The 57,671-nt window shown below is 44.8% G+C and carries 54 protein-coding genes and 1 riboswitch (2 of these 55 running past the window's edge); of the genes, 50 read left to right on the forward strand and 4 right to left on the reverse strand.

The window, feature by feature from the left end; translation table 11 throughout:
- Together B9A14_RS09095 and ilvD are read left to right on the forward strand one after the other, a co-directional pair.
- On the forward strand, window positions 1–569 hold the 3' portion of the coding sequence (locus B9A14_RS09095) for a dihydrodipicolinate synthase family protein (RefSeq protein ID WP_172839123.1). The gene continues 328 nt to the left of window position 1, outside the view; 569 of the gene's 897 nt are visible here — the last part of the coding sequence; its start codon lies off the left edge, out of view; its stop codon occupies window positions 567–569.
- A 24-nt stretch (window positions 570–593) separates the two neighbouring features.
- Window positions 594–2,267 carry a dihydroxy-acid dehydratase gene (ilvD, locus tag B9A14_RS09100; protein WP_084665395.1) on the forward strand — a complete coding sequence of 558 codons (1,674 nt, stop codon included), beginning with the start codon at window positions 594–596 and terminating at the stop codon, window positions 2,265–2,267.
- A gap of 45 nt (window positions 2,268–2,312) precedes the next feature.
- On the opposite strand, the gene B9A14_RS09105 is transcribed toward ilvD, so the two are convergent.
- The 3 genes from B9A14_RS09105 to B9A14_RS09115 all read right to left on the reverse strand — a co-directional run bounded on the left by B9A14_RS09105 (window position 2,313) and on the right by B9A14_RS09115 (window position 5,547).
- A complete protein-coding gene (locus B9A14_RS09105; protein ID WP_084665396.1) occupies window positions 2,313–3,734 on the reverse strand; it encodes a lactate racemase domain-containing protein in 1,422 nt (473 codons plus the stop codon).
- Window positions 3,731–4,639, reverse strand: a complete 909-nt coding sequence (locus tag B9A14_RS09110) for an NAD(P)-dependent oxidoreductase (protein WP_084665397.1) — start codon at window positions 4,637–4,639, stop codon at window positions 3,731–3,733. Before B9A14_RS09110 ends, B9A14_RS09105 begins: the two co-directional genes overlap by 4 nt.
- Before the next feature lie 62 nt (window positions 4,640–4,701).
- On the reverse strand, window positions 4,702–5,547 hold the full coding sequence (locus tag B9A14_RS09115; protein WP_084665398.1) for a class II fructose-bisphosphate aldolase: 846 nt from the start codon (window positions 5,545–5,547) through the stop codon (window positions 4,702–4,704).
- Window positions 5,548–5,667: 120 nt separating this feature from the next.
- Here B9A14_RS09115 and B9A14_RS09120 point away from each other — a divergent pair, with 120 nt between their 5' ends.
- The 30 genes from B9A14_RS09120 to cobC all read left to right on the forward strand — a co-directional run bounded on the left by B9A14_RS09120 (window position 5,668) and on the right by cobC (window position 33,560).
- Window positions 5,668–6,435 (forward strand): GntR family transcriptional regulator, encoded by a 768-nt coding sequence (locus B9A14_RS09120; RefSeq protein WP_084665399.1) that lies wholly within the window; start codon window positions 5,668–5,670, stop codon window positions 6,433–6,435.
- 54 nt (window positions 6,436–6,489) lie between these two features.
- Window positions 6,490–7,749, forward strand: a complete 1,260-nt coding sequence (locus B9A14_RS09125; RefSeq protein ID WP_084665400.1) for a diphosphate--fructose-6-phosphate 1-phosphotransferase — start codon at window positions 6,490–6,492, stop codon at window positions 7,747–7,749.
- Complete coding sequence (locus tag B9A14_RS09130; protein WP_084665401.1) at window positions 7,731–8,867, forward strand: ABC transporter ATP-binding protein; 1,137 nt, start codon at window positions 7,731–7,733, stop codon at window positions 8,865–8,867. Before B9A14_RS09125 ends, B9A14_RS09130 begins: the two co-directional genes overlap by 19 nt.
- Before the next feature lie 36 nt (window positions 8,868–8,903).
- Window positions 8,904–10,211 (forward strand): ABC transporter substrate-binding protein, encoded by a 1,308-nt coding sequence (locus tag B9A14_RS09135; protein WP_084665402.1) that lies wholly within the window; start codon window positions 8,904–8,906, stop codon window positions 10,209–10,211.
- Window positions 10,201–11,106: a carbohydrate ABC transporter permease gene (locus B9A14_RS09140; RefSeq protein WP_084665403.1), complete on the forward strand. Its 906-nt coding sequence runs from the start codon at window positions 10,201–10,203 to the stop codon at window positions 11,104–11,106. The genes B9A14_RS09135 and B9A14_RS09140 overlap by 11 nt, the downstream gene beginning before the upstream one ends.
- A 62-nt stretch (window positions 11,107–11,168) precedes the next feature.
- Window positions 11,169–11,966, forward strand: coding sequence for a carbohydrate ABC transporter permease (locus B9A14_RS09145; protein WP_197686499.1), 798 nt, complete (start codon window positions 11,169–11,171; stop codon window positions 11,964–11,966).
- Window positions 11,967–11,997: 31 nt separating this feature from the next.
- The gene (locus B9A14_RS09150) at window positions 11,998–13,140 is read left to right on the forward strand and encodes a uroporphyrinogen decarboxylase family protein (protein ID WP_157109895.1); all 1,143 of its coding nucleotides are present in this window, start codon (window positions 11,998–12,000) and stop codon (window positions 13,138–13,140) included.
- Window positions 13,141–13,199: 59 nt separating this feature from the next.
- The gene (locus B9A14_RS09155) at window positions 13,200–14,270 is read left to right on the forward strand and encodes a class I mannose-6-phosphate isomerase (protein ID WP_157109896.1); all 1,071 of its coding nucleotides are present in this window, start codon (window positions 13,200–13,202) and stop codon (window positions 14,268–14,270) included.
- A gap of 27 nt (window positions 14,271–14,297) precedes the next feature.
- The gene (locus B9A14_RS09160) at window positions 14,298–15,635 is read left to right on the forward strand and encodes an L-fucose/L-arabinose isomerase family protein (RefSeq protein ID WP_197686500.1); all 1,338 of its coding nucleotides are present in this window, start codon (window positions 14,298–14,300) and stop codon (window positions 15,633–15,635) included.
- Window positions 15,636–15,661: 26 nt separating this feature from the next.
- Window positions 15,662–16,423: a Na+/H+ antiporter NhaC family protein gene (locus B9A14_RS09165; RefSeq protein WP_084665407.1), complete on the forward strand. Its 762-nt coding sequence runs from the start codon at window positions 15,662–15,664 to the stop codon at window positions 16,421–16,423.
- Window positions 16,417–17,034, forward strand: coding sequence for a Na+/H+ antiporter NhaC family protein (locus tag B9A14_RS09170; protein WP_172839124.1), 618 nt, complete (start codon window positions 16,417–16,419; stop codon window positions 17,032–17,034). The genes B9A14_RS09165 and B9A14_RS09170 overlap by 7 nt, the downstream gene beginning before the upstream one ends.
- Window positions 17,031–18,209: a Gfo/Idh/MocA family protein gene (locus tag B9A14_RS09175; protein ID WP_084665409.1), complete on the forward strand. Its 1,179-nt coding sequence runs from the start codon at window positions 17,031–17,033 to the stop codon at window positions 18,207–18,209. The genes B9A14_RS09170 and B9A14_RS09175 overlap by 4 nt, the downstream gene beginning before the upstream one ends.
- Before the next feature lie 96 nt (window positions 18,210–18,305).
- Window positions 18,306–18,493, forward strand: a riboswitch (cobalamin riboswitch).
- Window positions 18,494–18,593: 100 nt separating this feature from the next.
- Complete coding sequence (gene cobU, locus B9A14_RS09180; protein WP_084665410.1) at window positions 18,594–19,223, forward strand: bifunctional adenosylcobinamide kinase/adenosylcobinamide-phosphate guanylyltransferase; 630 nt, start codon at window positions 18,594–18,596, stop codon at window positions 19,221–19,223.
- The gene (gene cbiD / locus B9A14_RS09185; RefSeq protein ID WP_084665411.1) at window positions 19,220–20,347 is read left to right on the forward strand and encodes a cobalt-precorrin-5B (C(1))-methyltransferase CbiD; all 1,128 of its coding nucleotides are present in this window, start codon (window positions 19,220–19,222) and stop codon (window positions 20,345–20,347) included. Before cobU ends, cbiD begins: the two co-directional genes overlap by 4 nt.
- Window positions 20,319–20,972, forward strand: coding sequence for a precorrin-6y C5,15-methyltransferase (decarboxylating) subunit CbiE (cbiE, locus tag B9A14_RS09190; protein WP_157109898.1), 654 nt, complete (start codon window positions 20,319–20,321; stop codon window positions 20,970–20,972). Before cbiD ends, cbiE begins: the two co-directional genes overlap by 29 nt.
- A complete protein-coding gene (gene cbiT / locus B9A14_RS09195; RefSeq protein ID WP_231967671.1) occupies window positions 20,953–21,561 on the forward strand; it encodes a precorrin-6Y C5,15-methyltransferase (decarboxylating) subunit CbiT in 609 nt (202 codons plus the stop codon). Before cbiE ends, cbiT begins: the two co-directional genes overlap by 20 nt.
- A gap of 20 nt (window positions 21,562–21,581) precedes the next feature.
- The gene (cobI, locus tag B9A14_RS09200; RefSeq protein ID WP_084665413.1) at window positions 21,582–22,301 is read left to right on the forward strand and encodes a precorrin-2 C(20)-methyltransferase; all 720 of its coding nucleotides are present in this window, start codon (window positions 21,582–21,584) and stop codon (window positions 22,299–22,301) included.
- Window positions 22,298–23,089: a precorrin-4 C(11)-methyltransferase gene (cobM, locus tag B9A14_RS09205; protein WP_084665414.1), complete on the forward strand. Its 792-nt coding sequence runs from the start codon at window positions 22,298–22,300 to the stop codon at window positions 23,087–23,089. Before cobI ends, cobM begins: the two co-directional genes overlap by 4 nt.
- Entirely contained in the window at window positions 23,049–24,149 is a 1,101-nt protein-coding gene (locus B9A14_RS09210; RefSeq protein ID WP_084665415.1) for a cobalt-precorrin 5A hydrolase, read from the forward strand. The genes cobM and B9A14_RS09210 overlap by 41 nt, the downstream gene beginning before the upstream one ends.
- Window positions 24,089–24,868: a precorrin-3B C(17)-methyltransferase gene (gene cobJ / locus B9A14_RS09215; protein ID WP_084665416.1), complete on the forward strand. Its 780-nt coding sequence runs from the start codon at window positions 24,089–24,091 to the stop codon at window positions 24,866–24,868. The genes B9A14_RS09210 and cobJ overlap by 61 nt, the downstream gene beginning before the upstream one ends.
- Window positions 24,865–25,641, forward strand: a complete 777-nt coding sequence (cobK, locus tag B9A14_RS09220; protein WP_084665417.1) for a precorrin-6A reductase — start codon at window positions 24,865–24,867, stop codon at window positions 25,639–25,641. The genes cobJ and cobK overlap by 4 nt, the downstream gene beginning before the upstream one ends.
- 32 nt (window positions 25,642–25,673) lie before the next feature.
- Window positions 25,674–26,063: a sirohydrochlorin chelatase gene (locus tag B9A14_RS09225; RefSeq protein ID WP_084665418.1), complete on the forward strand. Its 390-nt coding sequence runs from the start codon at window positions 25,674–25,676 to the stop codon at window positions 26,061–26,063.
- The gene (locus tag B9A14_RS09230; RefSeq protein ID WP_084665419.1) at window positions 26,041–26,682 is read left to right on the forward strand and encodes a precorrin-8X methylmutase; all 642 of its coding nucleotides are present in this window, start codon (window positions 26,041–26,043) and stop codon (window positions 26,680–26,682) included. Before B9A14_RS09225 ends, B9A14_RS09230 begins: the two co-directional genes overlap by 23 nt.
- Before the next feature lie 7 nt (window positions 26,683–26,689).
- Complete coding sequence (locus B9A14_RS09235; protein ID WP_197686501.1) at window positions 26,690–28,240, forward strand: cobyric acid synthase; 1,551 nt, start codon at window positions 26,690–26,692, stop codon at window positions 28,238–28,240.
- Window positions 28,230–29,189, forward strand: a complete 960-nt coding sequence (gene cbiB / locus B9A14_RS09240; RefSeq protein WP_084665421.1) for an adenosylcobinamide-phosphate synthase CbiB — start codon at window positions 28,230–28,232, stop codon at window positions 29,187–29,189. The genes B9A14_RS09235 and cbiB overlap by 11 nt, the downstream gene beginning before the upstream one ends.
- 115 nt (window positions 29,190–29,304) lie before the next feature.
- Window positions 29,305–30,705: a cobyrinic acid a,c-diamide synthase CobB gene (locus tag B9A14_RS09245; RefSeq protein WP_084667098.1), complete on the forward strand. Its 1,401-nt coding sequence runs from the start codon at window positions 29,305–29,307 to the stop codon at window positions 30,703–30,705.
- A 6-nt stretch (window positions 30,706–30,711) separates the two neighbouring features.
- Window positions 30,712–30,837, forward strand: a complete 126-nt coding sequence (locus B9A14_RS17740; protein WP_231967673.1) for a nicotinate-nucleotide--dimethylbenzimidazole phosphoribosyltransferase — start codon at window positions 30,712–30,714, stop codon at window positions 30,835–30,837.
- 144 nt (window positions 30,838–30,981) lie between these two features.
- Complete coding sequence (locus tag B9A14_RS09250; RefSeq protein WP_157109899.1) at window positions 30,982–31,920, forward strand: GHMP family kinase ATP-binding protein; 939 nt, start codon at window positions 30,982–30,984, stop codon at window positions 31,918–31,920.
- Entirely contained in the window at window positions 31,841–32,998 is a 1,158-nt protein-coding gene (cobD, locus tag B9A14_RS09255; RefSeq protein ID WP_084665423.1) for a threonine-phosphate decarboxylase CobD, read from the forward strand. Before B9A14_RS09250 ends, cobD begins: the two co-directional genes overlap by 80 nt.
- Window positions 32,943–33,560, forward strand: a complete 618-nt coding sequence (gene cobC, locus B9A14_RS09260) for an alpha-ribazole phosphatase (protein WP_084665424.1) — start codon at window positions 32,943–32,945, stop codon at window positions 33,558–33,560. Before cobD ends, cobC begins: the two co-directional genes overlap by 56 nt.
- 22 nt (window positions 33,561–33,582) lie before the next feature.
- Here the strand turns inward: cobC and B9A14_RS09265 are convergent, their stop codons facing one another.
- Window positions 33,583–34,524, reverse strand: a complete 942-nt coding sequence (locus tag B9A14_RS09265; RefSeq protein WP_084665425.1) for an amidohydrolase family protein — start codon at window positions 34,522–34,524, stop codon at window positions 33,583–33,585.
- Between the two features lie 133 nt (window positions 34,525–34,657).
- On the opposite strand from B9A14_RS09265, the gene B9A14_RS09270 reads away from it, so the two are divergent.
- The 18 genes from B9A14_RS09270 to B9A14_RS09360 all read left to right on the forward strand — a co-directional run.
- Window positions 34,658–35,689 (forward strand): LacI family DNA-binding transcriptional regulator, encoded by a 1,032-nt coding sequence (locus B9A14_RS09270; protein ID WP_084665426.1) that lies wholly within the window; start codon window positions 34,658–34,660, stop codon window positions 35,687–35,689.
- Window positions 35,690–35,758: 69 nt separating this feature from the next.
- A complete protein-coding gene (locus B9A14_RS09275; RefSeq protein WP_084665427.1) occupies window positions 35,759–37,045 on the forward strand; it encodes an ABC transporter substrate-binding protein in 1,287 nt (428 codons plus the stop codon).
- 67 nt (window positions 37,046–37,112) lie between these two features.
- Window positions 37,113–38,015 carry a carbohydrate ABC transporter permease gene (locus tag B9A14_RS09280; RefSeq protein WP_084665428.1) on the forward strand — a complete coding sequence of 301 codons (903 nt, stop codon included), beginning with the start codon at window positions 37,113–37,115 and terminating at the stop codon, window positions 38,013–38,015.
- Between the two features lie 30 nt (window positions 38,016–38,045).
- Window positions 38,046–38,873, forward strand: coding sequence for a carbohydrate ABC transporter permease (locus B9A14_RS09285; protein WP_231967674.1), 828 nt, complete (start codon window positions 38,046–38,048; stop codon window positions 38,871–38,873).
- 25 nt (window positions 38,874–38,898) lie between these two features.
- The gene (locus B9A14_RS09290; protein ID WP_084665429.1) at window positions 38,899–39,996 is read left to right on the forward strand and encodes an ABC transporter ATP-binding protein; all 1,098 of its coding nucleotides are present in this window, start codon (window positions 38,899–38,901) and stop codon (window positions 39,994–39,996) included.
- A 53-nt stretch (window positions 39,997–40,049) separates the two neighbouring features.
- On the forward strand, window positions 40,050–41,990 hold the full coding sequence (locus tag B9A14_RS09295; protein WP_084665430.1) for a glycoside hydrolase family 125 protein: 1,941 nt from the start codon (window positions 40,050–40,052) through the stop codon (window positions 41,988–41,990).
- A gap of 62 nt (window positions 41,991–42,052) precedes the next feature.
- Window positions 42,053–43,141 (forward strand): nitrilase-related carbon-nitrogen hydrolase, encoded by a 1,089-nt coding sequence (locus B9A14_RS09300; RefSeq protein WP_084665431.1) that lies wholly within the window; start codon window positions 42,053–42,055, stop codon window positions 43,139–43,141.
- 392 nt (window positions 43,142–43,533) lie between these two features.
- The gene (locus tag B9A14_RS09310; RefSeq protein ID WP_084665433.1) at window positions 43,534–44,298 is read left to right on the forward strand and encodes a DeoR/GlpR family DNA-binding transcription regulator; all 765 of its coding nucleotides are present in this window, start codon (window positions 43,534–43,536) and stop codon (window positions 44,296–44,298) included.
- A gap of 38 nt (window positions 44,299–44,336) precedes the next feature.
- On the forward strand, window positions 44,337–47,420 hold the full coding sequence (locus B9A14_RS09315; RefSeq protein ID WP_084665434.1) for an outer membrane protein assembly factor BamB family protein: 3,084 nt from the start codon (window positions 44,337–44,339) through the stop codon (window positions 47,418–47,420).
- Window positions 47,421–47,567: 147 nt separating this feature from the next.
- Complete coding sequence (locus tag B9A14_RS09320; protein ID WP_084665435.1) at window positions 47,568–48,470, forward strand: carbohydrate ABC transporter permease; 903 nt, start codon at window positions 47,568–47,570, stop codon at window positions 48,468–48,470.
- Entirely contained in the window at window positions 48,467–49,327 is an 861-nt protein-coding gene (locus B9A14_RS09325) for a carbohydrate ABC transporter permease (protein ID WP_084665436.1), read from the forward strand. The genes B9A14_RS09320 and B9A14_RS09325 overlap by 4 nt, the downstream gene beginning before the upstream one ends.
- Before the next feature lie 79 nt (window positions 49,328–49,406).
- Window positions 49,407–50,699, forward strand: coding sequence for an ABC transporter substrate-binding protein (locus B9A14_RS09330; protein WP_084665437.1), 1,293 nt, complete (start codon window positions 49,407–49,409; stop codon window positions 50,697–50,699).
- Window positions 50,700–50,788: 89 nt separating this feature from the next.
- Entirely contained in the window at window positions 50,789–51,757 is a 969-nt protein-coding gene (locus B9A14_RS09335; RefSeq protein WP_084665438.1) for an N-acetylglucosamine kinase, read from the forward strand.
- Window positions 51,758–51,759: 2 nt separating this feature from the next.
- Window positions 51,760–52,509: a sugar isomerase domain-containing protein gene (locus B9A14_RS09340; RefSeq protein ID WP_197686502.1), complete on the forward strand. Its 750-nt coding sequence runs from the start codon at window positions 51,760–51,762 to the stop codon at window positions 52,507–52,509.
- Window positions 52,510–52,530: 21 nt separating this feature from the next.
- Window positions 52,531–54,633 carry a DUF6259 domain-containing protein gene (locus tag B9A14_RS09345; protein ID WP_084665440.1) on the forward strand — a complete coding sequence of 701 codons (2,103 nt, stop codon included), beginning with the start codon at window positions 52,531–52,533 and terminating at the stop codon, window positions 54,631–54,633.
- A complete protein-coding gene (locus tag B9A14_RS09350) occupies window positions 54,630–55,841 on the forward strand; it encodes a polysaccharide deacetylase family protein (RefSeq protein ID WP_084665441.1) in 1,212 nt (403 codons plus the stop codon). The genes B9A14_RS09345 and B9A14_RS09350 overlap by 4 nt, the downstream gene beginning before the upstream one ends.
- A gap of 34 nt (window positions 55,842–55,875) precedes the next feature.
- Window positions 55,876–57,477 (forward strand): Na/Pi cotransporter family protein, encoded by a 1,602-nt coding sequence (locus tag B9A14_RS09355; RefSeq protein ID WP_084665442.1) that lies wholly within the window; start codon window positions 55,876–55,878, stop codon window positions 57,475–57,477.
- 52 nt (window positions 57,478–57,529) lie between these two features.
- Window positions 57,530–57,671, forward strand: the 5' end (the start) of a protein-coding gene (locus B9A14_RS09360) for an SIS domain-containing protein (protein WP_084665443.1). It continues 599 nt past the right edge of the window; only the first 142 of its 741 coding nucleotides appear in the window; it begins with the start codon at window positions 57,530–57,532; its stop codon lies off the right edge, out of view.

A 57,671-nucleotide genomic window follows, 5' to 3' on the forward strand; every position in this document is an offset into this window, starting at 1 on the left:
ACTATTATACAGTGGATGACCCTATTATTTTGGATTACTACAGTACAATAGCTAAGCGGGTTTCAGAATTCCCCCTTTATGTTTACAACATACCTGGCAATGTAAAAAACGCTATATCACCCAAGATTTTGGCCAGGTTACAATCCGAACATCCCAATATTGTAGGTATTAAGGATAGTAGCATGGATTTCATGAACTTCATTAATTTTAAACAGCAGATGCCCGAGGACTTCTGTATTCTCATGGGCAACGACGCTCAGATTTACGCCTCCCTTCTTATGGGCGGTAGCGGGGCGGTAGCGGCAACAGCTACTGTGTTCCCGGAGCCGGTAGTGGAAATTTACGAAAGCCTTAAGGCCAAAGATATGGAAAGGGCCTTAAAAGCCCAGGATATAGTCATTAAGTTGCGGGCAATTTTTAGAAGCTATCCTCCTATTGCCCCTTATAAAGAAGCGTTGAAATTCAGGGGAATAAATGGCGGGATACCCCATCCACCCTTACGTCCTCTTACCCCAGAAGAAAGCCAAAAGCTAAGGGCTGAATTAGAAGCGTTAGGGTTACTAGATTAAGGAAAGCGGAGGAAGCAAATCAAGATGATTACTAAGGAACGCAGATATCGCAGTTGGGAAGTAGTAGAAGGTATAGATCGCGGGGGCCCCCGGGCACATTTAAAAAACATAGGTTTGCTTCCTGAAGAGATGAAGAAACCTTTCATCGGCATTGTCAATACTTATAGCGAGATGCATCCTGGGCATTTTCATCTTAATGAATTGGTTAAATACGTTAAAGATGGGATTTATGCAGCTGGGGGCATTCCCTTTGAGTTCGGTACTATTGCTATTTGTGATGGTTTTTCCCAGGCTAATAAAGGCATGTGTTACGTACTACCTAGCCGGGAAGTCATTGCCGATTCTATTGAAGTAATGGTGGAAGCCCAGCGGTTTGATGGTTTGGTTTTAGTAGGCGGATGCGATAAGATTGTCCCAGCCTTGCTTATGGCAGCTGCGCGGTTAGACCTGCCGGCCATTGTTGTTACGGGTGGCCCCATGTTACCAGGTCGCTACGGAGGGCGAGAGTGGGCTACCTATGAACTAAAGGAAGCTGCAGGGAGACTTAAGTGCGGCCTTCTAACCCAGGAAGAATTGGAGGAGATGGAGGATTGCCTTTCCCCTGTGGCTGGTTCTTGCGCTATGATGGGAACCGCCAACACCATGTCCATTGTTGCCGAGGTTTTAGGCATGACCTTGCCTGGCTGTGCTACTGCCCATGCTGTAGAGGGGAAAAAAAGGCGCCTGGCTAAAGCTAGCGGTTATCGTATAGTGGAATTGGTTAATGCTGGTTTTAAGCCTAGCTCTATATTAACAAGGGAAGCCTTTTTCAATGCTATCCGAGTGGCCATGGCAGTAGGAGGTTCTACCAATTGCCTATTGCATATTCCGGCCATTGCTTATGAATTGGGTATAGAGATTACCCTTGATGACTTTGAAAAAATAAGTAGTTCTACACCTTATCTGGCTAAAATCAAACCCAGCGGCCCTTACACCTTAAAAGACCTAGAAGATGCTGGTGGGGTACCAGCCTTAATGAAGGAGTTAGGGCCCCTCTTGGACGGTTCCCAGCAGACAGTAAGCGGGCTAACCATTGGCCAGATAGCAGCCGCAGCTAAAAATAAGAATCCGGAAGTAATACGCTGTATTTCCCGTGCCTACAGCCCCCAGGGGAGCTTGGCTATACTTAAAGGTAATTTAGCTCCCCGGGGGTCGGTGGTAAAACAAACGGCAGTAATGCCCTCTATGCTCCGCCACCAGGGGCCGGCCAGGGTTTTTAACAGCGAAGAGGAGGCCAACGCTGCTATTCTAGGGGGATATATTAACCCCGGGGATGTAATTGTGATTCGCTATGAAGGCCCCAAAGGTGGTCCAGGCATGCGGGAGATGCTTACGGCTACTTCTTACCTGGTGGGAATGGGGCTGGAGGATGTGGCTTTAGTGACCGACGGCCGTTTTTCCGGCGCTACCCGGGGGCCTGTAGTGGGCCATGTTTCTCCCGAAGCGGCTTGCGGTGGCTTGATCGGTCTGGTAGAAGATGGGGATCAAATTTTAATTGATATTCCAGGACGTAAGTTAGAACTATTAGTGCCCGAGGAGGAAATCAATCGCCGTCGGGCTAACTGGCGCCCCCCCAGACCCAAAGTAAATAAAGGTTATCTCTGGCGTTATATCCATCTAGTTAGTTCAGCGGATGAAGGAGCTATATTAAAGATATAAATTAATAATAAAGTAACTAACCCCAGGGGAGTAACCGCCTGGGGTTTATTTACGCTTAAGGTGTACGGCCACTTTCAAGAAGAACTCTGGTAAAACCAATATCCGAGGGTTTTTACCTACGTACTTCTCTGCTTTTTTTAAAGCCTCGCTAAAAGTATTAGTAGGTATACAGCCCATAGCCCGGGCATAACCTGGTTTTCTGGCACCGGGAATGAAAATCGCGCTGGTATGTTTTAAAGCAATTGTACCCATGGAAACCATGGAAAGGGCGTGAAAGGGGTGATAGCCATAGGCATATCGATACTTATATATATCCTCCGGGTCATGGGAAATCTCATCTTCAAAACGGGTTGCTTCAGCAAAGTCGGATATGTCCTGTAATTTATTAAATACCTTCCGGTAAGACGGGAACCATTCATCGTTGAACCACCCGTCGCAGAGGGAAGGGGCAATGATTACCCCGCCCTCCTGGAATACATCAAAGTGTCGTACTACATTTGCACCAATAGCCTGAAGCATGAGGATAGGGTTAGTCCCCATGCCGGGACCATAGTGGAATGTACGAGGCAAACCGAAAACCATAATATCAAATTTATCTTTAACATCGAGGTAAACATTAGTGCGTCGTTCAGCCAGCTGCCAGCTAGCTTCTTGTACTTCCTTGGCGCTGCCCGCGTATACTCCTAATACTTGAGAGTTAGTACCAAGGACGGCATCAACACAGAAAAATTTCTTGCCCATTCCCCTTTCAATGGCCTGGCCAATGGAATCAAATTGCTTGCGCATTAAGCTTTTTTCTGTATTGACAGGTAAGAAATCATCGCGATGCATAGTATCGGGGCAGTGATGGCAACGGATAGAACGCCAGGTAGTAACCCCGGTTACACACATTTTGTACCCACCACTATATCCCCCGTAAGGGTTTCCCTGGACATGGCCGATCATTATAGCCAAGTCCGCTTCTGCTATATGGCGGTTTACATTTACTACATTGCCCATATCATCATACCCATATTCTACAATGCCTTCCGGATCTTCAGCATCATGCATAAGGAGTCTATCAGGCCAAAAAGCATCCACAATTTCTGGGCCCAGGTACCAGTAGAGCTCTTGCTTGGTATTTTTCCGGTGAAGCCCCATGGCACAGAGTAAAATAATGTTTTTCTTTTCCACTCCTGCTTTAAGTAATTCTTCTACAATTATGGGAATGCATACTCGACGATGGGCCTGGGGATGAGCACCGCCTTTGACACGATCGGGAAAAGCTATGACTACCTTCTTAGCTTTGCGAGCCAGCTCCCTTAAAGGAGGCATACCTAGTGGATGGGCTAAAGCGTGGCGGGTGGCCTCCCAAGGGTCTACTTCGGGAGGATCTACGTTGTCCCTTCCCAAATGGAAAATAGTAGCTGACTCGGGTACTTCAATAAGCATTTTAGAATCACCATATTCTACCAGAACTTCTTTCATTTTTTACCCCCTCCTTTAACTTCTCCAGAAATGGTACGGCCTATAAATTCTTCATACACCTTCACCGCGCTGCTGGTATCTTCGTTTCCTAATCCTTTGGCTCGGGCCATCTCATTTACTAATTGATTGGAATGGCCCACTATAACTGGTACCCCTGCCCTTTGAGCCATCTCAAGGGCTAACTTTAAATCTTTATGTAATAGATCAATGGTGAAAAGAGGGGTAAAATCACGGTTTATCATCTTAGGGCCTAGCTCAATAAAAAGATTGCTTACCGAGGCAGCGCCACTAGTGGCAATGGTATCATAGAGAACCTTGGGATCCATCCCTAGCTTAGCGCAGATGGCCATAATCTCAGCTGTAACAGCGTTAATGGCACCAAACATCATATTATTGAGGAGTTTAATAATATTACCGTGTCCGGAGGGACCCACATGGATAATTTTTTTGGCTAGCTTTTCTAAAATAGGCCGAACTTTATCTAAATATACTACCTCACCACCTACAGGGAGGGTCCAGTTACCACAAGCTTGGGGACGCCCGAGAACGGGAGCATCCAAATATCCTACACCTTTTTCTTTGGCCAAGGCTGCATTCCGCTGGGTGGTAAAGGGATCAACTGTACTCAGATCTACAATTACATGACCAGGTTGACTGCCTGCTAGCACTCCTTCTGCTTCTTGGACGACACCTTCCACATCGTTGGGTAAGGGTAATGAAAGCAGAATAATACTGGCTATTTCTGCTACTTGGCGGGGAGATCTAGCAGGTGAAGCTCCTATTTCCTGGGCTCGAGCTAGGGCTGAAGGGTTAATATCAAAGGCTATAACTTCATACCCGTTGGTGAGCAATTTCCGGGCCATTTGGCTACCCATAGTGCCTACCCCAATAAGGCCCACTTTCATTTTTATCCCCCCTAATAGGTATGCTGGTTAATACCAGATTTTAAAATAAAGATACCATATTATTATATCCTATTAGATGCACCGCAAAGCTGTATTTTCTCTTTCACTACTTTTACGACCGCTTTTCGTGCAACTTGGGCTGCTTTCCAAGGTTCCTGGTATCCTTGATTTAAGGCTTCCTGCATGGCCTTGGCCCAAGCCATTTTTAATTCTGTACCGATGTTGACTTTCGAGATGCCACAAGATATGGCTTCTTTGAGCATCGCTTCGGGTAACCCAGAACCCCCATGTAAAACTAAGGGAATATCCACAAGTTTTCTAATTTCTAAAAGCCGGTTAAAATCTATTTTGGGTTCTGAATGGTAAATACCATGGGCAGTACCTACAGCTGGAGCTAAGGCATCGATACCACTTTTTTCTACTAAAAGTACCGCTTCTTGGGGATCAGCTAATCTAGCGCTCTTATTACCTTGTTCAACTTCATCTTCCACCCCCCCTATATGACCTAGCTCGGCTTCGGCTGTAGCCCCTACAGCATGAGCTGCCTCAGCTGCTTGGCGGGAAAGAGCGATATTTTCCTCTAAAGGTAACCTTGAAGCATCGATCATTACTGAAGTAAACCCATGGGCCAGGGCCCATATTACCCAGCGCAAGTTATCGCTATGATCGAGATGTAGGGCTACGGGGATTTTAGAATTTGTAGCTGCTTCGCGGGCCATAGCAGCTGCGGCTACTGGTCCGATTTTAGCTAGGTAAGTAGGAGTGATCTGGATGATGACTGGGGCTCTTTCTTCTTCAGCCCCTTCTAAGATGGCTTGTAAGATTTCTAGGTTATGGAAATTAAAAGCAGGAACAGCATAACGTCTTTCTTGGGCTTGTTTTAGTAGTTGGGCAGCCGGGATTAACAATTTTTAGCCTCTCCCCAAAAAACTATTGACGGAAATTATATTAGCAGAATATAATTAAGGTGTAAATATACAAATTTACATGTTTTGAGGGAGCCATCTTAAATCAAAGGAGAAATTACCGTGGTATTCGACCGCGAAGCTCCTGTACCGCTGCACTACCAGATCACCAATGACTTACGTGAAGCTATAAAATCCGGCAAATGGGGAGTAGGTGATCTTTTCCCCACGGATAAAGAGTTAATGGAAATGTATGGTGTCAGCAGTACTACTGTGCGCCGGGCGGTAGCTGAGCTAGTGCGGGAAGGATGGCTGGAGAGGAAAAGGGGAAAAGGTACTTTTGTAAAGAAAGAGGCGATAGAAGAAACTCTAGGGAGGCTTACGGGGTTCTTCGAAGAGATCCGTTCCCATGGACATATACCGAGTGCAGATGTTTTAGATTTGCGTCCGGTGGAGATAACAGATAAGGAGATAGAGAAAACTCCTTTACTCAGTGTTTTTAAGCATCAGAAACTTTTCCTCATCGAGCGTCTCCAGAAGATGGATGGCAATCCTGTCGTTTATCTTAGGAGCTATTGGCCTTATGAATATGGTAAGCGCATGGCTGAATTTGACCTCTCCAAAGAAGCCCTCTATGAGATAGCTGAAAAGAAGCTAGGTCTTATTCTCACCCGCGCTGAGCAAACCATATCTGCTGGTGTGGCGCGCAAAAAAGAAGCTCAACTTCTTTCCGTACCTGTAGGGTTTCCCCTTTTGATAATGGAGCGCTTAGCCTACGCAGGAGATCAACCGGTGGAGCTTTCCATAAACGCCTACCGGGCAGATAGATATAAATACCGTGTTATCTTGCGTAAGGATTATCAGAATGTAAGTGGAATATTACTCCCGTAATGCTGTGTTCTATTTTTCCCAGTTTTTAGTGGTAGATGTAGGAGTGGCTTTACAATGGGAGAAGGTGCACTTTTTGTAGCACAGTCAGGAGGTCCGACCTCTGTTATCAACAGCACGCTGGCAGGGATAATCGCTGCTGCCCAAAAGAAGCGAGAGATAGAAGGTATTTATGGTTTGCTTCATGGGTTAGAAGGTGCCTTGAGGGGCGAGATAATCTACCTGGACAATTTGCGGCAAGAAGAGTTAGAGCGTTTAGCCGTTACTCCGGGAGCCATTTTAGGGGGGAGCCGGTATCACTTAAGGGAGGAGGATTTAGATAAAATAGCTAGTTTTTTAATACATCATAAATGCCGTTATCTTTTACTTATTGGCGGAAATGGTACTATGGAAACCTGCTTGCGACTGCAGAGGGTGATGCAGCAAAAAAAAGCAGAAGTAGAGATCGTAGGGGTGCCTAAAACAGTAGATAATGACTTGGTAGAAACGGATCATGCTCCGGGATATTTGAGCGCTGCCCGCTATGTAGCCTTGGCAGTAAGGGATCAACTAATGGATCTAGAATCTATGAGCCGCTTTGAACAGGTAAGAATTATTGAAACTATGGGAAGAAGTGTAGGATGGCTAGCGGCAGCCTCCTTTTTGGCTGTGGACCCTATAAATGTTTGTTATCCTATTTTTATCCCCGAGGTTCCTTTGGACGAAGATGAGTTTCTTAGTTTTATTGATAAGATATATCGCCAGCAGGGCTTTGCTTTAGCGGTTATTGGCGAAGGGGTAATCGATAAACAAGGCCAACCTCTAGGGATCCAACCTTTTAATGACATGGATAAAGAAAAGGGTTGCCATGTAGTGCGAACAGGGGCAGCAGAAAATTTAGCCCGGCTGGTTACCGAGCGATTAGGGTTAAGGGCTAGAGCCCAAGTATTAGGCATGAATCAGAGGAGCTTTTCCACCTGCGTTTCATCAGTAGATCGGGAGGAGGCTTATGAGGTAGGGAGGGCAGCGGTAGAGCTAGCTTTACAGGGTGGGGGAGGAAATATGATAACCCTCCAAAGGGAGGGTTGCCTTAGTAAGACTGGTTTTGTCAGCTTAGAACGTGTCGCTGGCGCGGAAAGAAAATTGCCCTTGGAATTTTACGATAGCGCGAATAAAAAAGTAACACCCAAGTTTGTAGAATGGATAATGCCGCTAGTGGGAGAGTTGGGCCCTTCTTACCTTTACAGGGGAGAGATAATGCGCTTCTTTAGTTGGCGGAGGGAGAACCAGGAAATTGCCTGGTGTGGAGGGATAAACCTGTGGCCGGAGTTAGGCTAGAAGGGGTAAGTAAGGTATTTGGTAATATCACTGCAGTAGCTAAAATGGATTTAGACATTAAGGATGGCGAGTTCTTAGTCTTGGTAGGCCCTTCTGGATGCGGCAAAACTACTACTTTGCGGATGGTGGCTGGGCTAGAGACGCCTACCGAAGGTGAAATATATATTGGTGAGAGAAGGGTTACCCACTTAGAACCGAAAGATCGGGACATTGCTATGGTATTTCAAAATTATGCCCTTTATCCCCATATGAAGGTTTATGATAACATGGCCTTTGGTTTACGCTTACGAAGAGTACCTAGAGAAGAGATTGATCGGCGCGTTAAAGAAGCTGCTGAAATGCTAGGAATAGCCGGGTTATTAGATCGCTATCCTAAGGAGCTTTCTGGCGGCCAGAGGCAGAGGGTAGCCTTGGGAAGGGCTATTGTACGCCATCCCCAAGTTTTTCTTATGGATGAACCCTTAAGCAACTTAGATGCTAAGCTTCGGGTACAGACCAGGGCAGAACTTATTAAATTACACCAGCGCCTAAAGACCACAGTAATTTATGTAACTCACGACCAGGTGGAAGCTATGACCATGGGCACTAGAATTGTGGTTATGAAGGATGGGGTAGTCCAGCAAGTGGGCACACCGCAGGAGATATATAACCGGCCCGGCAATATGTTTGTAGCGGGATTTATCGGTTCGCCACCTATGAATTTTATAAAAGGGATTTTAGAGCAAGTAGATGGTAAACTCTTCTTTAAAGGAAAAGGCATAACTTTCAATTTATCCTTCGTAAAGTTAGGGGAGTTACCAGATAATAAAGAAATAATTTTGGGGGTGCGACCTGAACATCTAACATTACACCAAGAAGAAAGTACTACGGCTAGTGTTGCTTTTGGTTATTATATTCCATGTATAGTAGAGGTGGTAGAGCATATAGGGGCAGAAGCTATTATCCATGCTAAGACTAGGGGGGGTGAAGAGTTAGTAATTCGCTATACAGGAGAAAATAAGATACCTAAGATGGGAGAAATGATTAAGGTTAGGCCGCAAGGAAATTTACATTTATTTGAAATGGCAAGTAGCCAATGTATTCTTTCCGAAAAATGGGATTTTCCAACACATAACTAGTTCATAGCTAAAAATTTTTATTAGGAGGTTAGGGTCGTGTTTTGGAAAAAGAAAACCTATTTATTATCGATAATATCTATTCTGCTGTTAGTTTTGACTGCTTGTGCGAAAGGAGGAGGTTCTGGTAAACAGGGAGCAGGTACACCACAAGAAAAAGTAGAAATAACGTTTGTTAATTGGGCTACCGCTGAAGAGGCCACAAAAAAGCAGATGTTAGCAGTTATAGAAGAGTTTGAGAAGCAAAATCCCAATATTAAGGTGAAAAATGTTCCTATTCCAGTAGGAGAACAATTAAATCAGCTAACAATTATGACCACTGGTGGTAACGCCCCGGATATTGCTCAAGTTCACTTTGATGTAGGTATAAGTTTGGCAGCTATGGGTGCGTTAGAACCAACTGAAAACTTACTTTCAAAAGAGTTTTTAGAGGATGTTAATAAAAAGCTTTATGATTTCGGAATATGGGAAGGAAAGCATTATTTAATACCATGGGTCGGACATCCATTAGGCTTTTGGTATAACAAGAAGATTCTTAAAGAAGCAGGATTAGATCCCAATAATCCACCTCAAACAATGGATGAACTTACTAAAGCAATGGGGATTATTAAAGAAAAATTTCCCGAAGTAATTCCACTTCAGATAGATACTACTATACGTACTTTAGGATTATCTCACGAATGGTCTTTTATGGCTGCCTTTGGTGCTGTTCCTATTGAAGGAGACAAAGTTCAAGCTAACAAGATGGGACCTTTTGCAGAATGGTTGAGAATGCTGGTTAAAAAAGGTTATACTTTACCAGGTAAAAAATTTGGTGAATTTCGTCCTTTAGCAGCTCAAAATAGGTTAGCCTTTGGGTTTGATGGCCCTTCGTTTAAAGGTATAGTTCAAAGCTTTGATAAGACAATTACTGATGAAAAGTTTTATGAAACATGGGGTGTAACTACTTTACCTGTAGGAGTGGATAAGAAACCTTATTCAGCCCCTGATGACCATAATTTGGCTATATTTAAAGCTTCTAAGCATAAAGAAGCAGCAGCAAAATTTGCTGAGTTTCTAGCACGAAGCGATTTCTCTATAAAGACCTATGTAATTCCTCTGGGCTTCCTTCCTACAGTACAGAGTGCAATTCAGCGATTCCCTAAAGAATTTAGTGATCCCGCTAGGAAAGCGTATGTAGAAAAAGTAGTTCCAGCTGAAGTTCGGTTACCCTATGGTCCTAATTATTCTAAAATAGCTACTGTAGTTATGGCGGGGATGCAAGAAGTTATTACTACAGATAAACCTATTCCTGAAATTTTAAATAATATACAAATGAAGTTGGAGGGCATAGTTCATGGTAGATAAAGAGTTGGAATTGGGTAAGCGAGGAATTATTCCTCGCTTACCTCTACCTTTTTTACTTGTGTTTCCTTCATTATTAGTTTTGGGATTGGTAATTTTATATCCCCTTTTGAGTTCTTCTATTCTTTCTCTTTTTCATTATGAACTAACAAAACCTAACGAAATTACCTTTAATCTGTTAGGAAATTATAACCAAATGATTAAAGATAGTACTTTTTGGTTGGCTTTTAAAAACACAATAATTTTTACAGTGAGTTCAGTGGTAATTAGTTTAGCGATAGGTTTAATAGTTGCTATTGCATTAGATCAATTACCAGACCGATTAGCTAGTCTTAGAGGGGTAGTTTTAGTTCCTTGGATTATTCCAGGAGTAATAGTGGGATTTCTGTTTATGCTTATTTTTGACGTTGAAGTAGGTATAGCTAATGTAATTTTATATCAAATAGGGGTCCTAAAAAAGTTTTTACCTTGGTTGATGGATGAACAGTTGGCTATGGTAGCTGTAATTGTAGCAAATATTTGGAACCAAGTACCTTTCTACATTTTGATGTTTACAGCTGGTCTTAAAGCTATTCCTATAGATGTAAAAGAAGCAGCAATTGTCGAAGGTGCTACTCGGTGGCAGGAATTTGTTTATGTAACTTTACCATATTTGAGAGGAATTATGGTAATTACTAGCCTTCTAATGGTCATTAGAAATTTTAACAACTTCCCTATCATATATACCATGACTGGGGGAGGACCAGTTTTTTCTACAACAACATTAGTGATTTATATTTATCGGTTAGCATTTGAACAGTTTAATATTGGTTATGCTTCAGCAGTAGGTATTGTATGGTGTCTTGTCCTACTACTTCTTTCGAGTATTTATGTAAAAATGTTATACAAACAAATTTAAAAAGGAGGATCAAAGTGTTTCGCCGTCGATTTTCATTGGGGTGGACGCTATTTATTTGGAGTGTGATTATAATAATTTTAGCCTGGTCTCTTTTCCCTATATATTGGATGTTGGTTACAAGTTTAAAACGAAATATGGACGTTTTTAAAGTACCACCTGAATGGTGGCCAGTTCAACCCACTATTGAGAATTATATTGGCTTAACCACTGGAATCAATCCAATAGGTAGGTTTTTCGTTAATAGTATGGTTACCTCATTATTAACTGTAGGTATAACTATTGTCTTAGCTACTTTATCTGGATATGCCTTATCTAGGCTCAAATTTCGTTTTCGCAACCATATTTTAATAGGCGTTTTGGTAACCCAAATGTTTCCTCTCGTTATTATGCTTGCCCCACTTTACCTTTTATATGTAAAAACTCATCTTCTAAACACTTATATTGGATTAGTAATCGCTTTTACTTCCTTTGCCCTTCCTTTCGGAATCTGGATGGTAAAAGGATTTATTGATTCTGTTCCAGTAGAAATAGAAGAAGCAGCGATGGTAGACGGCTGTAGTAGGCTTAAGGCAATGTGGACAGTAGTACTTCCTTTAACTATTCCAGGGATAGTTGCTACAGGTATATTTGCTTTCTTAGATGCCTGGAATAATTTACTCTTTCCCTTAACACTTACCAATGATATTAAAATGAAAACTTTACCTGCTGGTTTAGTTCTTGCCTTTACAGGTCAATTTAAGCATGAATGGAGTGGAATGATGGCTGCTTGCTTTATTACAACCTTACCAGTACTTATCCTTTTTGTCGTAATGCAGCGTTATTTAGTTGAAGGACTTACACGAGGCGCAGTAAAAGGGTAAAACATTAAAGCTCTAAAAAGGGTGAAATGAAGTGACTAGTAGGGAAAGAGTCTTGACTGCTCTTAATCATCAAGAACCCGATCGTGTTCCTTTCGATTTGGGATCAACAGGTGTTACTGGAATTCATATTATTGCATATCAGCGTTTACGTAAATATTTAGGATTACCAGAGGGTACTAACAAAATATATGATCCCATTCAACAATTAGCTCTGGTAGAAGAAGATGTAGTTCAGCGGTTAGGTATCGATACTAGACCAATTACACGCCGTTTACCTCCAACATCGATAACCGAAGATAGCAATTCTTTTAGTTTTTATGATGACTGGTATGTCCAATGGCAAATGCCCAAAGATAGCGGTTTTTATTTTGATGCGGTGTCTTTTCCGTTACAATATGCTGAAACTGTGGAGGAAGTTGAGAAGTTCTCTTGGCCCAACTTTGATGAGCCGGAACGATATAAGGGGTTAAGAGAAGAATTAAAGGCTATAGTTGAGCAAACTGGTTGTATTGTAGTAGCTCAAGATATATGTCCGGGTTTCAGTGAGACAGCTGCTCGTCTATTAGGGATGGAAAAATTTTTAACGGATCTTATCCTTAATCCTAAAGTGATATGTGCAGTGATGGACAAGATTATTGAAAATAAAAAGCAATACTGGCAAAGGATGTTAACAGAAGGGAAAGGATATATTGATATAGTGCAACAAGGCGAGGACCTTGGTACCCAAGAATCCCTTTTGATGTCTCCTGAGTTGTATCGTAAGTATATTAAACCTAGGCAAAAAGAATTGTATGCTTTTATTAAAAAGCTAGCTCCAGTAAAGATATTTTTTCATTCTTGTGGAGCAATAAGAGAATTAATTCCAGACTTCATAGAGGTAGGAATAGATATCTTAAATCCTATACAACTAAGTGCGGCTGGGATGAATGATACAGCTGGATTAAAGAAAGAATTTGGGAAATATCTTACTTTTTGGGGAGGGGGTATTGAAACACAAAGGATTCTTCCTTATGCCAATCCACAAACAATAAAATACGAAGTACGCCGACGTATTGAAGATCTTGCACCTGGTGGAGGTTTTATCTTTGCTACAGTACATAATATCCAACCTGAAGTTCCCCCAGAAAATATTGTTGCTATGTGGGAAGCCCTGCAAGAATATGGAAGGTATTAGCAATCCTTAACAGAAAAGTTTGGGGTGGTTTAGTTACAGCAATGGTTTTAAGACACCCTTTGAAATTTCAAGAAAATCGGGTTTGGCGAGTATACACTGGTGGTTGGCTACTTGAACAATTTTTGGGAAAAGCTCATCCAAGGGAAGGACATTTTCCCGAGTATTGGATTGGTTCTACCATATTAGCTCGTAATCCTAACCATAAGCAGGGTTTAGAAGGGTTAAGTTTTGTTATATTACCAAATGGAGAAAGATGTAATTTAAAAACATTGTTAGAGCAGGCCCCCACAAGCATATTAGGTGAGGCACACTATCGAAAATATGGGACTAACCCAGGTATCTTAATTAAGCTTTTGGATGCGTCTGTGAGACTCCCAATTCAAGTTCATCCTGATAAAAGCTTGGCGTTGAAATATTTTAGTTGGCCTTTTGGAAAGACAGAAGCATGGTTAGTATTAACAACAAAGGACATAAATGGTGATTCTCCTTATATTCTTTTAGGTTTTCGTGAAGGAGTATCTTGGAAACGATTTGTTACTGCAGTCAAAGAAAGCAATTCTAGTGTTTTAGAACAATGTTTACATCGCCTTGTGGTACAACCAGGTGATGTTTATTTGATAAAGCCTGGGATACCCCATGCTATTGGCCCAGGTAGTTTAATTTTGGAGATTCAAGAGCCTACAGATATTACTATACGTGCGGAGAAAAAAATTGGTGATATTGTGATATCTGATGATATAGCTTATCAAGGTTTATCTTTAGAACAATCCCTTGAATGTTATCACTTCGAACCGATAAGCATAGATACGCTTCTCAAAAGATATAAGTTAAGACCCAAAGTTATTAAAGAATGTCCAGGTCAGGGTCGGGAGCAATGGTTAATCAGCTACAGTGATACTCCGTGTTTTGCCTTAAGTTCTTTACAAGTAACTAGTTACTGGGAAGTAGAACCCCAGAAAACTTTTCACATAATGATAGTCCTCCAAGGGAAGGGGTTTTTAATAGATAAAGATCTAATAACTGTAATTCAAAAAGGAGAATGCTTTCTTATCCCGGCGTATGTTCCCTACCGTATAGAAACTTTAAAAAACAATGAGCTCATAATAGTAAACTGCTGGCCGCCACTGTAAAGTTTTTGAAGAAAGGATGATGGAAAAGTGGATGAAAATATAAAGTTAGGTTTAGTAATGTTAGGTCGGCCTCAATTTGACATTTCTTTAGCCCAGCAGTTTTGGGGTAGAGTAAAAACTGCTTTAGAGAGTTGGGGCATCGATAATATCGTAGCCCTTGAAGAACCAGTTACTAGACCCCAACAAGCAATATCTGCGGCACAGAAACTCCAGGGGAAGGACTTGGATGCAGTTCTAGTGGTTCAAGGTACATTTACTGATGCTTCTTTAATCCTTAATCTAACTCGGGATTTGGCTTTACCTTTACTTATATGGGCCATAAAAGAAGAACCTACAGGGGAACGCTTGCGCCTCAATTCATTCTGTGGATTAAATTTAGCTGCCCATGCCTTAACAGCCGCAGGTAGAAAATTTAAAGGTATTTATGGGGAACCCGATACGCCTCAAGTACAACGGGAAATTTTAGCTTTTATCAGGGCTGCAGCTGCTATTAGATGGCTTAAAGGTAAAAAACTAGGGATAGTAGGTCAGCGTCCCCCAGGGTATTATACTTCTAATTTTGACGAGATAGGTTTATATACTACATTCGGAATAAGTGTAGAGTATATTCCTTTATTTGAAGTATTTAGCCTCGCCGATAAGATAAATCTAGAAGAGCAAGAGGCTAGCTTAACTTCTAATCTAGATGGTTATAAGCAAGTTGAGGCAGGAGCGGTCCAAAAATCTTTGCAAGGTTATTTAGCCTTACGAAGAATAGCAATCGATAAAGCTTTAGATGCTTTAGCGATAGAATGCTGGCCTGATTTTATGGTTACCTATGGGGGAGCAGCTTGCTTTGCCTTAGGGAAGTTAAATGATGAAGGAATTGTAGCTGCCTGTGAGGCAGATGTTAATGGTGCTATAACTATGTTATTAGCTCACTACTGGTCAGATAAGGCTACCTTTTTAGCTGATCTAGTAGTTGGTGACAAAGAAAAGAACGAACTAATTTTTTGGCACTGCGGAGGGGCCCCTCCATCTCTAATTGCACGTAATTTAAAACCTGTAGCTAGCGTTCACCCGAATCGCAAGGTTCCCCTATCCTTATATTTTCCTTTACGTGAAGGAGAAACGACCATTAGCCGTTTAAGCCCCGGTAAAGACGGGAGGTACAGGATCTTATTGGGTAAAGGAATTGGCTTGCAGACGCCGTTGTTATTCAGCGGAAATACTTTACTTATACGGTTAGAAAGGCCGGTAACCTCAGTGTTAGATACGATTCTTAGCCATGGGTTTGAACATCATTACATTATAGCTTATGGGGATCTTATCCAAGAGTGGCGCGAGTTTGCTCGGCTTTTGGATCTAGAAATTGTGGAGTTTTAATAAAAAGGAAAGTCCAGGGAATAAAAATGTCAATAAAGTTAGAGAAAAAGTGTCCCCAAGCGCCATCTTTACTTTACGCCTTAGGTGCTGTTTTACCAGCATTATTAGCTTTAGTAACGGCAAGCTTAACGGGCTTGCCGTTACAGATTCCCTTCTTATTTGCCATATTTTTAGCTGGCTTTATAGGGTGGCGTTTGGGATATAGCTGGAGCGAAGTGCAAGCAGCAGCTTTAAAGGGTATGAGTCAATGTAGCCTGGCTATTTTTATCTTACTTTTGATAGGGGCTTCTATTGGCATCTGGATTTCTGCTGGGATAATTCCTGCGTTTATATATTATGGCTTTCAATGGCTTTCTCCTAAATTATTTTTACTTGAGGCTTGTCTTTTAACTTTTCTTCTGGCCTTGATTACCGGTTCTGATGCAGGTGCTTTTGGTACGGTAGGGATCGCTTTGCTAATTATGGGGCAAGCCTTAAACCTACCAGCTCCTATGATTGGTGGAGCTATTACTGCAGGAGGTGTAGCAGGGCAGCTTTTGTCTCCTTTAAGCGATATTACTGTCTTATCTTTGAGCGCCAATGGGGGAAGGTTATCTAGACTGTTACAGCTTCTTAGTGGGAGGGTAATACCAGTATTTATCCTTAGCTTAAGCTTTTATGCTGTTTATGGAATGTTAAAGGCCAGCTCTATGACTACTTTTTTATCCCCTGACCTCCCGGCGACCTTAAATAAAATGTTTACCTTTAGTCCCTGGCTTTTTTTACCCGTGATAATTTTGTTTTGTTAATTATATTTAAAGTCCCCTTGGCCCCAGCTTTAGGGGTTAATCTCTTGCTTTCTGGCCTGGTTGGTATTTTGATTCAAGATTTAGATTTCCGGAGCGTTATCCATGCCATGACCTTTGGTTATATTGCTTTGCCTGGGGAAAACACTACCGAGATAGGAATGATGTTTAACAGGGGCGGGATTATCAGCTTTAGCAATATCATTGGACTGATTTTCTTGGCTTCTGCCTGGGCGAGCGTGCTCCAGCATATTGGCATATTAGAATTCTTACTAAATAAGCTTTCCTACCTTAAAATCTTAAAACATAAGGTGCGCCTTACAGGATACCTTATAAGCATCTTAACTTCAGTAACCACCTGCGCTATTATTCCTGCTATTTTTATACCTTCAGCTTGGCTAAAAGAACGCTATGCAAGCGCAGGCTGGCAGGTAGAGCATCTTTCCCAGGATATGATAGAAGGTTCTTTTGCAGCGGCCTCGTTAGTACCCTGGTCCAATTTTAACTTCTTAGTCCTCGGAACTTTAGGAGTGGGGGCCTTTGCTACGGTGCCGTATAATATTTTTGCTCCTCTATTGATCTTTAGTGTCATAATGAAGGAGTGCTTTAAATGAGAGGTTGGAGGGGTAGTTTTACCATGACGTTAAAGTTAGGGATTGGAATGCTGGGCTATGGCTTTATGGCTAAAGCCCATACCAACGCTTATAAAAAGATAAAGTACATATTTCATCCTTTTCCTGCGGAGATAGAATTAATAGCTATCTGTGGCCGGGATAAGAATAAGGCTCAAGAGGCAGCCCAACGTTACCAATATCAGAAATGGGTTATCCATTGGCAAGATCTAGTGGAAGATGAAAGTATTCAGGTGCTGGATAATACTGCTACCAATGATGTGCATTGTGAACCGTGCATTGCAGCCCTTGAAGCTGGTAAGCATGTGATAGTGGAAAAGCCTATGGCGCTTACTTTAGCTGAAGCACGGAAGATGTATGAAGTAGCTAAAGAGGCGGAGAAAAAGGGCATAAAGCATATGGTCGCTTTTAATTACCGCTTTGTACCTGCTTTAAGGCTAGCCCGCAAGCTTATAAACGAAGGTAAGTTAGGGAGAATATATCAATTCCGGTCTAATTTTTTATCCGATCGCTTATCTAACCCCCAAGCCCCTTGGGCTTGGCGCCTTTCTAAAGAAAAAGCAGGGAGCGGAGTGCTGGGGGATTTAAACTCCCATGCTATAGATATGGTCCGGTTTCTTTTGCAAACAGAAGTGCAGGCGGTTTTAGCTTGGAACCCCACCCTTATTTCCCACAGGCTTACACCAGAAGGTAAAAGTTGCCCTGTAGAAGTAGATGATGTGTCCCTTATTTGGCTTAAACTAGCCAATGGCGCCGTGGCTTGCCTGGAAGCGAGTAAAGTAGCTACCGGATATAAAACCACCTGGCGTATTGAAATCCATGGGAGCGAAGGGGCTTTAGCTTTCGATTTAATAAGGGGTAATGAACTGCAATTTTTTAGCCGCCGAGATCCGGTAGAAATACAAGGTTTTCGGCTTATTCATGTAACAGAGCCCGAGGTCCATGACTATATAAGCTATTGGTGGCCGCGAGGGCATGGGCTAGGATGGGAGCATTATCATATTAATATGCTCGAGCATTTCCTGCGCTGTATTGCCACTGGAGATAATGTGGCTCCCTGGGGAGCAACCTTTCTTGATGGCTTGCGCTGCCAAGAAGTAATAGAAGCCGCTCTTACATCTAGCAGACAGGGCGGCTGGATCGAACTGGTCTATTAGATAAGGCTAGATTTATTGCAAAAGCTTCATTAAGAGGGACCTGTTTCCCCCTTGCTTCCTACTTTCTTTTCCGATATACTGGAGACAGCTAAAATTTTATATTTTTACCGGATGGGTGCCTTTGCGGGGCGTAAAAGGGAATCAGGTGGGAATCCTGAGCGGTCGCGCCACTGTAACCGGGGAGCTTTCCTTTTTGAGGGAAGCCACTGGGTAGTTTTACCTGGGAAGGCTAAGGAAAGCGGTGAGCCGGAAGCCAGGAAACCTGCCCGTCCGGATGTGCCGCTTACCCTCGCGTCAAGGGGAAGGGCTAAACTGTATGTATAGAAAACCCAGCCTCCAGGCGAGAGGCTGGGTTTTTAGTTAAGGGGGCCAAGGGGTGGGAGCTTGGCGGAAAAGGGCAAGTTGGTATTGGTCACTGGCGGAGCTAGCAGCGGTAAGAGCCGTTTTGCCGAGGAGCTAGCCGCTAGGTTAGCCCAAGAGGTTGTTTATATCGCTACTGCCCGGATCACTGATGAAGAAATGGCTAGGAGGGTGGGCAAGCACAAGGCTAGGAGGCCCGCCTCTTGGCGTACAGTTGAGGAGCCCTGGGATCTCAAGCGGGCCTTACAGGAATGGGGCCAAGCCAGCAGGACAATACTGGTGGATTGCCTGGGGACATATGTAACTAATTTGTTGGTAGACAAGGGTATGGAGGAGGAAGAGGTAAGCCTCACTCTACAGGACTTTGCTCGGCTGGCCTGGGCTTCCCCCGCTGATGTTATTATAGTAAGCAATGAGGTAGGATGGGGTGTGGTACCTTCTTATCCTCTAGGGAGAGTATTTCGGGATCTTTTAGGTGCGGCTAACCAAGAGATAGCTTGTCTGGCCGATGAGGTCTATTTGGTGGTCTCCGGTCTACCTTTGGAGATAAAAAGCCTGGCGCAGGCCGGACTTAAAAACTTTTCTAAAGAAGAAGCGAGCTTAGACGGGCGCTTGCCCTGTGATACACTACTACTTGGAGGAAAGAAGAAATGAGTAAAGGATGGCGGCGGGGATATACTACGGGTACTTGTGCAGCGGCTGCGGCCCGGGCAGCGGTGAGAGCTCTTTTGGAGTCTTGCCCCTCCGAGGATAGGGTTAGGGTAACCCTGCCCCGGGGAGAAGAAGTCGAATTACCGGTTATGGTAAAGCGGGGTGAAGGATGGGCCGAGGCTATAGTAATTAAGGATGCTGGAGATGATCCGGACATTACCCATGGTGCTGCCATCCATGTACGGGCCAGCTTCATAGACAAGGGTATCACCTTACGTGCAGGACCGGGAGTAGGGATAGTCACCAAGCCTGGGCTTCCTGTACCGGTAGGTGAACCGGCCATCAACCCTGTTCCTCGGGCCATGATTAAGAAAGCTGTAAAGGATTTCCTTCCTCCTGACCAGGGAGTGGAGCTTACCATCAGCATTCCTGGAGGAGAGGAGCTGGCCCGACGGACTCTTAATCCTAAGCTGGGTATTCACGGAGGACTTTCTATTTTAGGTACTACGGGCATAGTAGAGCCCATGTCTGAAGAAGCCTTCCGGGCCTCACTAATACCCCAGATTGAAGTAGCCCGGGCGGCTGGCCTGGATACCCTGGTACTTACCCCTGGGCGGCAGGGCCAACGCCAGGCCGTGGAAAACTATAAGATACCGGCTGAAGCGGTGGTCCTGACCAGCAATTTTATAGGGTTTCTCGCCGAAGCCTGCGCCGAACGCCATATAAAGCGTCTCCTTTTATGGGGCTATGTAGGTAAATTAGTCAAGGTAGCAGGAGGGATTTTCCATACCCATAGCCGCCTGGCTGATGCCCGTCGGGAGATAGTAGGGGCTTGGGCGGCTGCTTGGGGTGCCCCGCCGGGAGTGGTTAAGGCGGTGTTAGAGGCTAACACTGTAGAAACTATACTTACCATTTTGGAGGAGGCTTGGGGAAGGGAATTTTGCCGGACATTTTGGAATCATATGGCAGGGCTAGCCAGCAGTAGACTTAAGGAACGGCTCCAGGATAAAGTCGAAGTAGGGACAGCCTTTCTAAACCTTAAAGGAGAGATTATAGGCTGGGATGAAAAGGCGCAGAAGATTTTGGAGGAGTTGGGTCATGGCAGGAAACAAGGGGAGTTGGCTTAAGGTTATAGGTATAGGGCCGGGGCACCCTTCTTGGCTTACCCCTGCGGCCTATGAGGCGGTAGCTCAAGCTGAGATCTTGGTAGGGGGGCGCCGGGCTCTAGCACTTTTTGCTTTCTTGGAACGGGAGAAAAGGGTAATAGATGGGGACCTGGAAAGTCTCCGACGCTTTTTAGAGAGCGTGCGGGGGCGACCGACGGCAGTACTGGTTTCTGGAGACCCAGGGCTGTATAGCCTTTTGGGATGGCTAAAGCGGCATTTTCCGGAAGAAGAAATCATGGTGATACCCGGAATTAGCTCTGTTCAATTAGCTTTTGCCCGATTAGGCTGCGGCTGGGAAGAGGCTATTATCTTAAGCCTTCACGGGAGAGCCTTAAGCCTTCTAGATCCTTATCTAGAGGGGCTGGCCCAAGAGAGAGTATTGTTGGCCCTTCTGACTGGGGGTAGCAATACGCCGGCTAGGGTAGGAGAATACTTAACCTCTCAAGGCCTAGGAAAGGTAAGCCTCTGGGTGGGGGCTGAGCTAGGTGGCCCGGAGGAACGTATAGAGTATCTTTTGGCAGAGGAACTGGCCTGCTCCGACTTTCCTCAAGCAGCGGTGATAATCGGTGGATATAGGAAAAAATAGATGGCCCTACATAACCCCAGGTATTCCCGATGAACTATTTCAAAGGCGGGAAGTGCCTTTAACCAAAGAAGAGGTCCGGGTATTGACCCTGGCTAAAGCACGCCTGGCCCCTGGCCAAACCGTATATGACATCGGCTCAGGGACAGGATCCATAACTGTAGAAGCCGCCCGGTTGGTCTCCCCTGGAATCGTATATGCTGTAGATAAAGACGAAGAAGCCCTTAGACTTACTCGCGTTAATGTAACCTCTTTCGGTTTAACTAATGTGGTATACCTGGCTGGTGAGGCACCGGGAGCTTTAGCTGGGTTACCCCCTGCTGATCGCATATTTATTGGAGGGAGCGGGGGAAACCTTAAGGAAGTTTTATATCAGTCTTTAAGCCAGTTAAAGCCTAAAGGGATTATAGTTATTAATGCCGTAACCCTGGACACCTTATGGGAAGCTATAAATTTCGGCCGGGAAAGGGGACTAAAGACTGCGGCTATAGCTTTGAATGTAGCCCGGTTGGAGAGGGCGGGTCGGCGGGAGATTTTCCGCGCCCTTAATCCCGTATATATCATCCAACTCTGGGGCCAGCCCGGGCCATAGATTAAAGGAGGAGAAGGGTTTTGGTAGGGAAACTTTACGGTATAGGGGTGGGACCTGGGGATCCCGAGCTTCTTACACTTAAGGCCCGCCGCATAATAGAGGAGGTCCCTGTTCTGGCGGTCCCCGTCTCCCAGCGTGGGGAGGAGAGCTTGGCTCTTAAGGTGGTAAAACCCTTTATCCGGCCCCAGCAGGAGATTCTTTCCCTTTTTATGCCTATGAGTCGTGACCGTTCGTACTTGGAACGCTCTTGGGAGGCCGCCGCCCATGAATTATTGAATAAACTCTATGAGGGGAAAGACGTAGCCTTTTTAACCTTAGGAGATGCTAGCCTCTATAGTACCTATAGCTACTTGATGGAAAAAGCCCGGGAGATGAACCCGGATCTGGTCGTGGAGACTGTGCCGGGTATTACTTCCTTTTGTGCTGCGGCGGCTAGACTTAACTTGCCCTTGGCTAAGGGGGACGAGCCTTTAGCCATCATACCGGTAGTGGAAGAGGATGTGGCTACTTTAAGGGAATGGCTTGCCCAATTTCCCAATCTGGTCCTTATGAAAGTAGCCCGGAGGTACGAGGAAATCGTAGGCCTTTTAGCCGAAGCAGGGGTCCTTAAGAGTTCGGTTCTAGCCACGCGCTGCTGTCTAGAAGGCGAGCGGTTTTCCTGGGATCTCGAAGCTGGCCTGGGCCAGCGGCACGACTACTTGTCTCTTATTCTTGTACATAAAGGGAGGAGTTCAGGATGAAGGTTTATTTCATAGGTGCTGGACCCGGGGATCCGGAACTTATAACGGTGAAAGGGCAACGCTTACTTAAGGAGGCAGAGGTTGTAATCTATGCAGGCTCTTTAGTAAACCCTGCCCTGCTGGGTTGGGCGCGCCCAGAAGCTCGTATTTATGATAGTTCCTCTTTAACTTTGGAAGAGATTATAGATCTTATGGAGGAAGCTGTAAGAAAGGGACAAAAAGTAGCCCGGCTTCATACAGGGGATACCTCCCTTTACAGCGCAATACAAGAGCAGATAGAGGCTTTAGAAGCCCGCGGTATCCCTTATGAGATTGTGCCTGGAGTTAGCTCCTTTTCTGCAGCAGCAGCAGCGGTAAGAAAAGAATTTACCTTGCCGGGGCAGAGCCAGACCCTTATTTTGACCAGGAGGGCAGGAAGAACTCCCGTGCCGGAAGCTGAGAGTCTTGCGGCTCTGAGCGTCCATCGGGCTAGTTTATGTTTGTTCCTGAGCGCCCATTGTTTAAAAGAGGCTACCCAGGAACTGGCCACCGGATATGGCCTGGAGGCTCCGGCTGCGTTGGTTTATAAGGCTTCCTGGCCCGAAGAAAAAATTTTGTATGGGAGTTTGGCCGATATCGCGGACCGAGCCCAAAAGGAGGGCATAGAGCGCACGGCCTTACTTCTGGTGGGGGATTTTCTCCGGGGAAGGGGCCAGCGTTCCCGTCTATATCATCCCGCATTTTCCCACGGTTTCCGGAGGAAAAAGGATGAAGCTAGCCATCATCACCTTGACGAAACAGGGTCTTAAGACGGCAAGAAGGATAGCCTTTTTATATAAAGGGAAAGCCCATATTTATACTCCTTTAGCCTTACTAGAGGAAGTCTCTTCAAGGGATGGATCTTCAAAGCTTGAAGAAGAGGGGGTTATATTCCCTTTTAAGCGGCCTTTAAAATATTCTTGTGGCCAGCTTTGGAAGAGTTACCAGGGCCTCATCTTTATAATGGCTACAGGGATAGTAGTACGGTGTCTCGCTCCCTATCTACAGGATAAGAAGAAAGACCCTGCAGTTGTGGTGTTAGATGAGAAGGGTGAATATATAATAAGCCTTTTGTCTGGCCACCTAGGGGGGGCTAATAGACTGGCCCGGGAGATAGCCCACTTCCTGGGAGGGAAAGCAGTTATTACTACATCTAGCGATATCCAGGGTCTTCCAGCTTTAGATGTGGTGGCTCAAGAGTTAGGGTTTAAGGTTATCCCGGGAGAAAGGTTCACCCAGGTTATGGGAGCGCTGGTCAATGGGAAGAAGGTAGGCGTCTGGGCAGAAGAACCCTGGCAGGAAAGGCTGGAAAGGGAGCTTAAAGGTTTAAAGGTTGAGCCTTGGTTTAAGTATCGAGGTCCAGAAGGGTGGGAGGCAGGGATACTCGTTACTTCAAGGAGATGCAAGCTTCCCCCTGGACCTTGGGTTTTCTGGCGGCCCCAGGAGCTGGTAGCAGGGGTGGGCTGCCGCAAAGGGATAGACTATAAGTCTATCCTTAAAGCCTTAGGGGTGGCCTTTAAAACAGCCGGCCGCAGCCTATTAAGCCTTAAGGCTTTGGCTACCTGGGAGTTTAAGGCGAAAGAAGAAGGGCTAGTAATTGTAGCCCAGAGGCTTAACGTACCCTTGCTAAGTTTTTCTAAGGAAGAGCTCCTAAAGGTTTGGGAGGAGACTCCGGGTCTCTCCTATTCTTCCCTAGCCCAAGAGAGGTTGGGCTTAAGCGGTGTCTGCGAGCCGGCAGCGCTACTGGGATCAAGAAAGGGGGAGCTTATATGCAAGAAGATAGCCTTAAATGGAGTAACCGTAGCCCTGGCCAGGGCCACATATCTATAGTAGGCTTGGGGCCTGGGGGACCGCAAGATATGACACCCCGGGCCACAGAAGCTTTAGCCCAGGCCAAGGTTGTAGTAGGCTACCGTCCTTATATAGCCCTTTTGGGAGAGCTGGCTGCTTCTAAAGAGGTTGTAGCTACAGGGATGACGGCGGAAGTGGAGCGGTGCCAGGAAGCTGTGCGGCGAGCAGCCCAAGGGCAAAGGGTAGCAGTAATTTCTAGCGGAGATGCGGGGATTTACGGAATGGCCGGGTTGGTCCTACAGATCCTTCATCAAGAAGACCGGGCCGGAAGGATAGGGGTGGAAGTAGTCCCAGGGGTAACCGCGGCCACAGCGGCAGCCGCTGCCTTGGGAGCCCCCCTTATGCACGATTTTGCTGTCATCAGTTTGAGCGACCGTTTGACTCCGTGGGAGACCATAGCCCGGCGCTTGAACTTGGCCGCCCAAGGTGATTTTGTAATTGTTCTTTATAACCCTAAAAGTAAGACACGCACCTGGCAGCTTAGCTCAGCCCAGGAGATCATTTTACAGTATCGCTCTCCAGCTACACCAGTAGGGGTCGTACGCCAAGCGGGGCGTCCCGGCCAGCAAGTATGGATCTCTGATCTTGCTTCTTTTTTAAGCCTCCCTGTAGATATGTTATCTACAGTTATTATAGGGAATAGTCAAACGCAAGTTTTAGGGAAATGGATGGTTACCCCTAGGGGGTACGAGCTGTGATCTTAGTTTTAAGCGGGACATCTGATGGGAACGGGCTTATCCGGGAGCTGGTAAGCCTAGGTTACCGGGTGCTGGCTACAGCTGTCACCCCTTATGGTGCCCACCTGGCCAGGGAGGCCGGAGCTGTAGAAGTATCCCAAGGAGAGCTCGATAAAACATCCTTTAAGGAGCTAGTCCAAAAGAAAAAAGTGAGGGCCGTAATAGATGCTACCCACCCTTACGCGGAGAAGATAACCTCCATAGCCCAGGAGGTAGCTGAAGATGTAAATATCCCTTACCTCCGCCTCCGCCGGGAATTTGCCCCCGTACCCCAGCATCCTTTGGTTAAGATGGCTTCAGATTGGGAAGAAGCTGCCGAGGCTGCAGCCCGGGCCCAGGGCAATACCGTATTTTTGGCCATCGGGTCCCGCCGTTTAGAGGTTTTTACTAATTATGAGGGTTTACGGAAGAAACGCTTAGTGGTACGTATTTTACCTGACCGGGATTCTTTAGAGAAATGTCTTAAACTCGGGTTTTGGCCCCGGGATATTATCGCCTTACAAGGACCCTTTAGCTATGAGTTAAATTTAGCCCTTTTTCGTGAGTATAAGGCCGAAGTTTTGGTGACCAAGGATAGTGGCCATACGGGGGGCCTCTTGGAAAAGATTCAGGCCGCCCTAGACTTAAAATTGGAGGTTATCCTTTTAAGACGTCCTCCAGAACCCCCAGGTTTAAGGCTGGAGGAGATCTTAAAGGTTTTAGAGCAAACCTGTAAAGGTGTGTTTAAAGGCTAGCTTAAAGTCAAGGAGTTTGGGGAGGAAGATTGATGCAAAGCAGGATCATCCTTTTGGGTCATGGGAGCCGCATACCCGAGGCTAACGAACACTTGCGAAAGCTCGCTTCCCAAGTAGGCGAGCTTTTAGGAGGGCTTCCGGTGGACGCCTGTTATATGATGCGTGCCCGGCCCGATCTAGCAGAAGGGGTAGCCCGGGCGGTGGAGGAAGGGGCTAAGAGAATTGTCGTGGTACCCATGTTTTTTTGTAACGGGCTCCATGTGCAGAGGGATATACCAGAGCAATTAGAGAAGCTGCGGGCCACCTATCCCCAGGTAGAGTTTATCTATGCCGCTAATTTAGGGGCTGACCGCAGGATCGCGGAGATTATAGTGGAGCGCATCCAGGAGGTGGCACCGGGTGAATTTTTTGCGAGACCCTAAGGATATTGAGGAAAAAAGCCAGGCCTTTATTTCCGCCCATCTGGAAGGAGCTTGGGCTCCCGAGGAAAAACAGATACTCACTCGTATAATCCATGCCACCGGCGACTTAAGTTACGCCAGCTTAACAGTTATCCACCCGGATCTGGTGCCCGAAGCTTTAAAGGCCTTGCGCCAGGGAGCAGCCATAGTAACAGATGTGGAAATGGTTAGAAGTGGTATAAATGCTTCTTTGGCCGCTAAGGGGAAATGTCCTGTAATCTGCGCTATCCGGGAGGAAGAGGTTATAAGGATGGCCACGGCAAGATCGGAGACCCGGGCCATGGTGGCCATGGAGTACTTGGCACCTCGAATGTGGGGTTCCGTAGTAGCCATCGGTAATGCGCCGACCGCCTTGTTCCGCCTCCTGGAACTCATAGAGAGCGGGCAGACCCGGCCGGCAGTCATTATCGGGACGCCGGTGGGCTTTGTAGGAGCTTCCGAGGCTAAAGAAGCCTTGGAGAAGAGCCCAGTACCTTTCTTGACTGTCCGTGGATCCAAGGGCGGAAGCACAGTGGCCGCCGCGGCTGTCAATGCCCTCTTACATTTGGCTTTTAAAGGGGGTTTTAAGGCTGAAGGCTAAAAATATCATGCTCCAGGGGACTAGCTCCCATGTAGGTAAAAGTGTGCTAGCCGCCGCCCTTTGCCGGATATTCTACCGGGCCGGTTATAAAGTAGCTCCCTTTAAGGCCCAAAATATGGCCAATAACTCTTATGTCACCGCGGATGGCGGGGAGATGGGGCGAGCTCAGGTGGTACAGGCCTGGGCAGCAGGGATAAAGCCGCGGGTAGAGATGAATCCTGTGCTGCTTAAACCCACCGGCCACTCTTGTTCTCAGGTGATAGTTATGGGTAGGCCGGTCGGAAATTTAGGAGCCAAGGAGTATCATAAGGAGTTTGCCCTAAGCTTGCTTGATACAGTAGCCCGGGCTTACGCTACCCTGGCAGCGGAATTTGAGATCATAGTTATCGAGGGAGCGGGGAGCCCAGCGGAGATAAATTTAAAGGACCAGGAGATAGCCAATATGCGCATCGCCAAGATGGTAGGAGCTCCTGTTTTGTTGGTGACCGACATAGACCGGGGAGGGGCCTTAGCCTCTGTGGTGGGCACCTTAGAGCTCCTGGAACCTGAAGAGAGAGATTTAGTAGCCGGCATCATAATTAACAAATTCCGGGGCGACCTTTCTCTCCTTAAGCCTGCTTTAGATTTCCTGGAGAAAAGGACAGGGAAACCTGTATTAGGTGTAATACCTTATCTCCCGGGACCCAGTTTACCTGAAGAGGATTCCGTGGCCTTGGAAGAACGGCAACGGAATACCAAAGATCCGGGGACAGGTGAGCTAGACATAGCTATAGTTCTCCTCCCCCGCATTTCCAACTTTACCGATTTTGATGCTCTAGAGAGGGAGCCGGGGGTAAGGGTACGCTATGTGGAGGTATCTAAACCTTTAGGCCGACCGGATCTTGTAATTCTACCGGGAAGCAAAAATACTATTGAAGATCTACTTTTATTAAAGCAATATGGCCGAGATAAAGAGATCATTGCGCTAGCTCGGCAAGGGACGCCGGTAGTAGGTATATGCGGTGGTTTTCAAATGCTGGGCAAACTTATCCGGGACCCCTTTATGGTAGAAAGTAGCACTCCGGAAGTGGAAGGGTTAGGATTATTGCCTATGATTACTACTTTTAAGCTTCAAAAGGCCACGTATTTAGTGGAAGCGGAGGTGGCGGGGCTAGGGCCCTTATGGGGCTTAACCGCCTGTGGGACACTAAAGGGCTATGAGATCCATATGGGTATTAGCGAAAAATGTGGGGACGTTATCCCTGCCTTTTATATAAGGAGCAGGGGAGGAGAGGCTGTCGAGATACAAGATGGAGCTGTATCTATAGAGGGGCATATTTGGGGTACTTATATCCACGGTATTTTCGATAACGATGGCTTCCGGCAAAGCTTTATAGAAAAACTTCGCCAGAGACGGGGCCTAAGACCAGGGGAGGGTTATAGGCGAGGATTTGAGGCTGAGCAAGAGAAAAGATTAGAGGAATTGGCCAGAACAGTGGCCTCCCATCTCGATTTAGAGAAACTAGGCCAGATTATGGGGTTAGAACGACCCTTGGTAGGTGGGTGGTTTGCCCGTTAGCCTGGAAGTCTTTTTCTTAGCTCTGCTTCTAGACGTGCTCATAGGTGATCCCCGCTGGTTGGTCCACCCTACCCAGGTAATGGGCTTAAGTGTAGTTAAGCTGGAGAGGTTACTTTGGCCCTGGGCTACAACCCCCCGCCTCAAGTATCTGGCGGGGATGATCATAGAAGTTATAATTGTGGGGTTAAGCTGGCTCGTGACCAAGGTATTGATTACCTTAGCTTATAAGATAGGCTGGCTATGGGGGTATTTTTTAAGCGCGTGGCTACTTTCTACTACCATAGCTGCGCGGGGGTTATGCCTTACAGCTTGGGAGATAGCTTCTTGTTTAAGCCGGGGGGATTTACCAGCCGCCCGGCGTAAGGTGGCTATGCTAGTGGGCCGGGATACTGAGCGGATGGAGGAAAGGGAGGTAGCCCGGGCGACCATCGAAAGTGTGGCCGAAAATACAAGTGATGGGATCTTGGCTCCTCTTCTTTATGCCCTGGTGGGTGGGGTGCCTTTAGCCATGGCTTACCGGGCTATAAATACCTTAGATTCCATGCTGGGGTATAGAAATGAGCGCTACCTTTATTTCGGCCGTGCTGCAGCCCGGGTAGATGATTTCGCTAACTTTATACCCGCTCGCCTTACAGGTGTCTTCCTCTGTTTGGCCGCCTTGTTAGGGGGTAAGGCGGGGGAGGCTTGGCGGGTGTTATGGCGGGACGGGAGCCGCCATCCCAGCCCCAACAGCGGGTACCCGGAAGCGGCCATGGCTGGTGCCTTAGGTGTTCGCTTGGGCGGCCTAAATTACTACCAGGGAAGACCTGAAATGCGTCCCTTCATAGGCCAGGGTGGAGGGGAGCCGGAGGTAGCTCATATATATAAGGCGATAAACCTAGTAATTATAGCTTATCTATTATTCGCTATAGCTTCTAGTTTGGTTTTACTGGTGGTAGGAAGACATTAATAGGGAGAAGCGCGAGATAGTTTCATAGTCTGGCCGTTGTAGCTAATGGTTGGAAAGGCATTAGTAGGAGAAAAGCCTGTGTGCGATGATTAATTGTGGGATTAGAGGTGAAAAAATGGTTATACCCCGCCTCGTTATAGCCGGGATAAAAAGCGGTGTAGGTAAAACGAGCATCGCCACGGGCCTTATGGCAGCCCTGGCCCGCAGGGGATGGCGGGTTCAGGGTTTTAAGGTAGGACCCGACTACATCGATCCTGGTTTCCATACCGTGGCTACCGGTCGAGCTTCACGGAATCTGGACACCTTTCTAGTGCCACCGGAAGGGGTCCTCGAGCTTTTCTTACGCGCATCTCAGGGTTGCGACTTGGCTATTGTGGAAGGGGTTATGGGCTTATACGATGGCCGCTTGGAGGATGGATCAAGCAGCACGGCAGAGGTAGCCAAACTTCTTAAGGCTCCTGTGCTTTTGGTAGTAGATGTGGCCTCCCTAGGGCAGAGCGCAGCAGCTTTAGTTTTGGGTTTTTGCCAGCTAGATCCACAGATAAACATAGCTGGCGTAATCCTAAACCGTGTATCTAGTAATAGGCATCTGGAGCTGGTCCGGGGCCCCATTGAGAAGGCCACAGGTGTACCAGTGGTGGGATGGATCAGTAAGGGAGCTTTACCTGCCTTACCCTCCCGTCATTTAGGCCTTGTGCCGGCCCTGGAGCAGGAAGGTATAAAAGGGGATATAGAGCGGCTAGGGTTGGCTTTAGAGGCAAGCCTAAACTTAGAAGAAATCCTTAAAATAGCAAGGCGAGCAGGCCCTTTGCCTCGGCCCACGGAGACCTGTTTTCCTTCTAAATTTCCTGTAACCAAGGTTCCCATTGCTCTTGCCTGGGATAAGGCCTTTAACTTCTATTATCAAGACGGGCTGGATTACCTTTCCGCCCTGGGGGTGGAATGGATACCCTTTAGCCCTTTAAAGGAGGAAAAGCTTCCAGACGGAATCGCAGGTTTGGTTGTTGGAGGCGGGTTTCCGGAGGTGTTTCTACCGGAACTTGCTTCTAACAAGAGGATGCTTCACTCAGTGGCCCAAGCAGCCGCCCAAGGCCTCCCCCTTTATGCTGAATGTGGAGGGTTAATGTATTTAAGCCGAGGGCTCCGGGACCATAACGGCCGGTATTGGCCCCTAGCTGGTGTGATACCGGCCCTTTGCCGTATGGAAGAACGGCTGGCTGGCATGGGCTACCGGCAAGCCAGGACCTTACGGCATACCCTTTATACTCGCCCAGGGGAGATGGTGCGCGGCCATGAATTTCATTATTCCCGCCTGCAGCCCTTACAGACTTTCTTCCCTTGGGCCTATAGCTGGCCAGGTACAGCGAGCAGCATCTTTGATGGTTATGCCTTCAATAACATCCTGGCCTCTTATCTCCACCTCCACTGGGTGGGTAATACAAAGCTGGCCCAAAGGTTTGTAGAAGCTTGCCGGAGGTATCAGAAACTAGGGCGAGGAGGAAAGGGGAGGGGATAAATTATCATGTCTTTACTAGCGCAGACCCTTAAGTACATTAATCCAGTCGAACAGGAGATACAAGCGGTAGTACAAAAAAGACTAGATAACCTAACCAAGCCCCCGGGAGCTTGGGAGTACTGGAAGATCTGAGATGCCGCCCTCAAAATCTATAACGAGATGGCCACCTTCACTGAGGCCGGAGTTTCAGAAGCGCTGGATTTAAAATAGAAGGGGATTAGGAGCGGGACGGGTAAGCCTGCTGTGAGATTAAAAGGAGAAATAAGGGGAAAGAAGATGCGAGCTACTGCTTATGTTCCCGGGTCCTGTGGAGAACTGGTACAGGGGCTTGTGGGAGAAAGCTATTTTTTAATAACCTGCCCTATTGATAAGGGTTCCCAGGTTACGGTAACCCTGGAAAGGGGCAAAGATTACTTAAAGGGACCGGCCGGACGTAGTAAAGCTTTGCAGGCTGTCCGTCTGACTTTGGAATTCTTAGGGATAAGGGCTGGCGCTCTGGTGGAAATAGAGAATCCCCTACCGGTGGGTAAAGGGTTAGCCAGCAGCACAGCAGATGTGGCCGCTGCTACCGTGGCCACTGCCTTGGCCGCTGGCCGGGAACTGACTTTAGAAGAACTGGCCAGGATCGTGGTGCAAGTAGAGCCCAGCGATGGGGTATTCTTACCTGGTATATCCCTTTTTGAGCATATATCTGGTAAACGGTGGGAGTACCTGGGGGAGCCTCCTCCTCTGGAAGTCCTTATAGTAGATTTAGGAGGGGCTGTAGATACCCTGGCTTTCAACCGTCGGCCGGATCTCTTGGAGCTCAACCGGGCCAAAGAAAAATGGGTCAGGGAAGCCACAAGATTAGTCAAAGAGGGGCTCGCGCAGGGTAATGCCGCTCTTATAGCGCGGGGAGCTACCTTAAGCGCCTGGGCCAATCAAAGGATCTTGCCGAAGGCAGAATTACAATTTATCTTTAGCATAGCTATCTCGTGCGGTGCTTTAGGGGTAAACGTAGCCCACAGCGGAACCGTAGTGGGGATTCTATACAAGCCCTGGGCCGTAGATCAAAGGAAATTGGAGGCCCTTTTAAAGGAGCGATATCCTTTCCTTAGCTTACTGCCCGCCAGGGTAGTTAGCGGGGGGGTGAAGGTTGGGGAACGGGACCTTTTCCTCCCTCCACGGGGGGAACTGGCAGGAAGTACGGCAGAAGTACGGGTGGGAACCAGGTGAGCTTCTGGATTTTAGTGCTAATATTAACCCCTTGGGTCCCCCAGCCTGTGTTCTGGAAGCCCTGATTAAAAATCTACAGGCGGTTAAGCGTTATCCGGACCCTACTAATTTAGAGCTTAAAAGCTCCCTGGCTGCCTACTTAGGTGTTCAACCAGATAGTTTATTGGTAGGGAACGGGGCTACGGAAATTATCTATTTCCTTTGTTTTCTACTTAGACCACGGACTGTATTGGTGGCCCAGCCTACTTTTTCGGAGTATGCCCGGGCAGCTGAAGCCGCCGGAGCCCGGGTGATCTTTTGTCCCTTGTTACCTACCCAAGGGTTTAAGCTCGACGTGGAAGGTTATTGCTGCTTGCTGGACCAATCCGATATGGCTTTCTTATGTAATCCCAACAACCCCACTGGGAATTTGCTCCCCTACGATACTGTCTACCGTATATGGCAAGAAAGCAGGCGACGAGGTATCTGGCTAATAGTAGACGAATCCTTCTTAGACTTCGTGGAAGACTGGCCAGAGCTCTCCTTGGTCCAGGTAGCAGCTAGAGAAGAGAAGCTAGTGGTATTGCGTTCCCTTACCAAATTTTTTGCCCTGCCGGGCCTAAGATTAGGAGTTGGTATAGCCGCGCCAGGCATCATCAAATACCTGGAGGAAAGGTCCGATCCTTGGAGGGTGAACATTTTGGCCCAGCTGGCCGGTGCGGTAGCAGTAAAGGACAAGGAGTACCAAATACGTACCTGGGAATGGCTTAAGGTGGAAAAGGCTTATCTTTTTGAGGGCCTGGCTTCTCTGCCTGGCCTTCGCCCCTACAGATCAGAGACCAATTTTATTCTAGTAGATATTAGTTTGAGCGGTTGGAAGTCAGGGGAGTTGACTAATGCTTTAGCCCAGCACAAGGTATTGGTTAGGGATTGCTCTAATTTTCCGGTACTTAAGGGAAGATATATCCGGGTGGCTGTAAAAGAACGGGAGTCCAATACCATTTTACTAAGGCTTTTAAGAACCTTTTTACAGGGGAAAGGTTATGAAAGAGAGCACGCGCATTTATCTCATTCGGCACGGGGAGACAGCGTGGAATGAAGCTGGTCGCTACCAGGGGCATCGAGATGTTGAGCTGAGTCCCCGGGGGCTTAAGCAGGCTGTACTTCTAAGGGAACGTTTACAGAAGGAAAATATAAAAGCAGTTTACGCTAGCGATCTAAGGCGGGCTCGAGAGACAGCTATTATCATAGCTCAAGCCCATGGACTTACGGTAAATGAACTTTCCTCCCTTAGGGAGCTTAATTTCGGCCTTTGGGAGGGACTAACGTACCAGGAGATCGCCAGCCAATACCCTGAAGAGTGGAAGGAGTGGCTGGCTGACCCAAGTAACATCCGGGTGCCTGGGGGAGAAAGCTACCTGGAACTCCAGGAGAGAGTATACCGAGCCTTTCTGAAAATAGTTGCCCGGCATCCTGGAGAAAAGTTGGCTATAGTTGCCCATGGCGGTACCTTACGGGTGATTATTTGCCAGGCGTTAGGGCTGGGGCTCGAGGGGCTATGGCGCTTTCGGATAGATAACGGTAGTATAACTATTTTAGACTGCTATGAGGGTAAATATATATTAAGCTCTCTTAATGATGTATGTCACTTATGTCTATAAGAAGCTGCTCAGTTGTTAATTTTTAAAGATTAATTTTTAGAAGCCGAAGAGCATTTTGAGCAAAGATATCTTTTAAACCCTCATCAGGGATACCTGCTTCTACTGCAGCCCGGAATTGTTCTTCAAAGTATTTATAAACCCATCCGCGGGGGAAATGAGAAGAATCCGTACCAAAAATAATACGTTTTGCTCCAAAAAGCTCATAAAAGAGGCGAAAAAGTTCTTTAAGTGTGGGCTCAGGCCAAATATAGCGACGCCATTCATTATTTCCCGAAGTATCAACATAAACATTATCGCAAGCCCACATGAGATGAAGAAGTTCTCTTAAATAACCACATCCAAAATGGGGCACAACAAAAGGTATACTGGGAAATCCTTTAGCCACATCATGAAGTACTAAAGGATTAATATTTTCTGTATAAGTTATTCCTGCTTCACCGCCTAGGGGGCCAAAGTGAATAAGGACAGGAATTTTTAGCTCAGCGCAGGTTTCCCAAAGAGGATCTAAGTCAGGATGGTCAATCTTTTTTTCTAGGGCAGGGGCCAGGATTTTATAGCCTACCATTCCCAATTCCTGGACTGCCCTTTTTAATTCTTGGGGCGCTTCCGGTGAATAAGGATCATGGTGAGCGAAGCCATAAAGGCGAGGAAAAGGCTTTAAAAGTCGACCTAGGGTTTCATTACCACCGCCGGTAACAAAGCATATCCCCAACAGGCCATAACGAATTATTTCTTCCTCATATCTTTGAACACATTCTGCTGGTGAAGGCTGAGGTTCATCGGGAAAGGGGAAAGAATAGGTTAGCCACCATTTCTTTTGGGCTTCTTTATTCTTAAGATCCCAAACTTTAAGCTTTTCCTTTCCAAAGCGAGCACTAAAATTTTTTGCCCAACTTCCCCATAAATCTTCGCCAGTGTAAGGAAGATGAGCATGGAAATCAAATACAGGTAAAGGTAAACCCATGTTTTTCCACTCCTTCCGCTAAGATTATATAATAAAATTTCAGGCTTTGGAAGAAGGAAAAATTAAAACGACGGCGAATAATTATATTTGAAACGGTTCAAAGGAATGAAAACGATTTTTCGGAGTGGAAACAATGGTAACCATAAAAGATGTGGCTAAAGCAGCAGGTGTTGCACCTTCGACTGTATCCCATGTATTAAATAAGAGCGCTCCAGTAAGCCCTCAAACAAGGGAAAAAGTATTAGCAGCTGTTAAAGCTTTGGGGTACCAGCCCAGTGCCGTTGCCCAGAGCCTTAAATTAGGGTTTAGCAAGACCATCGCCCTAATAGTACCTACCATATCTACTCCTATGTATTCCGAAATGATTGAAGGTATTGAAGAAGAGGCCACCAATCATGGGTATAATTTAATTTTATGTCGTTCGGGCCGCGATCCCATCCGGGAGCTTATGTATTTAAAGATTTTGCGCACCAACCGAGTGGATGGAATAATTTTGGCGGCTCCTCAAGTAAATGATCCTTGCTTAAAGGAATTAGAGAAATCCAGCCTTCCAGCGGTAATAATTGGAGGTTACCCTCCCAATAATGGAATACCGAGCATAAAAGTTGATAACAAGGGGGGGACGTGGGCGTCGATAGAGTATCTTCTTTCGCTAGGGCATCGCAAGATAGCGTTTATTAATGGCTATTCCACTGTACCGGATAGCAAGGAACGTTTAGAGGCTATAAAGGAGTGTTTAGCCCATTACCATATTCCTTGGCGTGAAGACTATTACCGTGAAGGGGATTTTACACGGCATTCTGGTGCTGCTTTAGCCCAAGAATTAATGGCTAGCGAAGAACCCCCGACAGCTATTTTTATCGCTTCAGATACTATGGCTATTGGAGCTATGCAAGCCATAAAAAATATGGGATGGTCAATTCCAGAGGATGTTTCTCTTATAGGCTTTGATGATATTAAATTTTGCCAATATCTTGATCCCCCCTTGACTACTGTAAGGCAACCAGCGTATGAAATGGGGAAAGCTGCCATGAAAGCTTTGCTTGCCCTATTTTCAGGAGAAAGGAGTGAGGCATTAAGTCGGATTTTTGAAGCTAAGTTAATTATACGAGGTTCTTGTGCCAAACCGCGGTCAAAAGATTTAGGAGAGGGGGTAGGAAAATAATTTAGGCATGGGTTAAAGGGTAAATTTTAATTTAAAGCCAGAAAACATAATTAGGAGGGGAGGCTTAGAATGAAAAGAAGTATTAAGCTTATCATATTGGCAATAACATTTACTTTATTAAGTATTATTGCTGGTTGCGCTAAGAGCCCTTCGCAAGCTGGTAAGCCAGAAGAAAAGCCTAAGATAACTATAGTGCATTGGCAGCATCATCATGAGGCGCGTACCCCTGTGGTCCAAGAGCTGGCTAGGGAATTTGAACAATCCCACCCCGGAGTGAGTGTGGTAGTAGAACCTATTCCTTATGATAGCTATTTCGATAAGCTTTATACCTCTTTAGCTTCAGGTTCAGGGCCAGATACTTTTCAGATTGCTGCCACTATGGCTTTAGAGATGATAAACGGCGGCAAGCTAGCGCCTATGCCGGATTCAATTTATACCCCTGAGCAGGTGAAAAATACTTTTTTGGCCTGGACGGTTGAACCAGGGTTTAAGGATGGCAAGTATTACGGCTTACCTACTGATGTGCAGACGCTAGTACTGTTTATAAATAATGAGATTTTTAAGTCCATAGGCGGAGATCCTCAAAATCCTCCTAAGACGTGGTCCGAAATGGAAAAGTATGCTATAGCAGCTACTAAAAAGGATGCTTCTGGTAAAATGGTTCAGGCTGGCCTAGATACCCGGTATAAATGGGCAGTATATACAGCTTTTCTTTATCAAAATATAGAGGGGCCTGTAGTTGATGTTTCCGCCAAGAAGGTTAATTACGACAGCCCGCAGGGGTTGGCTGCTTGGAATTTTGTACACAAGCTTATGGTACAAGATAAGGTGGATTCACCCGAATTTATGACTGGTCAGTTTAAGTTTGAACTTAAGAAAGCTCTATTCTATATTAACCATCCTGTTACTCGGGGCCGGATAGAGAAGATGGCACCTGGCTTAGATTACAGCGTTGCCCAGCTACCCATGCCTGATGGCAAGCCTGGCAACATTACCGTTGGACATAGTTGGATGTATGTGGTAAACAAAGACTCCAAAAATGCTAAAGTGGCATGGGAATGGGTTAAGTTTTTGGCTTCTAAAGAAGCCCAAATTAAATGGATTACTAAAGCGGGCGACTTACCTTCTATGAAAGCCTTATTAGAGGATGAAGCTTTGTGGAAAGATCCCAAAGCCCAAGTGGTGCGAGAATCCCTTAAGTACGCTAGACCGTGTCAAGAGGTAGGAGAAAATGATGTTAATAAAATCCGGAATGAAATTTGGGATAACATTGTGCTTAAAGGGATGAAAGTAGAAGAAGCGGTAAAAGAGGGGGCTCAAAAAGAAAACGCCTTAATTGCCCAGAAGCTTAAATAAAAAACAGTTTAATAGCAGCTGGCGCGCTACGTGCGCTGGCTGCTACCTTAGTTTGGAGGAGCAAAAAATGGGTGCTTCTAGAAGACAAATTATATGGGCTATTTTCTTTGTATTTCCTGCTCTTTTCCTTTTCATATTTACTGTACTTTATCCCCTTCTCGAAGTAGTCCGCCTTAGCCTTTACGAGTGGCGGATGGTCGGTAAAGGTCCTACTTTTGTAGGGCTACAGAATTATATAACTACTTTTCATGATCCTCTATTTTGGCAAGCGGTCAAAGTAACTGTGATTTGGACTTTAGGGGTAGTACCAGCCATTATTGTATTAGGTTTAGGAACTGCTTTTTTACTTAATATGAAAGCTCTTAAATTGAAAGGGGTTTTTCGCACCATTTATTTTATTCCTGTTGTTACTAATATGGTGGCTTCCGCCTTTGTTTGGAGATGGCTTTTTGAGCCTACTAATGGGGTTGTCAATTACTTCTTGGGAGTTTTAGGTTTACCCCAACCGGGCTGGTTAGCGAGCACTAGATATGCTTTACCTGCCATGATGGTGGTGGGGGTTTGGAAACAGATCGGGTTTTCTATGGTAGTTTTTTTGGCGGGGCTTCAAACTATTCCCCAAACTATGTATGAGGCAGCAGCTATTGATGGAGCCACCAGGTGGAAGACCTTTTGGTCTATTACTTTACCCCTTTTAAATCCTGCCATAGTATTTAACGCTATTATCCTAGTGATCAATGCCTTTAGAGTTTTTACCATACCTTACGTCATGGCCTGTGGAGGGTTTACTTATGGCCAGCCAGGAGGGCCACTGGATAGTACAAGAGTATTTGTGATTCATATTTATGATCTGGCTTTTAGGCGCGGGGAATTTGGCTATGCTTCTGCTAGCGCGGTAATACTTTTGGTAGTAATTATGTGCTTAACTTTACTTCAGTTTAAAGTTCTTGAACGCCGGATCGAATATTAAAGTGAAAACTGGAAAAAAGAGGTGCCTTTTATGCACAAGTATACACCCAAAGGGGAGTTAATATTAGCCTATGCTATTTTACTTTTAGGTTCCATCATTATGCTATTACCCTTAGCTTGGATGACTTCAGCAGCTTTTAAGCCCTTAAGCGAGATAATCCAAGTGCCTCCCACCTGGATCCCTCGCCATTTTACTTTAGATAACTTCAAAGAAGCCTTAACTCAGTTTCCCATATTACGGTATCTTGGGAACAGCCTTCTTACAACCAGTATTATTGTAGTTGGAGTGTTAATTACTAGCACCATGGCAGGATATGCTTTAACCAAACTAAACTGGCCCCTTAGGGATACATTATTTATTGTGTTTTTATCCGCTTTAATGATTCCTCTTCAAGTACGCATGATCCCTCTTTATCGAATAGCTATGAACTTACATTTAATCGATACTTATACAGGGGTAATTTTCCCTTGGCTTTTTGATGCTTTAGGTATTTTTCTTATGCGGCAATTTATTGCCAGTATACCCGATGAGTTAATTGATGCTGCGCGCATTGATGGGGCTTCAGAAGGGAGTATTCTAATACGGATAGTGCTCCCTAATATCAAACCTGCCTTGTCGGCTTTAGCCATTTTTACTTTCTCTTGGGCATGGGATGAATTTTTATGGCCTTTACTAATTTGTAGTTCAGATGCTACTAGAACTCTTCCTGTGGGGCTTCAATATTTTTCAGAACAATACGGGCTAAATATCCATTGGCAGATGGCAGGCGCTCTTCTAGCTGTGGCTCCAGTTTTGGTCGTATTTCTTTTCATGCAGCGTCAATTTATAGAAGGCGTTACTTTGACTGGCATGAAATAAGCGAAAGCCTTAAGGAGGAGTAAAAATGGCAAGTGTTATCTTAAGGAACGTCTGGAAGAAATTTGGGCAAGTGATAGCCGTAAGGGACTTTAACCTAGAAATAAAGGACGGCGAATTTATAGTCTTAGTAGGGCCTTCAGGCTGCGGCAAGACCACCACTTTACGCATGGTAGCAGGATTAGAAGATATCACCCAAGGAGAAATATACATTGGCGACCGGCTAGTAAACGACGTACCGCCCAAAGACCGGGACATAGCCATGGTCTTTCAAAACTACGCACTTTACCCCCACATGAACGTATATGACAACATGGCCTTTGGGCTAAAAATGAGGAAAGTGCCCAAACAAGAGATAAAGAGAAGAGTAGAGGAAGCGGCTAAACTTTTAGGGATAGAACATTTACTTACCAGGAAACCCAAGGAGCTATCTGGTGGGCAGAGGCAGCGGGTAGCCTTGGGGAGAGCCATAGTGCGGGAACCCAAAGTATTTTTAATGGACGAACCTCTATCCAACCTAGACGCAAAGCTTCGGGTACAGATGCGGGCGGAGCTAACGAAACTACAGCAGAAACTAGGGGTAACGACCATTTATGTCACTCACGACCAAGTAGAGGCCATGACCATGGGTCACCGGATAGTAGTAATGAGGGACGGTATTATTCAACAGATAGACACACCATTAGGGTTATATGAGAGGCCGGCCAATTTATTTGTAGCGGGGTTTATAGGCTCACCGCCCATGAATTTTTTGCCGGTTATGCTGGAGGAGGAGCAGGGGGTTTTAAGAGTTAAGGGAGAGGGTTTTAGCTTTCCGCTTGCGGAAGATATGGGGAGGAGGCTTAAGGCTCCTAGGAAGGAAGTAGTTTTGGGCTTACGGCCAGAGGATATAACGGTGGAGCACAGGTTAAGGGAAGCACATCCTGAGTGGGTATACAGGGTGAAGGTGGAAGTAGTGGAGCCTTTAGGGGCGGAGGGGCTAGTATACTTTAGCCTAGGGGGGCAGCAAGTAGTGGCCAGGCTTTCGGGTTCTAGCCTGCCTAAGGTAGGGGAGGAAGTGGCGCTGGTATTCAACTTAAACCGTGCCCATTTCTTTGATAAGGAATCGGGAAAGGCGGTGGCTTAAAAATAAAGGTCCATTTTATTAATTAGCTATAACGTAGAAAGGGTGGAGCTTAGGTGCCTAAGCAGAATATCGTTACTGTTCCGGAAGAAGAAAAGGATAAAGAAAAATATTTTGCTTTAGCTAATGAATATGTAGCCTTACCAGAAATCAGAGCGCGAGATGCCGCTATATTAAGTGTTAATGCACTTTTATATTCAGCCCGAGGCCTTATAGAACTAACTGGCTGCCCTGGAGGGCAAAGTAAAACAAGAGAGCCGCTATTAACCCCTTATCTTAAATATATGGGGAAACCTATTTGCCTGGAAGAAGTAACCTCTAATACTCTCTTAGAACATTGGATCCCTACATTTAAAGGAACTTATGAAGGTATAGAGTTCACTTTAATTTATTTTACCCCTCCTGGTTATCGCGGGTTTGTGGTCCTCTGGGAATTGAGCAATAGTTCCCCAGAAGTACTAGCGCTTGAAGCGGGATTAGCTGGTAAAGTCGGTACTTCTTATTTGCATATTTTTCATCGCCAGCCTTTAGAAGGGGTTCGAGGACTTAGGTTTTACCCTTGGACTAGAAGCATAGTTGTAGAAGTTGTGGCTGGATTGCCAACTCTGGCTATGGCTATAAAGTCATGTCCTGAAGCTAACGTTATCCACGACATAGAAAAGAAAGATGATTTTGCCGTCCGAGTAGATAATGACTCAGATACCTTACTGCCTTTTACAGTAGGATATAATTTAACTTTATGCCCCAAAGAAAAGAAGCAGCTAGCTTTTTACCTAACTTTTGCTACTGAAGCTGATGGGGCAGCTACGGCTGGGGTAGATATGGCTCGCCATGGGGTAGAAGTTCTTTGGGAGTTGACTGTTAACCACCTTAAGGCTATGAAGCGCAAAATCCATGATCCAAAGCTAGAACGGATTTTTCACCAGAACTTGTTCTTCAATTATTTTTTTGCGCGAGGCCGTACCTTGGATACTGATCAGGTAGTATTAGTAACTTCTCGCAGTCCTAGGTATTACGTAAGTGCTGCTCACTGGACGCGTGATACTTTATTATGGAGTTTCCCAGGGCTTTTAATTGCAGATGTCCATGCCGCACGTGAAACCTTATTAACAGCTTTTGATTTATATACTAAAAACCCTGGCATCCATGCCCTTTATATTGATGGGGGGATACTTTATCCTGGGTTTGAGTTAGATGAACTAGCAGCCTTTTTGGTAGCTTTGGAACGATATTGGGAAATGACAGGGGATGCTTCTATTCTTTCGGAAAAAGTAGTTCGCCAAGGTATAGCGAGGGTGGAAAAAAAGCTTAAAGAAGTTCGCCATCCCGAGCTAGCCCTTTATCAAACTTTTCTCCTTCCTTCAGATGATCCTGCTCAATATCCCTATGTAACCTATGATAATGTTCTAGTTTGGCGTGGTTTGCGCTTTTTAGCCCATCTAAAAAGGTGGGAACAAGAAGAGGAAAAAGCCCAGGAGTTTGAGCAGGAAGCGGCAGAGCTAAAGGAAAATTTGTATCGTTATGCAGTGGTTCCTGGTCCTTATGGACCTATGTTTGCCTGGGCTTTCGAACTGGATGGTCAGTATGTACTTTATGATGAACCTCCTGGAAGTTTAGGGTTATTGGCTTATTACGGTTTTTGTTCCCTAGAAGATCCTGTTTTCCTAAATACGGTAAGGTGGATAAATAGTAGCTCTAATCCCTATTGGATTTCCGAAGGTTCCTTTGCTGCTCCCGCTTGCCCCCATTCATGCCACCCCTGGGTGTTAGCTTTAGCTAATGAATTAATACTGGGAAACTCCCGACAGATCACCCTAGATAAGATAGCCCGAGCCCCTATGGATAATGGATATGCTTGCGAGACTATAGATCGGTTTACGGGGGAGGTGCGTACAGGTGCTGCTTTTGCCACTTGTGCTGGTTGGCTGGTAGCTTCCCTTTGGGAGGCCCTTGGGAAACCTTCTTTATTAGGGGAGGTGATGGGAGAAAGAGGATAAATTATTAAATTACCTTATCTTAGGGTATCTCCAGCTAAAATTTGGGAAAGGAGGCTAGGATTATGAGACGGTTAAGTGTACTAATATGTTCTTTAATGTTATTATTTGTTCTTTTATTGCCGGGAGCTTCCAAAAGTAAGGCAGCTAGTCAATCCTTTCAAGTAGTAGCAGTCCAGCATAAATGGAATCCGGAAGTAGATTATGCTTCTCCTGATGCTTTTAAGGCCAAGATAGATAGTATAATGCAGGATGTAATGGGTAAGGTAGACCCTAATATCCCTACATTAGTAACTTTTCCTGAACATATAGGTTTACCTATGCTTTTTATCGATAATGATATTGATATTCTTCGTAGTGCTACTACTTTTGCGGAGGCCATACAAAATTTAATCAAAAGGCATTTTGCTGCTGTAAGCGCTTTTCGCCTATATTATGGAGTTGATTGGGTAAGGGCTCTCTTTCTTGAACGAAGCGGTGTAATGGCTAAAGCCTATTTGAACACTTTCAAAGAGATGGCCGCTAAATATGGGGTATACTTAGTAGCCGGGTCTATTCCAATGAGAGCTGTAAATGAAGATGGGACTTTGGTTAAAGATGACAATACTGTGTATAATCTTTCTTATTTCTTTGGGCCGGATGGACATTTAATTGGTTATCAGAAAAAAGTTAATTTAGTTCCTACCGAGCAATATAAAGATGAAAATGGAAACTATGGATTGGATCTTAATGCAGGCACTTTAGAGGAATTAAAAGTGTTTTCTACTCCTTTTGGCAATGTTGCTATAGCCATTTGTTATGATGCCTTTCATTACAAAGTAATATGGGAGCTGGTTAAAAAAGGGGGAGAAATACTTGTTATGCCTTCTGCTAACCCCAAGTTATGGACTAAAGAACAGCAGTCAGATTGGTTAAACAGTGCATGGTTAGCTACCCGGCATCCTTATGGTTTGAAATGGTTTGCGAACCCCATGATGGTAGGTCCCCTGAAAGATATTACATTTGAAGGCCAATCATCTCTAGGTGTTAATTGGGTGATAGCCCCTGAAGGACCTAAGATGAATTATATGGATTTAGATCCTATAACTGGTTTTCTTTCTATTGCACCTTCTAAGGATCAATATGAAATAGTTGAAACCCGCATATCTAGGTAAAGGTAAAATTTAGAATCGGCGATGCTGGCGGGCTCTAATAAAAGCTCAGTGTTCCGCCAGCATCGCCTAATTTTAAAACAATATTTTGTTATACTTGTAAAAAATGGGGAGGGGAGTTATGAGGAGAACAATTTTTTTAATTCTTGGCAACCCCAGGGTTTCTGGGGGATTTTGTTACCTCTGATGTCAAGTGTAATAACTGGTGTTATTGCAAACTGGTTTTTATCTTTTTTGTTTTATATTGTTCTAATAAAGTAAGGCCAATAGTAGATTAAATAACCCAAAACTTTTTCTAAAAAACTTCTAAAACTAGCAGGAAATGTTCGTTTCTTGGCGAATATATTATAGCGAAGATAGAATGATAACAAAAGAGAACAGGTGGACCCCAAATCATGATATCAGCTCAGCGTAAAAAAATTATAATAGATAAAATTAAAGCAGGTTTACCCATAAGTGTAAAAGAATTAAGCCGGGAACTTGGGGTTTCTCCCATGACTATACGTAGGGATTTAGATGCCCTAGAGAAAGAGGGTTTACTAACCCGCATCCATGGAGGAGCTATTCCCATAAATGGGGGAATAGAAGATGAACCGTCTTTTAACGATAGAACGGGTAATTTTCCTCGAGAAAAGCTTGCTATTGCCCAAAAAGCAGCAGAGCTAATCCAAAAAGGGGACTCTATCTTTTTAGGAGGTGGTACTACTGTTACTGCGCTAGCTAATTTATTAATTGAAAGAGAGGATATTACGGTAGTAACTAATGCTGTAAACATTGCCATGATTCTTGCGCCATGTGAAAAGATTAATTTAATAGTCACGGGTGGAACTGTAAGAACTAAATCATATTCACTTGTGGGAGCTTTAGCTGAAAGAGTATTGCGGGAAATCCATGTCGACAAAGCATTTTTAGGAGTGGATGGGATTAGTATTGATTATGGTTTAACCACCCCTAATATGACGGAAGCCCATACTGATAGCCTCATAGTAGAGGCTGCTAAAAATGTTATCATTTTAGCTGATCATTCTAAAATTGGGCGAGTAACCTTAGCACGTTTTGCTTCTATTTCTGCCATTGATATTCTTATTACTGATAAAGGTGCTCCTCAAGATTTTCTAGAAGAGCTTAAGAAGATGGATATTCAAGTGCTAGTAGTTTAATAAATTTTAAATCGTATCTAGAGAAGAGGGAGAAGCTTATGAAAAGATACTTAAGGCTTATATTAGTTACCCTTTTAACAATTGCCTTAGTATCATTCAATATAAATATTCCTTTAACTGCTAAAAAAATTAAAAAGGTAGAAGCAGCCACTACTCAAGTTGCCTCTTATGATATTCGTCAAGCCTCAATAGAATATGGAAGTTTATACTCGGGAAGCCCCGAGGCGTTACATGATAATGATGGTGACTACTATGCGGTTTCTTCTACCACTACTTATCCTTACCGTGTGGCATGGTATACTAAAGTTTTGTGCCATGTAAACAAAAGTGCCATTTCTCGGCTTACCCTTACGTTTGTTGCCAAATATTCTGCTCCCACTAATGATCAATGGATTGCCTTATGGAATTTTAATACAGGCAACTGGGAAGCTATAGACCAGTCAACTACCTCTACTTCTGATGTAACACGGGTATGGACTACCACAGATCCTGCAGCTTTGGGAAGGTTTATTTCGAATGCGGGTGAAATTTGGGTACGAGTATATAATTCCAAGGACGACGGTACTTTTATCCGATATAGCGACTGGCTCAACATTACCATTGAATATAATCCCGAAGCTCAAAATGCACAGTATACTCCTACAGCGGTTACTGCTGAGTATGGCACCATTACTTCTGGCGATTATACTTCTTTAGCTGCTCAAGATGGGATTTATCTTGAAATGGCTTCTACTTCTACCTCTCCTTATAAGGCCGCCTGGCAAGCTAGCGCTAGTATAGATGTAAATCGCAATTATGTATCTTGTTTAACAGTCAAATATGTAGGCCATCTTTCTACTACCAGCACCAATCGCTTGTATTTATCCTTATGGAATTTTGTTACTGGAAATTGGGAAGTGGTTCGGACTTTTTGGCCTTCTACTAGCGACACCACCCAGATTTGGTCTTCTATAGATGCAGACGAGATCCAGAAATATATAAGTTCTACGGGGGAGATTAAAGTACGTCTTTATAATTCTTCATCATCTTCTTCCTTTAGCAGGTTCTCAGACTTTCTTAACATATATATAGAATATGGTTCTGTGGGAACATTTTGCTTTGCCCATTATACTGATGTACACCAAGAGGCTACTACTAATACAAGTTTGGGATATGTTATTGATGATTTAAACCTATATGTAAAGCCTGCCTTTGTTGTAAATACTGGAGATACTGCCAACCATAGCTACCTAGCTGAATTTGACTCCTATAACAACCAGATTTCTTCCCTTCAAATACCTCGCAAAGAAGCAGCCGGAAACCATGATGTCCGTTGGTATTGCCCTAATGGCAAGGCCGATTGGCGGCAAAAAATAGGCCAACCTTTATATCAATCCTTTGATTATGCTGGAGTGCACTTTGTTGTTTTGGATACAAGCGTTTTTATGGAAAATGATGGGGCTTTGGATCCTAAAGTATTGAACTGGCTAGAACAAGATCTCGCTAGTATTGCTGGAGATACGCCGGTGGTGTTATTTGGGCATCACCCTAATCATGACGTATCAGGACTTGTTAAACTAATCTCCTTGCTGCAAGGCAAAAATGTCAAATGCTTCCTAGGTGGGCATGACCATGTATGGGAGATCCGGTATGAAAATGGGATACCGTGGATAGGGGTAGAGGATGTAAAATACAGCATTAAATATGCGGTAATACGGGTAACACCTACCCACATTAAGATTTATAAGCGGGATCCTCAAACGCATAGTGGTACTTTATGGCTTACCTTCCCTCTAAGGAAGCTTCCGAGGACTTCTCCAGTTGTGGAAGTGACAGGCGTTGATGCCAATACAGGGAAAGTTGAGGTTAAGGTTACTGTTAATACTCCAGTGTACCCAATAATTCAAGTAGAGGCGCGGGTAGATGGTTATGGTTCGTGGGTCTCTTTAACCAAGGATGCAACTGGGGCTTGGGTAGGTAGTATTGATGTATCTACTTATACACCTCCTGTTCCGCGGGGCAGACACTTTGTGGAAGCACGAGCAAGCGATGAATATAGCAATTATTGGTTTGGATATGCTACTTACCTTTGGAGTGATGGTAATATAGCTTCTTCTTGGAGTTTTACTACAGGGGGAGCTATTCAAGCGGCACCAGCAGTATATGGAGATAAGGTATATGTGGGCTCTGCCGATGGGAAATTATATGCTCTTAATGGGTTAGATGGGACACTCCTCTGGTCTTATGCTACAGGAGGAGAGATATGTTCTACCCCGGCCATTTATGTAGGGACTAGTGGAACCTCTATAATCTTCGGTTCCGCTGATAAGTATGTCTATTCTTTAGACGCAGCAACTGGAGGGTTAAAATGGAGTTATCTAACAGGAGGGGCGGTACTTTCTTCACCCTTGTGTTATGGAACTTATGTGTACGTAGGTTCGGGTGATGGGAAGATATATTGCTTAAATGCTGAAACAGGAGGTCTAAAGTGGGCTTATCAGACAGGTGGCCTTATGCGGCAACGGCCCTGGATAGAAAATGGTATCCTATATGCAATAGTTCGGGACAATGATATGTGGTACGCCCTAGATGCTTCTACGGGGGCCCTTGTATGGAAGACCAGTGCCAATGCTGATACTTACATGCCTGTTTGTGATAATGCTCCTGTGGTGGCAGCAGGTAAAGTATGGGTAGTAAAACCGGATTACACTTTTAGCGCTTTAGATGCAAATAGCGGCCAGATCGTCTGGACAGAAAATACGCCTGATGAATTTTCTAACCGTGGACCAGCAACTGATGGCCAGCGAGTATTTATAAATGCTCGTTCAGATACCGTGTATTGCTTTGATGGCCAGTCAGGTAATGTAATATGGACACGCGCTTTAGCTTCTAGCACAGAAGATGTACAACAGAAACAAATTAATTCAGCCTTGGTATATCAAAATGGCCGTCTTTACCGGATAGCTGAGCGCGGCCGGCTTACAGTGATAGATAGTGTTACAGGAGAAGTGAAATTTATCTATGATTTAGCTGATTTGCCCGAAAGAAACTTCTGGTCTACTCCAGCTGTAGATAGTAAGGGCTTTTACGTTGGGGGGTTAGACGGTAAAGTATATGGAATTAGATGGGCTGTGGCCCCATAAGGTAGGGATACTTCCACAAGCGGGAATGCTGGTTTCAGTTGTCAGAGACCTAAGGAAGGGTGGGAGGAAATCGAAGTTTGCGTGGATTATAGTTTAAAAGTAGCAGTCTAGATCTGAAAAATTATTTAGGGTGGAGGCGCTAGGAGGTTGAAAAAAGAGTTATTCCTGCGATTAATTGGCCGTCATGAGGAAAAACTAGCCGGTATAAGCTTAGTCTTACCTAATTTAATGGGCTTTGGGGTATTCGTTTTCTTCGCTTGCGGGATGTCGTTATGGCTTTCGTTTCATGATTGGGATATGTTAACTCCTGCTAGGTTTGTGGGATTTAAGAATTACATTGCTATTATCGAAGGCGATCCTCATTTTCGTAAGGTTCTATACAATACTTTATATATTGCTTTAATCTATATCCCCTTTACATTAATAACTTCTCTTATATTGGCAGTATTCCTTAATCAAAAACTTAGGTGGATAGCAATTTTTAGGGCCGCGTATTATATGCCTGCAGTTACGGCTACTGTAGCTATCAGCGTAGTTTGGATGTTTCTATTTAACCCCGAGTATGGGCCTATAAATTTGGTGTTGGGCAGTTTAGGGTTACCTAAACCAGGTTGGCTTTTCAGTGTGGAGTGGGCTAAACCCGCAGTGGCTATAGTACGCACATGGCAAAGCGCAGGCTATTATATGTTAATGTTCCTGGCTGGATTACAAGCCATCCCTCATGAACTATATGAGGCAGCCTCTATCGACGGGGCTTCAGGATGGGTAAAATTCTGGCGTATAACACTTCCTATGCTTTCACCCACTACATTTTTGGTATTAGTCCTGTTGGTAATAGATGGCTTAAACGTATTTGAGGCTGTGTACGTGATGACTCGAGGAGGGCCAGCGGGAAGCACAGAGACATGGCTTTATTACATCTATAGTAAAGCTTTTGAGGGATTTAAGATGGGTTATGCAACTGCTTTAGCTTGGCTTCTTTTTGTTGCCCTATTCCTTCTAACCATTTTCCAGTTCTGGCTACAACGAAAGTGGGTGTATCATGAATGATAGCCATAAATCGGCCTTATCAAGTAGGCGAACGTTTCTGGCGGATTTTGACCTATATTCTTCTTGTTATTGGGGCCTTAACTACAGTAGCTCCCTTTATTTGGTCTGTCTTAGCTTCTTTTAAAACACGGGCCCAATTTGTGGCCTGGCCTCCAGTTTGGATACCGTGGCCTCCTCACTATGAGAACTATATAAAAGTATGTACCTATTTGCCTTTTGGTCGTTTTATGCTAAACTCCCTCTTTCTTTCTATTACGGTACCGACATTACAGCTAGCCTTTGCTGCACCAGCTGCTTATGCTTTTGCGCGTTTGCGGTTTCCCGGGCGAGATCTTCTATTCCTAGCTTTTTTAGGAACCATGATGATACCTGGGCATGTAACGTTAATTCCCAATTTTATCTTAGTAAAATACTTAGGATGGTTAGATACCTGGTGGGCGCTTATAATTCCGCCCATATTTACCGGGACCAATGTATTTGGTTTGTTTCTTCTAAGACAGTATTTCCTCACTATTCCTAGAGAGCTAGAAGAAAGTGCTAGGATTGATGGGTGCAGCTGGTTTCAAACATTCTTGCGGGTAATATTGCCCAATGCTAAGCCCGCTATAGCTACCTTCTTTATCATTGCCTTTAAAAATGAATGGAATAGCTTTATTTGGCCGTTGATCGTTATGAATTCCTATGAAAAAATGCCTATCCAGGTTGGCCTGGCGTATCTAGCTAGTAAAGACCTAATAGAGTGGGAGGTGGTGTTAGCGGGCGCAACTTTGGCTTTGATCCCTATCATTATAGTATTTATGTTTGCCCAGCGCTACTTCATAGAGAGTATGGCCCGCGCTGGGTTAGGAGGGAGGTGAAGGAGGTCAGACTTGGACGAAAAGCAAATTATAAAAGCCTACAAGAGACGATAGAAAAGAAAGGAGGAACTGATTTAAGATGAAAACTTCCAAAAAGCAAATAGGGATCCTTAGTATATTAGTTTGTATTTTGCTTGTAACAGTAAGCTTTGCAGGGTGCGCTAAAAAGGCATATCCTCAAGGTCAAGCGCCTACAAAAACGGGAGAAAAAGTAAAACTAGATGTGGTTTCCTGGTGGGATATCAATAAAGAGAAGCCCCTCCAAGAAATCAAGGAAGCTTTTGAGAAGGCTCATCCTAATATTGAATTGAATTTTATCCAGGTTCCTTCCAAAGGCTACTATGATAAACTGCTTACCATGATCGCGGGTGGACAGCCTCCTGATATAGCTATGCTAGCTATGGACCAATATCCGGCTTATGTAGAAAAGGGAGCTCTTACTTGCTTAGATAGATGGATCACGGATGACTATAAAAAGGATTTGTGGCCTGTAGCTCTGAAGATCCTAACTTATAAAGGAAGCATCTATGGCGTGCCACGCGATCTTACTTGCAATGTTATGTATTACAACAAGAAGTTATTTGACGAAGCGAAGGTACCTTATCCCAAAGAAGGTTGGACTTGGAATGACTTCTTAGATATATGTCAGAAGCTTACTAAGCGCGATGGTTCTGGAAAAGTTATACAATGGGGATATCATTATGCAGGTTATCCCGATGCTTACTATGATTGGCTATTGCAGAACAATGGCGGTTTTGTCTCGGAAGATGGTAAGAGGTGTATATTAACCAACCCTGAGAGCATAGAAGCCCTCCAATTCTTAGTAGATCTGAGGTATAAGTATAAAGTAGCTCCTACACCTGAAGAAGCCAAACAGTTTGGCGAATCCTCTATTGCTCCTTTTGAGAGCGGAAAGGTGGCTATGTTTACTGGTGGTGCTTCACGGATGTTCAGTCTTACTAAAGCAGGTCTAGATTATGATGTAGCACCTTTACCTAAGGGTAAGCGCCAGGCTACACGGGTATTTGCCATTCTTTGGGTAATGCCTAAAGGATGCAAACATCCGGAGGAAGCCTGGAAAGTTCTCTCCTTCCTTGGTGGTAAAGAAGGCCAACAGCTCGTAGTGAATACTGGTATGGGTAATAGTGCCCTTAAGTCAACTGACAATTCCAAGTTCCTAACACCGCCTCCGGCTAATAAGAAAGTGTTTATTGATAGCTTTAACTATGGTGAACCTTTCCCCATGGTTAAGAACCGCGAAGTGTGGAAGGAAATAGAACAAGGTTTAGACCTTATGTGGTTAGGGAAGCAGCCGGTTAAAGAAGCTGCAGAGGCCGTAGCTAAGAAAGTAGATATGTTGCTTAAAGAATAGGGTATAAAAAGTTAAAAACTTTAGCACCTGCGGCAGGAGAAAAGATTAACGCCTGCCGCAGGTGCTGATTAAAGAGGTGAATATAAGTTTTGGAGCTATTCTTAGGAATAGAAGGGGGCGGGACTAATACCAGGGCAGTTTTAGCCCAGGCTGATGGCCAAATATTGGGTGTTGGATGGGGAGGGCCTTCCAATGCTTTGTTTGTTGGACGTGAAGCTGCCAGTAAAGCTATAAAGCAAGCTATAAGCCAGGCTTTGGCGCAAAAGAGGGAAAGGTTAAAGTGTAAAGTTATAGCTGCTTGTATACCAGGAGTGAATAAAGAATTGCTCCAGCTAACCCTTAAACCGTTAATGGAATGGGAGCATCTTATTTTGTGCAGCGATACACTTTCGGCTTTACAAGCAGGGTTGGGCCCTGAAGGGGTAGGAGTTGTAGTTTCCAGCGGCACAGGTTCTTTTGCGATTGCCCGCAACAAGAAAGGCGATATAGCTGTTGTGGGAGGATGGGGTCCCCTGTTGGGGGATGAGGGAAGTGGTTATTATATAGGCTTGCTAGGGCTCAAGGCCATAATTCATGCTGCTGATGGAATAGGACCGCCCACCTGTTTAACTAGAGCAATCATTGAAAGGCTGGGATTAACTAACCCTTTGGAGCTAAGGCGGGTGGCCTATAGCGGTGTTTTAGATAGAAAGAGTATTGCGGAGTTATCCCAAGTAGTCATGGTTATGGCTAAAGAAGGGGATAAAGCGGCTTTATCTATTATAAAGAAGGCGGCATGGTGGTTGGTGGTCATGGCTCGAGCTGTGGTTAGGAAAGCTGGGCTAGAAAATGAGATACCTGTGGTATTCGTGGGAGGAGTGGCAAGGGAAAGGGTGATAGTCGAGATATTTAAGCGTTATTTAGATAAGCTTTTACCCGGAGCAGTCTATACTCCACCCCTTTTTCCTATTGAATTGGGTTCTCTTTTGTTGGCTTATAAAGAAGGGGGTATTTCGTTAAAGGAGTCAACCTTACACCAGGTTAAAACAACTTATAGTAGCATATTAAAAAGCATTTAGAGGTGAATTCTGTGCTCGCCCAGCAATATTATCACCAGATGCGCAAGGTGCTAGAAAGAATCGAACAGACCCAAGGAGAAGCTTTAGAAAAAGCGGCAGAGTTAATAGTTGAATCTTTGGCTCAAGGCGGCACCTGGCATTTAATGGATACAGGGCACATGCTTAATCATGAAATGATAGGCAGGGCAGGGGGAATGATGGCTATTACTCCCCTCCAGGTAATGGTAGAAGTGTATAACCCGGTCCGCCCTAGCCGGGTTGGGGAGAAGAAAAGCGTCTACCTAGATAGAATAGAGGGGCTAGGAGAATTCGTAATAGCTAAATCAGGGATGCTCCCGGGAGATGTTCTTGTCATAGGTTCGGTATCCGGGTATAATATGCTTCCCGTAGAAGTAGCGATACAGGCCAAATCTCAAGGGATTAAGGTCATTGCCCTTACTTCTGTAGCCTACTCCAGCACCCTTCAAAGCCGACACCCTTCTGGCCTTAGGCTTTACGAGGTAGCAGATGTAGTGTTGGACCATGGGGCGCCCCCAGGAGATGCTTTAGTAGAAGTAGCGGGCTTACCAGTTAAGATTTGCCCTGCTTCAGGTATAGCAGCAGCTTATTTGATGTGGGCCTTGCAGGCAGAAGTAATAGAGAAGATGTTAAAACGCGGGCTGGTCCCCCAGGTATATATGAGCAATCATTTGCCAGGGGCAGATGAATTTAACCGTAGAGCAAAAAAAGAGTTCGCCGAGAAAGGGTACTAATTTTATGGAGGTAGCAAGAATATGGCTTTTACCCTAAGCAATCCCAATCTTGTTATAAAGATTGAACCACAGGATTTAGAAGTAAAATCCCTGGTTTATTTAAAAACAGGAGAAGAGTTAATAAAGGATCCCTATACGGGCTTACCCTTGTTACACCTTTTCCAGGTTAATCCAGAAGAGGAAGGGATTGTTCCGCGCAAAATAGCTCTTAAAGAAACTAGGATTTATTCAGGATTGGAAGGTGGAGGGAGATTTTACATATCATGGGAAGCGCTAGATAGTAACTACAGCTCCTTAAACTTAATAGGCAATATTGAAGGTGCAATAGATGTAATAAGGCCCCGCCTCCTATGGCAACTTACAATACGGAATAACACTTCCCAAAAGATCTGGTTACAAGTGCTCTTTCCTCAGATAAGCGGGCTTGGCCTAGGAATGCCTAAGGAAGAGTTTTTGGCTTTACCTCATCATGCTGGAGATCTTACCCGGAATCCTATTCAGGAATATACATCTTTACGTTACCAGAGTTTTGGGAGAGCTGCCACGAAAAAAGAAGGCAATATATATGTCCGCGAAATCAATTATTGTGGCCTGGCCTCCATGAATTGGATGGATTACCACCGGAGGGATTTAGGAATATATTTTGGCTGCCATGATCCTAACTTCGGGTTAACAGGGCTCCGTTCTTATTCTTGTATGGTTAATTATCCCAGTATGGGATTAGGATTTCGGCGCTTTCCTGTTTTAAATGAAGAAGAAGAGTGGGTTTCGCCTCCCTTTATCCTGGAAATACATGAAGGTGACTGGCATAGCGGTGCTAGGATTTATAGGGAATGGGCTACCCAATTCATAAATCCCCCTTGTAATCCAAAGGATTTAGCAGAGCAATATGCTCTCCATCCCCGGTACGATTTCTTTAGAGAAGGTAAGGTACTGCATAGCTTTAGTGATATCCCTGCTTTATATGAGCGAGGGAAAGAATGGGGGATCAAACACTTTTTTATTGCCGGCTGGAACCACGGGGGTTTTGATGCTCAATATCCTGATTATCATCCGGCTATGGAGTTAGGGAGCCCTTTAGAACTGGAACGCGGTTGTCGCTATATTAATGCAGACGGTGGGATGGTAACTTTCTATATAAATGCTCGGTTATTTGATACTGGGCTTCCTTCTTATAAAGAAAAAGGGTATAACTGGGCTATCAAGCGCCCAGGAGGGGATGTTTATATCGAACAATATGATACGCCCTCACTTTTTGCCGTGATGTGCCCAGCGAGTGAAGGCTGGCAAGGGTGGTTGAAGGACTTAGCGATTTGGATGGTAAAAGCTTACGGGGCCCGAGGGATATATTTTGATCAGTTGGGCTCGGCGGAACCCTTTCCTTGCTATCACTCCCTTTCTATTTCAGATCATCACCCTCATCATCCTGAGGACTATAATCGGGGGTATTTAAAGCTATTAAAGGAGACATTAGAGGCCATCAGGAAAGAGAATCCAAAAGCCTTTCTCATGATCGAGAATTGTGGAGATATATATGGCCAGTATGTATGGGGGAGCTTAACGTGGAATGGGGTACTTTATGATGAACATTACTCTATCTACCGATATACTTTTCCCGAACATAGTTTAGTAATGATGGTTCACCCTAAAAGGTTATCTGAGGTAGAAGGGGATGAAAAATTACGGCGCGACCTCTTTTATCAACATATTGAGCAAGCCCTGCTTTTGGGCGCTGTTTTCTGGATTGCTCCTGATCGGCGTTTCGGTCCTGGAGATGAGCAAATGCTCCTTCATGCTAACCAAATGTTAAAGCTTCGCGCTAGTATAGCAAGAGAAATAGCCCGATGCCATTATGTAGATCAGGACGGGATTTTATCTAAAGGGGAAATTGCGGTTTCACACTGGATAGGGAAAGACGACCCGCGTTTTCACTTGATTTGCATAGGTAATCATAAAGGGAAAGGGGGAGAAGTAGAAATAGAAGCTTTTCAAGTTGATTCTTTATGGGCGCGGGGATTAGGAGGCGAGCTAATACAAGTACCTTGGAAGTATACTGACCGAGGGATAAAACTTTTAATACCCCCTGAATTTCCGGCTTTAGTAATAGGGATAGAAGGGAGTTGAAGATTAAGTTGTGCCAAGTATACTTTATTCATACTTTTAATGTAAACCTCCAATTCGCTGAAATGCCTGTGGATAAGACTTTCCTGCTAGTAGAGCAAGGCTTAATTCCGCTGTTTGATCTGCTCCAAAAATACAAGCAGCCTGCCAACTTCTTTTTTACGGGTTACTCTAGCCTTTATCTTCAACAAAAATATCCTGAGTTGGTCCGCGAGGTGCAGAAAAAGATAGGAGAAGGTTTAATCGAACTAGGGACTTATACCTATGCCCATCCGGTTCTTAGCTTAATTCCCTATGAAGATGTAGAAAGGCAGATTCGGAAAGGAATGGAATGCGACGAAAAAGTATGGGGGATTAAGTGTCAGGGTATGCTTTTGCCCGAAGTGGCGTGGGATGTTTGTCTTCCTAAGGTTATGGCCGAGTTGGGCTTAGAATGGGTTATAATCTACCGCGAATTAATACACGAGCTGGCAGAAAAGAGACTATATCCTGGAATGGTAAAGGTTAAGGGTATAGCTGATACTCAGACTAAAGCAGTGCTTGCTAACAGGAAAATAGGAAAGTTATTGTTAGAGTATCTTACGGGTGTGGCTCCTTGGGAAAAGGTAAGGGAGGAGATAGAAAGATTTATAGAGGAAGCCTCTAATGCCTTGGGGCCTGATGAGCCTCCGCCGCTACTATGTATAAAACAGGATGCTGAAGTCTTATATGCCGCTTCAGTAGAAAGCAGCAAAGGGCAAGGAACTTGCTGGGGAGATAGATTGACCTCTTTAGAGGCTCTGCCTCGCTTCGCTAGATATTTAGAGTTTATTACCTCTCACCCTGGTATCCAGGTTACGACCGCTAAATCTTATATAGACTCCTTTTCAGGAGTTATAGGGGAAAAAGCCTTTTATGCCGAAAACGCCTCGGGCCATGCAGGATTTGATGTATGGCTTAAAGGCGAGGGAAGGGAACGACTTAACGTACTTACAGAAGATGCGCGTAGCTGGATAATAACTGCTTCCTTAATTATTCGGGCAGAGCAAGGTAAAGGGGCCGATGTACGTTCTGCTTTGGAGTTGTTGGAGGGGGCTTGGGAACAACTTCTTTTAGCTGAAAATAGCGATGGGCGGGCATTTATACCCCATCCTTCTAGAAAACTTTTTGTAGCTACAGCGGCTTTTAAAGCTATGAAATTAGCTCAAGCTGCCATTCAAGCTCTTAAATAGGCTTTTTAGAAAGGGAAAAGGGGTCAGAGGAAAGATGTTTCCCGCGGTTACCTCTTTAACTGGGGGTTTAGGGCTGTTTTTGCTAGGGATGCATCTTATTAGTGAAGGGCTTCAGAAGGCTGCTGCGCGTGAGGTGCAGCAGATACTGGCTAAGGTAACCTCTAACCGGGTTTATGGGATGTTAACAGGGATAATAGTTACTATCTTGCTCCAAACAAGCGCAGTAACTACAGTGTTATTAGTGAGCTTAGTAAATGCAGGTCTTATGAGCCTTAGCCAGGCATTAGGAGTTATTTTAGGAGCAGCTATAGGCTCTACCTTTACTGCTCAATTAGTGGCCCTTCGCTTGAGCGACTATAGTCTATGGGCCCTGGTATTAGGGCTTTTACCTTACTTATTTTCTAAGCGATTTCGTTGGAAACATTTAGGAGAAGCATTAGTTGGCTTTGGATTAATCTTTTACGGTGCGGCCCTTATGGGTGAAGCTGCCGTGCCTTTGCGTTCCTCTTCGGGGTTTATTAGCCTTATAAACCATTTATCGGCTCAGCCTTGGCTTATGGTGGTAATTTCTACTATGTTTACTGCCTTAATCCAAGCTAGCGCAGCTACTGTAGTAGTAGCTATGGCGCTAGCTTCTCAAGGCGGATTAACCTTACCTGGAGCCTTGGCTATGGTACTAGGGGCTAATTTGGGGACTACTGCCACTGCTCTTTTATGTAGTTTACCTTTATCGCGGGCAGCTAAGCGGGTAGCCTTAGCTCACTTTATATTTAAGTTGGGTGGAGTACTTATCTTTTTGCCTTTTTTACCTTTTTATACTTGTCTGGTCAGAATAACTTCTTTGGACGTAGCTCGCCAAGTAGCTAATGGTCATACCTTGTTTAACATAATAAACATGCTTATCTTTCTTCCCTTTACTCCTTGGATAGGTAAGCTTACAGAGAGACTTTTGCCTGATATAAAAGAGGAAAAACTGGCCAGATATTTAGATCCTTCAGCTTTAGAAGTGCCTGAAATAGCCTTTACTAATGTGATGCGGGAATTAATGAGAATGGCTGAAATAATTAAAAAAGAAATGTTCACTAGGGTTATGCTCCCTTTGGCAGAGAGGGAGATAGAAGTATTGGCTAAACTTAAGGAAGTGGATAGTGTGTTAGATTATCTCTATCAAGCTATTGCTAAGTATTTAGTCCGGATACCGGAGGAGAATTTAACCGAAGAACAATTGATACTTAAGATTAAGCTATTATATATCGCGAATGACTTGGAACATGTGGGCGATGTGTTGGTAGAAATGGCCCATCAATGGAGAAAGATTGAAACCTCGGGCCTAGAATTTTCACGCGAAGGGCAAATAGAATTACAAGAGATGTTTCAAAAAGTAAAAGACAATTTCAATGCAGCTATAGAAGCCTTTGTGGCCAATGATGAAATAGCTGCTGCCCAGATTGTCCGGCGTCATCCTGAAATTTTAAGGCTAGAAAAAGATTTACGCTGTTCTCATTTTAAGCGGCTTCAACAAGAGAACCGCTTGAGTCTCGAAACTACCTCGGTGCACATGGAACTTATCAATCAATTTTTACGCCTTAACTTTCATAATGTAAGTATTGCCCAGGCCGTAATGGGGATTATATAAAAATTCCAAAGCAGCCATTTTTCGTCACCTAAAAGGAAAAGGGGGAGAATGAGTGGTAGGAGCAGAGGAATATCTTGGAAGAGCCATCAATGGTTTAAAGCAAATAAAAGGTACTCAAGCTGAAAAACTTAAAGCCGCAGGCAGGATGGTAGCCGAATGTATTGCTAGCGGTGGGATATTGCACATATTTGGGT

The organism is Thermanaeromonas toyohensis ToBE (assembly GCF_900176005.1).
In the GTDB taxonomy this organism is placed as follows: domain Bacteria; phylum Bacillota; class DSM-521; order Neomoorellales; family Neomoorellaceae; genus Thermanaeromonas; species Thermanaeromonas toyohensis.

What these genes read in the sequence shown, in the direction of transcription:
- ilvD (WP_084665395.1), top strand. Translation starts at nt 594, where the DNA reads ATGATTACTAAGGAACGCAGATATCGCAGTTGGGAAGTAGTAGAAGGT.
- B9A14_RS09105 (WP_084665396.1), bottom strand. Translation starts at nt 3,734, where the DNA reads ATGAAAGAAGTTCTGGTAGAATATGGTGATTCTAAAATGCTTATTGAA.
- B9A14_RS09110 (WP_084665397.1), bottom strand. Translation starts at nt 4,639, where the DNA reads ATGAAAGTGGGCCTTATTGGGGTAGGCACTATGGGTAGCCAAATGGCC.
- B9A14_RS09125 (WP_084665400.1), top strand. Translation starts at nt 6,490, where the DNA reads ATGGGAGAAGGTGCACTTTTTGTAGCACAGTCAGGAGGTCCGACCTCT.
- B9A14_RS09140 (WP_084665403.1), top strand. Translation starts at nt 10,201, where the DNA reads ATGGTAGATAAAGAGTTGGAATTGGGTAAGCGAGGAATTATTCCTCGC.
- B9A14_RS09165 (WP_084665407.1), top strand. Translation starts at nt 15,662, where the DNA reads ATGTCAATAAAGTTAGAGAAAAAGTGTCCCCAAGCGCCATCTTTACTT.
- B9A14_RS09175 (WP_084665409.1), top strand. Translation starts at nt 17,031, where the DNA reads ATGAGAGGTTGGAGGGGTAGTTTTACCATGACGTTAAAGTTAGGGATT.
- cbiD (WP_084665411.1), top strand. Translation starts at nt 19,220, where the DNA reads ATGAGTAAAGGATGGCGGCGGGGATATACTACGGGTACTTGTGCAGCG.
- cbiE (WP_157109898.1), top strand. Translation starts at nt 20,319, where the DNA reads ATGGCAGGAAACAAGGGGAGTTGGCTTAAGGTTATAGGTATAGGGCCG.
- cobM (WP_084665414.1), top strand. Translation starts at nt 22,298, where the DNA reads ATGAAGGTTTATTTCATAGGTGCTGGACCCGGGGATCCGGAACTTATA.
- B9A14_RS09210 (WP_084665415.1), top strand. Translation starts at nt 23,049, where the DNA reads ATGAAGCTAGCCATCATCACCTTGACGAAACAGGGTCTTAAGACGGCA.
- cobJ (WP_084665416.1), top strand. Translation starts at nt 24,089, where the DNA reads ATGCAAGAAGATAGCCTTAAATGGAGTAACCGTAGCCCTGGCCAGGGC.
- B9A14_RS09225 (WP_084665418.1), top strand. Translation starts at nt 25,674, where the DNA reads ATGCAAAGCAGGATCATCCTTTTGGGTCATGGGAGCCGCATACCCGAG.
- B9A14_RS09235 (WP_197686501.1), top strand. Translation starts at nt 26,690, where the DNA reads ATGCTCCAGGGGACTAGCTCCCATGTAGGTAAAAGTGTGCTAGCCGCC.
- B9A14_RS09245 (WP_084667098.1), top strand. Translation starts at nt 29,305, where the DNA reads ATGGTTATACCCCGCCTCGTTATAGCCGGGATAAAAAGCGGTGTAGGT.
- B9A14_RS17740 (WP_231967673.1), top strand. Translation starts at nt 30,712, where the DNA reads ATGTCTTTACTAGCGCAGACCCTTAAGTACATTAATCCAGTCGAACAG.
- B9A14_RS09250 (WP_157109899.1), top strand. Translation starts at nt 30,982, where the DNA reads ATGCGAGCTACTGCTTATGTTCCCGGGTCCTGTGGAGAACTGGTACAG.
- cobC (WP_084665424.1), top strand. Translation starts at nt 32,943, where the DNA reads ATGAAAGAGAGCACGCGCATTTATCTCATTCGGCACGGGGAGACAGCG.
- B9A14_RS09265 (WP_084665425.1), bottom strand. Translation starts at nt 34,524, where the DNA reads ATGGGTTTACCTTTACCTGTATTTGATTTCCATGCTCATCTTCCTTAC.
- B9A14_RS09270 (WP_084665426.1), top strand. Translation starts at nt 34,658, where the DNA reads ATGGTAACCATAAAAGATGTGGCTAAAGCAGCAGGTGTTGCACCTTCG.
- B9A14_RS09275 (WP_084665427.1), top strand. Translation starts at nt 35,759, where the DNA reads ATGAAAAGAAGTATTAAGCTTATCATATTGGCAATAACATTTACTTTA.
- B9A14_RS09280 (WP_084665428.1), top strand. Translation starts at nt 37,113, where the DNA reads ATGGGTGCTTCTAGAAGACAAATTATATGGGCTATTTTCTTTGTATTT.
- B9A14_RS09285 (WP_231967674.1), top strand. Translation starts at nt 38,046, where the DNA reads ATGCACAAGTATACACCCAAAGGGGAGTTAATATTAGCCTATGCTATT.
- B9A14_RS09290 (WP_084665429.1), top strand. Translation starts at nt 38,899, where the DNA reads ATGGCAAGTGTTATCTTAAGGAACGTCTGGAAGAAATTTGGGCAAGTG.
- B9A14_RS09300 (WP_084665431.1), top strand. Translation starts at nt 42,053, where the DNA reads ATGAGACGGTTAAGTGTACTAATATGTTCTTTAATGTTATTATTTGTT.
- B9A14_RS09310 (WP_084665433.1), top strand. Translation starts at nt 43,534, where the DNA reads ATGATATCAGCTCAGCGTAAAAAAATTATAATAGATAAAATTAAAGCA.
- B9A14_RS09315 (WP_084665434.1), top strand. Translation starts at nt 44,337, where the DNA reads ATGAAAAGATACTTAAGGCTTATATTAGTTACCCTTTTAACAATTGCC.
- B9A14_RS09325 (WP_084665436.1), top strand. Translation starts at nt 48,467, where the DNA reads ATGATAGCCATAAATCGGCCTTATCAAGTAGGCGAACGTTTCTGGCGG.
- B9A14_RS09330 (WP_084665437.1), top strand. Translation starts at nt 49,407, where the DNA reads ATGAAAACTTCCAAAAAGCAAATAGGGATCCTTAGTATATTAGTTTGT.
- B9A14_RS09345 (WP_084665440.1), top strand. Translation starts at nt 52,531, where the DNA reads ATGGCTTTTACCCTAAGCAATCCCAATCTTGTTATAAAGATTGAACCA.
- B9A14_RS09355 (WP_084665442.1), top strand. Translation starts at nt 55,876, where the DNA reads ATGTTTCCCGCGGTTACCTCTTTAACTGGGGGTTTAGGGCTGTTTTTG.